This window comes from Aeromonas sp. R4-2 (assembly GCF_040908295.1).
GTDB classification, from domain to species: domain Bacteria; phylum Pseudomonadota; class Gammaproteobacteria; order Enterobacterales; family Aeromonadaceae; genus Aeromonas; species Aeromonas veronii.
In genome coordinates, this window is sequence record NZ_JBFODL010000007.1 from 1 (window position 1) to 57,671 (window position 57,671).

The 57,671-nt window shown below is 55.2% G+C and carries 48 protein-coding genes and 1 pseudogene (1 of these 49 running past the window's edge); 13 read left to right on the top strand and 36 right to left on the bottom strand.

Going from position 1 to position 57,671, the window contains the following annotated elements; all coding sequences use genetic code 11:
- Positions 1-318, top strand: a pseudogene (locus AB5Y99_RS02950) (integrase core domain-containing protein); the annotation flags it as partial.
- Between the two features lie 77 nt (positions 319-395).
- Here AB5Y99_RS02950 and AB5Y99_RS02955 read toward each other — a convergent pair.
- From AB5Y99_RS02955 to AB5Y99_RS03030, 16 genes are all read right to left on the bottom strand, one after another.
- A complete protein-coding gene (locus AB5Y99_RS02955; protein WP_368208649.1) occupies positions 396-989 on the bottom strand; it encodes a class I SAM-dependent methyltransferase in 594 nt (197 codons plus the stop codon).
- Between the two features lie 20 nt (positions 990-1,009).
- Positions 1,010-1,528, bottom strand: a complete 519-nt coding sequence (locus AB5Y99_RS02960; RefSeq protein WP_368208651.1) for a class I SAM-dependent methyltransferase — start codon at positions 1,526-1,528, stop codon at positions 1,010-1,012.
- A complete protein-coding gene (locus tag AB5Y99_RS02965) occupies positions 1,525-3,243 on the bottom strand; it encodes a hypothetical protein (protein ID WP_368208653.1) in 1,719 nt (572 codons plus the stop codon). The genes AB5Y99_RS02960 and AB5Y99_RS02965 overlap by 4 nt, the downstream gene beginning before the upstream one ends.
- Positions 3,243-4,451 carry a hypothetical protein gene (locus tag AB5Y99_RS02970; protein ID WP_368208655.1) on the bottom strand — a complete coding sequence of 403 codons (1,209 nt, stop codon included), beginning with the start codon at positions 4,449-4,451 and terminating at the stop codon, positions 3,243-3,245. Before AB5Y99_RS02970 ends, AB5Y99_RS02965 begins: the two co-directional genes overlap by 1 nt.
- Complete coding sequence (locus tag AB5Y99_RS02975) at positions 4,441-5,232, bottom strand: methyltransferase domain-containing protein (RefSeq protein ID WP_368208657.1); 792 nt, start codon at positions 5,230-5,232, stop codon at positions 4,441-4,443. The genes AB5Y99_RS02970 and AB5Y99_RS02975 overlap by 11 nt, the downstream gene beginning before the upstream one ends.
- Positions 5,225-5,947 carry a hypothetical protein gene (locus tag AB5Y99_RS02980; protein ID WP_368208658.1) on the bottom strand — a complete coding sequence of 241 codons (723 nt, stop codon included), beginning with the start codon at positions 5,945-5,947 and terminating at the stop codon, positions 5,225-5,227. Before AB5Y99_RS02980 ends, AB5Y99_RS02975 begins: the two co-directional genes overlap by 8 nt.
- Positions 5,948-5,974: 27 nt before the next feature.
- Positions 5,975-7,303, bottom strand: coding sequence for a glycosyltransferase family 2 protein (locus AB5Y99_RS02985; protein ID WP_368208660.1), 1,329 nt, complete (start codon positions 7,301-7,303; stop codon positions 5,975-5,977).
- 84 nt (positions 7,304-7,387) lie between these two features.
- Positions 7,388-9,673: a hypothetical protein gene (locus AB5Y99_RS02990; protein ID WP_368208661.1), complete on the bottom strand. Its 2,286-nt coding sequence runs from the start codon at positions 9,671-9,673 to the stop codon at positions 7,388-7,390.
- 2 nt (positions 9,674-9,675) lie between these two features.
- On the bottom strand, positions 9,676-10,845 hold the full coding sequence (glf, locus tag AB5Y99_RS02995; RefSeq protein WP_368208663.1) for a UDP-galactopyranose mutase: 1,170 nt from the start codon (positions 10,843-10,845) through the stop codon (positions 9,676-9,678).
- On the bottom strand, positions 10,842-11,813 hold the full coding sequence (locus tag AB5Y99_RS03000; RefSeq protein ID WP_368208664.1) for a glycosyltransferase family 2 protein: 972 nt from the start codon (positions 11,811-11,813) through the stop codon (positions 10,842-10,844). Before AB5Y99_RS03000 ends, glf begins: the two co-directional genes overlap by 4 nt.
- A 168-nt stretch (positions 11,814-11,981) precedes the next feature.
- On the bottom strand, positions 11,982-13,187 hold the full coding sequence (locus AB5Y99_RS03005) for an acyl-CoA reductase (RefSeq protein WP_368208665.1): 1,206 nt from the start codon (positions 13,185-13,187) through the stop codon (positions 11,982-11,984).
- The gene (locus AB5Y99_RS03010) at positions 13,166-14,221 is read right to left on the bottom strand and encodes an acyl-protein synthetase (RefSeq protein ID WP_144715553.1); all 1,056 of its coding nucleotides are present in this window, start codon (positions 14,219-14,221) and stop codon (positions 13,166-13,168) included. Before AB5Y99_RS03010 ends, AB5Y99_RS03005 begins: the two co-directional genes overlap by 22 nt.
- Positions 14,218-15,576, bottom strand: a complete 1,359-nt coding sequence (locus AB5Y99_RS03015) for an AMP-binding protein (RefSeq protein ID WP_368208667.1) — start codon at positions 15,574-15,576, stop codon at positions 14,218-14,220. The genes AB5Y99_RS03010 and AB5Y99_RS03015 overlap by 4 nt, the downstream gene beginning before the upstream one ends.
- Positions 15,573-16,322, bottom strand: a complete 750-nt coding sequence (locus tag AB5Y99_RS03020) for an SDR family NAD(P)-dependent oxidoreductase (protein WP_368208668.1) — start codon at positions 16,320-16,322, stop codon at positions 15,573-15,575. The genes AB5Y99_RS03015 and AB5Y99_RS03020 overlap by 4 nt, the downstream gene beginning before the upstream one ends.
- A complete protein-coding gene (locus tag AB5Y99_RS03025; RefSeq protein ID WP_368208670.1) occupies positions 16,322-16,555 on the bottom strand; it encodes an acyl carrier protein in 234 nt (77 codons plus the stop codon). Before AB5Y99_RS03025 ends, AB5Y99_RS03020 begins: the two co-directional genes overlap by 1 nt.
- Complete coding sequence (locus AB5Y99_RS03030; RefSeq protein WP_043819461.1) at positions 16,552-17,088, bottom strand: GNAT family N-acetyltransferase; 537 nt, start codon at positions 17,086-17,088, stop codon at positions 16,552-16,554. Before AB5Y99_RS03030 ends, AB5Y99_RS03025 begins: the two co-directional genes overlap by 4 nt.
- Before the next feature lie 164 nt (positions 17,089-17,252).
- On the opposite strand from AB5Y99_RS03030, the gene pseF reads away from it, so the two are divergent.
- Genes pseF through AB5Y99_RS03055 form a run of 5 tightly spaced genes read left to right on the top strand, consistent with a single transcriptional unit; the run spans position 17,253 to position 21,765 of the window.
- Entirely contained in the window at positions 17,253-17,948 is a 696-nt protein-coding gene (gene pseF / locus AB5Y99_RS03035) for a pseudaminic acid cytidylyltransferase (protein ID WP_368208671.1), read from the top strand.
- A complete protein-coding gene (pseG, locus tag AB5Y99_RS03040) occupies positions 17,938-19,194 on the top strand; it encodes a UDP-2,4-diacetamido-2,4,6-trideoxy-beta-L-altropyranose hydrolase (RefSeq protein ID WP_139429459.1) in 1,257 nt (418 codons plus the stop codon). The genes pseF and pseG overlap by 11 nt, the downstream gene beginning before the upstream one ends.
- A 6-nt stretch (positions 19,195-19,200) precedes the next feature.
- Positions 19,201-20,247, top strand: a complete 1,047-nt coding sequence (gene pseI / locus AB5Y99_RS03045) for a pseudaminic acid synthase (RefSeq protein WP_139429458.1) — start codon at positions 19,201-19,203, stop codon at positions 20,245-20,247.
- Positions 20,240-21,532 carry a motility associated factor glycosyltransferase family protein gene (locus AB5Y99_RS03050; protein WP_201936587.1) on the top strand — a complete coding sequence of 431 codons (1,293 nt, stop codon included), beginning with the start codon at positions 20,240-20,242 and terminating at the stop codon, positions 21,530-21,532. The genes pseI and AB5Y99_RS03050 overlap by 8 nt, the downstream gene beginning before the upstream one ends.
- Positions 21,529-21,765, top strand: coding sequence for a hypothetical protein (locus tag AB5Y99_RS03055; protein ID WP_139444484.1), 237 nt, complete (start codon positions 21,529-21,531; stop codon positions 21,763-21,765). The genes AB5Y99_RS03050 and AB5Y99_RS03055 overlap by 4 nt, the downstream gene beginning before the upstream one ends.
- On the opposite strand, the gene AB5Y99_RS03060 is transcribed toward AB5Y99_RS03055, so the two are convergent.
- From AB5Y99_RS03060 to flaA, 12 genes are all read right to left on the bottom strand, one after another.
- Complete coding sequence (locus AB5Y99_RS03060) at positions 21,762-23,090, bottom strand: DUF4910 domain-containing protein (protein WP_368208866.1); 1,329 nt, start codon at positions 23,088-23,090, stop codon at positions 21,762-21,764. The two genes, AB5Y99_RS03055 and AB5Y99_RS03060, sit on opposite strands and share 4 nt — an antisense overlap.
- Positions 23,074-23,481: a VOC family protein gene (locus AB5Y99_RS03065; protein ID WP_368208673.1), complete on the bottom strand. Its 408-nt coding sequence runs from the start codon at positions 23,479-23,481 to the stop codon at positions 23,074-23,076. The genes AB5Y99_RS03060 and AB5Y99_RS03065 overlap by 17 nt, the downstream gene beginning before the upstream one ends.
- Positions 23,478-24,173: an AAC(3) family N-acetyltransferase gene (locus AB5Y99_RS03070; RefSeq protein WP_368208674.1), complete on the bottom strand. Its 696-nt coding sequence runs from the start codon at positions 24,171-24,173 to the stop codon at positions 23,478-23,480. The genes AB5Y99_RS03065 and AB5Y99_RS03070 overlap by 4 nt, the downstream gene beginning before the upstream one ends.
- Before the next feature lie 56 nt (positions 24,174-24,229).
- The gene (locus tag AB5Y99_RS03075; RefSeq protein ID WP_255912106.1) at positions 24,230-24,463 is read right to left on the bottom strand and encodes an acyl carrier protein; all 234 of its coding nucleotides are present in this window, start codon (positions 24,461-24,463) and stop codon (positions 24,230-24,232) included.
- On the bottom strand, positions 24,456-26,075 hold the full coding sequence (locus AB5Y99_RS03080; protein ID WP_139444482.1) for an HAD family hydrolase: 1,620 nt from the start codon (positions 26,073-26,075) through the stop codon (positions 24,456-24,458). The genes AB5Y99_RS03075 and AB5Y99_RS03080 overlap by 8 nt, the downstream gene beginning before the upstream one ends.
- An 85-nt stretch (positions 26,076-26,160) precedes the next feature.
- On the bottom strand, positions 26,161-28,245 hold the full coding sequence (locus tag AB5Y99_RS03085; RefSeq protein WP_368208676.1) for a 6-hydroxymethylpterin diphosphokinase MptE-like protein: 2,085 nt from the start codon (positions 28,243-28,245) through the stop codon (positions 26,161-26,163).
- A gap of 6 nt (positions 28,246-28,251) precedes the next feature.
- Positions 28,252-28,551: a hypothetical protein gene (locus tag AB5Y99_RS03090; RefSeq protein ID WP_368208677.1), complete on the bottom strand. Its 300-nt coding sequence runs from the start codon at positions 28,549-28,551 to the stop codon at positions 28,252-28,254.
- Positions 28,548-28,970, bottom strand: coding sequence for a flagellar export chaperone FliS (gene fliS, locus AB5Y99_RS03095; RefSeq protein ID WP_151286298.1), 423 nt, complete (start codon positions 28,968-28,970; stop codon positions 28,548-28,550). Before fliS ends, AB5Y99_RS03090 begins: the two co-directional genes overlap by 4 nt.
- 25 nt (positions 28,971-28,995) lie before the next feature.
- On the bottom strand, positions 28,996-30,405 hold the full coding sequence (fliD, locus tag AB5Y99_RS03100; protein WP_069527716.1) for a flagellar filament capping protein FliD: 1,410 nt from the start codon (positions 30,403-30,405) through the stop codon (positions 28,996-28,998).
- A 27-nt stretch (positions 30,406-30,432) separates the two neighbouring features.
- The gene (locus tag AB5Y99_RS03105) at positions 30,433-30,873 is read right to left on the bottom strand and encodes a flagellar protein FlaG (protein ID WP_069527714.1); all 441 of its coding nucleotides are present in this window, start codon (positions 30,871-30,873) and stop codon (positions 30,433-30,435) included.
- A gap of 33 nt (positions 30,874-30,906) precedes the next feature.
- Positions 30,907-31,812: a flagellin B gene (flaB, locus tag AB5Y99_RS03110; protein WP_111899735.1), complete on the bottom strand. Its 906-nt coding sequence runs from the start codon at positions 31,810-31,812 to the stop codon at positions 30,907-30,909.
- 584 nt (positions 31,813-32,396) lie between these two features.
- On the bottom strand, positions 32,397-33,308 hold the full coding sequence (flaA, locus tag AB5Y99_RS03115) for a flagellin A (RefSeq protein ID WP_151286300.1): 912 nt from the start codon (positions 33,306-33,308) through the stop codon (positions 32,397-32,399).
- A 373-nt stretch (positions 33,309-33,681) separates the two neighbouring features.
- Between flaA and AB5Y99_RS03120 the strand changes: the two genes are divergently transcribed.
- Entirely contained in the window at positions 33,682-34,314 is a 633-nt protein-coding gene (locus AB5Y99_RS03120; protein ID WP_005333975.1) for a trimeric intracellular cation channel family protein, read from the top strand.
- Between the two features lie 100 nt (positions 34,315-34,414).
- Complete coding sequence (locus AB5Y99_RS03125; protein ID WP_368208680.1) at positions 34,415-34,807, top strand: hypothetical protein; 393 nt, start codon at positions 34,415-34,417, stop codon at positions 34,805-34,807.
- A gap of 76 nt (positions 34,808-34,883) precedes the next feature.
- Here AB5Y99_RS03125 and thiI read toward each other — a convergent pair whose 3' ends face one another.
- Positions 34,884-36,332 (bottom strand): tRNA uracil 4-sulfurtransferase ThiI, encoded by a 1,449-nt coding sequence (gene thiI / locus AB5Y99_RS03130; protein WP_201957664.1) that lies wholly within the window; start codon positions 36,330-36,332, stop codon positions 34,884-34,886.
- Between the two features lie 177 nt (positions 36,333-36,509).
- On the opposite strand from thiI, the gene AB5Y99_RS03135 reads away from it, so the two are divergent.
- Positions 36,510-37,475 (top strand): hypothetical protein, encoded by a 966-nt coding sequence (locus tag AB5Y99_RS03135; RefSeq protein ID WP_111899732.1) that lies wholly within the window; start codon positions 36,510-36,512, stop codon positions 37,473-37,475.
- Between the two features lie 426 nt (positions 37,476-37,901).
- Here AB5Y99_RS03135 and pbpC read toward each other — a convergent pair whose 3' ends face one another.
- The 4 genes from pbpC to AB5Y99_RS03155 form a co-directional block, all read right to left on the bottom strand.
- Positions 37,902-40,247, bottom strand: a complete 2,346-nt coding sequence (pbpC, locus tag AB5Y99_RS03140) for a penicillin-binding protein 1C (protein WP_368208869.1) — start codon at positions 40,245-40,247, stop codon at positions 37,902-37,904.
- 52 nt (positions 40,248-40,299) lie between these two features.
- Positions 40,300-45,183, bottom strand: coding sequence for an alpha-2-macroglobulin (locus tag AB5Y99_RS03145; RefSeq protein WP_368208681.1), 4,884 nt, complete (start codon positions 45,181-45,183; stop codon positions 40,300-40,302).
- A gap of 165 nt (positions 45,184-45,348) precedes the next feature.
- On the bottom strand, positions 45,349-46,008 hold the full coding sequence (locus tag AB5Y99_RS03150; protein WP_368208682.1) for a DedA family protein: 660 nt from the start codon (positions 46,006-46,008) through the stop codon (positions 45,349-45,351).
- Positions 46,009-46,223: 215 nt separating this feature from the next.
- On the bottom strand, positions 46,224-47,912 hold the full coding sequence (locus AB5Y99_RS03155) for an FAD-dependent oxidoreductase (RefSeq protein WP_368208684.1): 1,689 nt from the start codon (positions 47,910-47,912) through the stop codon (positions 46,224-46,226).
- 135 nt (positions 47,913-48,047) lie between these two features.
- On the opposite strand from AB5Y99_RS03155, the gene AB5Y99_RS03160 reads away from it, so the two are divergent.
- The 3 genes from AB5Y99_RS03160 to AB5Y99_RS03170 all read left to right on the top strand — a co-directional run bounded on the left by AB5Y99_RS03160 (position 48,048) and on the right by AB5Y99_RS03170 (position 52,576).
- Entirely contained in the window at positions 48,048-50,984 is a 2,937-nt protein-coding gene (locus AB5Y99_RS03160; protein ID WP_113739232.1) for an EAL domain-containing protein, read from the top strand.
- A 65-nt stretch (positions 50,985-51,049) separates the two neighbouring features.
- Positions 51,050-51,847, top strand: coding sequence for a pyruvate formate lyase 1-activating protein (gene pflA, locus AB5Y99_RS03165; protein WP_005333994.1), 798 nt, complete (start codon positions 51,050-51,052; stop codon positions 51,845-51,847).
- An 87-nt stretch (positions 51,848-51,934) separates the two neighbouring features.
- Positions 51,935-52,576: an energy-coupling factor ABC transporter permease gene (locus tag AB5Y99_RS03170; RefSeq protein ID WP_368208685.1), complete on the top strand. Its 642-nt coding sequence runs from the start codon at positions 51,935-51,937 to the stop codon at positions 52,574-52,576.
- 84 nt (positions 52,577-52,660) lie between these two features.
- Here AB5Y99_RS03170 and AB5Y99_RS03175 read toward each other — a convergent pair whose 3' ends face one another.
- Both AB5Y99_RS03175 and ycfP read right to left on the bottom strand, forming a co-directional pair.
- Complete coding sequence (locus tag AB5Y99_RS03175; protein WP_019445491.1) at positions 52,661-53,953, bottom strand: NAD(P)/FAD-dependent oxidoreductase; 1,293 nt, start codon at positions 53,951-53,953, stop codon at positions 52,661-52,663.
- 74 nt (positions 53,954-54,027) lie between these two features.
- The gene (gene ycfP, locus AB5Y99_RS03180) at positions 54,028-54,567 is read right to left on the bottom strand and encodes an alpha/beta hydrolase YcfP (RefSeq protein WP_005334000.1); all 540 of its coding nucleotides are present in this window, start codon (positions 54,565-54,567) and stop codon (positions 54,028-54,030) included.
- Positions 54,568-55,072: 505 nt separating this feature from the next.
- On the opposite strand from ycfP, the gene AB5Y99_RS03185 reads away from it, so the two are divergent.
- Complete coding sequence (locus tag AB5Y99_RS03185) at positions 55,073-56,479, top strand: nucleobase:cation symporter-2 family protein (RefSeq protein WP_100646258.1); 1,407 nt, start codon at positions 55,073-55,075, stop codon at positions 56,477-56,479.
- Positions 56,480-56,542: 63 nt separating this feature from the next.
- Here AB5Y99_RS03185 and AB5Y99_RS03190 read toward each other — a convergent pair whose 3' ends face one another.
- Positions 56,543-57,671, bottom strand: the 3' portion of a protein-coding gene (locus AB5Y99_RS03190) for a M3 family oligoendopeptidase (protein ID WP_368208687.1). Its footprint extends 668 nt past the window's final position; the window shows 1,129 of its 1,797 coding nt (coding positions 669-1,797); its start codon lies beyond the right edge, outside the window; it ends in the stop codon at positions 56,543-56,545.

Genomic DNA, 57,671 nt, shown 5'->3' on the forward strand with positions numbered 1-57,671 from the left:
CCTGACCACCATCCCTACGAGCTGTTCCTGCAACTGGAGGGGATTGAGCACCGAACCACCAAGGTGCGCAGGCCGCAGAGCAACGGCTTTATCGAACTGCTGCATTGAACCTTGCTGGATGAACACTTCCGTATCAAGGGAAGGACGACCTGGTATGAGTCGGTAGAGCAGATGCAGACAGACCTGGATAGCTACCTGGAGCACTACAACACCCAGCGGCCACATCAAGGCAGGATGATGGAGGGTCAAACCCCCTACAGCATGTTCAAGAAGGGTCTGAAATTGATACCGAAGGAAGTGCGCACTAAAGTAGCGTAAACAAGACACCGGTTTGAGGCCGGTGTCAGGTGATAACTAGATCTGTACACATAATTAAAATAATATCTGGATAATAATCACATCCATTTACCACGTCGAATCGCTGTGATCTCTTTTTCGACGTTGTTAACCGTATATCGTTCAAGATTAAACAACGATGAATAGAATCCAGCATCTTTTACGGTTCTATGTAGATTTTCACCATTTAAATCCAATGAACCAGCGGGCCGAGTCGAAACATTTAACAGAAGAACTCCGTTTGGAGATAAGACTCTGTTTAGTTCAGATGACAAGTGAGAGATATCATCCAGATCAAGATGCTCCACGACATCACAACAAGTGATGAGATCAAAATAATCATCCGGGAAAGGAATAGCTTGACTCCGCAATAAAAATAGCTTTTGAGAACTAATGCCTCTTTCCTTGGCTATGTCTAAAGCAACTGAACTCACATCAACCCCATACGAATCCTTTCCAAACAATTTAGATCCTAATAGGCCAACAACGAATCCAGCTCCACAGCCATAATCAAGGTGTTTTTCACCAACAGCCCGAATAACTTCGGCATTTTCAAGAACAATTCTATACCCAGGACTGAATTCAGCCTTCAGATAGTCAGGATTGGAAAGGAAAACATTGTTGTAGATTTCATGATAAAGAGAGTAACTCATAGTTTTTTCCTAAAGTTTAGTTATTTAATCACATACCAGGTTGGGTATTCACAATAAGGAATTGGTTCATGGCACTCTATCAAGTTAAGCTTTAGTGAGTTCTTTTTAATAAAATCATCTACTACAGAAATAACTTTCGGCCAATCCGCGTGATAATCATCACCTGCAAAAACCCCCCCGACCTTCAATTTAGGAAACCAATCATGTAATGTTTTCCCTTCCTCCTCTCCTGTATGAGCATAGCCGTCAACATATATAAAGTCAAAATACTCATCCGGAAACATATCTAATGCCTCATCGAATTTCATCTTTAACAAAGCATATTTTTCTCTATACTTATCAAGTCTCATAAAGGCAGACTTATACTGATTTATGTCATGCCCACGGTCACCAGCATACATATCAACACCGTATAAAAATGATAATTGCCCCAGTTCCATTATTCTTTCTGAAAAAATACCTTCCGCCACACCAAGCTCTATACCAACACCACCTTTTCGAGCATAAAAAATAACACTTTCACGTTTAGGTATATTCATAATTTTGATACTCCATAAATAAATGCTGACTCAAGTTTTTTCTTATAAGCATTGCGACCATAATCCGGGGCAATCGCTTGGCAATAATCAGTTATTTTATCCAGTTCACATCGTTGTTCTTGAGTGATTGGAGAACCAGGATATTTACTAAGTGCCAATAAAAAACGACAAAAATCGTCCTCATATGTCAAATCATCTACTGAGAAACACATATTCCGGAAGAGATAATCAAGATCTACATCGCTGATGTTATCAATTTTCAACAATCGAGCGAGTTCAGGATATAAATCACTATCCTCACCCACAACGGCATGATAATCAAAAACTGCAAACGGTATTTTATTGCGGGCCGCATCATATAATAACGTAGAGTATGTTGACAGAAGCAGATCACAATTTACTAATACTTGATCAATAGAAATATCTAACAACCCAGTTATTACATCATCAATTAATATAACATTTTCTAAACCAGCTGTAACTCGGAGAGAATAGTCCTCAGGATGTGGACGAATGAGAAATAGAGTGTCTTGATTTTTCTTACTCATCTTTATAATCAGAGTACTAACATCACTACTGCTGACTCCGTGAGCGCCAGTCCAATGCAGATTGGTCGCTATCATCACTCGACGCTCAAAACGAGACACCCAATTACCAAACTTGCGAGCTAAAAAATCGGGTGATGATTTGTAGTTAGGCCTTACATTGCCAGCAGAAAATACCTTTGAGCGAATCACGCTATGGGAGCGTACCATTATTTCTTTTGCAGCCATTTCACTCCAAGCAAGTGTATATTCAGTCACAGTCGTAAACACATCTGGTAATGTAATACCATGCTGGAGAGTGAACGTCACCACTTGTAACTCTCGGGCTTTGACAATTAGCCGCGAGCAGGAAAGATGCATCGGCGACAGCGGACCAAGCGTTGATGTTAACAGCATATCACCAGCTTTCATTTTATTCATATCAAAATCACGAAGATATGAATTATCAATCGCATGGTTGTTTAGAAATTTTTTGACAACAATTAGATGATGAAATGCTAAATTCCCATCATTTACTATTACATATAAATTGTCAGAACCAACACGAGTGGCTAAACCGCGGAGAAATGCAAGATCTTGAAAAAAATGAATAATATAAAATAACGAAGGCTTTCTTTTTGTCAGCAAAAAATTCGTCAATCCATCGTTCACATCTTCATTCAAGTGCTCAATTACTGATGTCTCCTGATTTTTATGCGATAGTTTTACTGCAAAAAATTTCGGTTTGCTAATACATTTTCTATCTCGATATGGATCTATGTTATTCCAATGTGAGGCAATTAAGTCATACTGTTTATCGATATAATCAAGACCAATCTCGATATATTCAATTGCAATAATGCTCAATCCAGATGAGTTGATGAGCCGCAACCACCCCTCTTCGGTCGCAGTCGTATTAAATTGAAATGAAAACGATGGCCCAACCTGAAATACAACAACACACGATTCTACGCCATCAAGAAGTGTCGAAATGATCGATGGTATTTGTGCCTCACAATATTGATTAAGCAAAACTTTTTCGATCTGACTACACCATAAATCAAACAGACCATGCTTACTGTTACTAAAATCAACGTGTTGAACCGAAGCGACTCCTTGGTGCATTTTAACAAAAAAATCAGTGCAACAATCCTTATAGTTCTGTGAGGGTTCAACAAAATTGGTCATCATTAAATTCCAACTATTGGAGAAATTAATTTTTCCAGAAATGCTGTACGAAATTTTGTTATATAGTATCTAATACCATTATAGATATACCCAACAAGCCCATAGCTAGTTACAATTTGACCTTCCCGCCATAATGCGCGCCGCACAATACCATAATTAACCCTGCGAAGCCTATCTGTTTTCCTGATAGATGCCTCCAACTCATGATTGATTATTATATGTTTTGATTCACCACTCGCATCATCAGTTCTACGCGAAGAATAAATAATTGAGACCTCTCTGCTCGAGGGATGGCTAAGCACCCTATTCACTGTTGCCAAAACACCACTGATGTCATATACAGATGGCGACTTAAAAAAATCTGCAACCAGTGACTGCTCATGATTCATGGACAATTTAATCGGTTCCATTTTTAAGGAGTATTCAGAAACAGAATCGATATTATCTGGCTCGAGAAGCTTCTCTATAAAATGCCAATGCCGCAGCACCGCTGAGTGATTAACAGAGTACTCGGCCTTGGTTGATGACCCCATCAATCCATACGCATAACTCATATGAGGTGATGGATTTATCTTGTTATAATTTGATAAATAGACAAACCCACTAATACATTTTACCGCGGGATAGAGACCAGAAAGAATCTCCGACACGGTACCGTACAGCCCCGAGTCAACTATGATTGCATTACTGCCTGCTAATGAAGAAAAATGTTCAGCCAAACATTCTCTTTGTCTATTCAGATAGTTAACTATGGAGTTATCGATTTCATTTTTTGAATCTGCAGAAAGCCATTGTTTGACAGAACCCGGTGTTATTTTTGCCTCAAGAATCGTCGAGTCAAACGAGGATAAGTACCGTTCTGTATTAATTTCATTTTGTTTTGATAGTAACTTTTCAATTAGATATCTTACCGTTTTGTTTTTGAAAACTATTGAGCAAACATGCCCTCCCCACATTGGATCTTCTGCTAAAGCAGCTTTGATTGCTGCTATTCTTGATACGGGGAAATCATATAAATCATAACTAGGGTTTATATGATTAATTTTCAAAAACAATCTAAATAGCTCATATAAAACGACACCAGCTCTACGGCAAAAATAAACTCTAGTGCTAGCCGTTGTCGAGTACATCGTAGCTAGCGCATGAAGTCTATGGCAAAACTCGTAGAAGTAAGGCCCCATGGTATCACGGTAAAGTTCCTCAGAATTCATGATTATATTCACTCCCATAGTGAGGAATATCGATAAATGCGATTTCCTTTTTATCTTTGAGATCGAGGTAGTATCTGACATCTTGATTATATTGTTCCAGAGAAACTCCTCCTGCTCGTCTAATCGCCCACAAATACATTTCTGGGTGCACGAGGGAAAGAGGTATATTTGTTTTTTGGCTCGAATCTAGACCTATTTTGCCAGCACACCCCTGACGAACAAACAGCATGATATTTTGTTTATACCAAAAATTGATACCAGGCATATTCCAGATCACAGGCCTGATGATATCAAAACAATCAAAACCTAAACGAATAAAATGCTCGCTCCAGTATGATGGCCAGTTTTCACTTTGGTGACCGGTGCCACCTTGATAAGGAATAGCTGCGGAGAAAAGTATCACATCGCTATGACAAGTCAAATTACCTACAAATGTTGAATGGCTTTCAACCGGAAGATGTTCCGCCACCTCCAGTGATATAGCTAAATTGAATTTTCTACCCAGTTCTACTTTTTCACAAACATTCCTTTCCATCCAAAATTCATCAGGAATCATCAACATCTCTTTGGCAGAAGATGACCCTTCAACACCCACAACGTCTTCAACTCCGAGATAATGAGCAGCGGCAAGCCATGAACCAGTACCACACCCGATATCAACTATTGATTCTGGCTTCTTTATAATATCGAAGAGACAAGACAATACTTTAACCCCAGAACGATAAGATGCCGAGGCCTGATCCTGATAAAAACCCTTGTTGTAAATATTTGAACTATCCATTCCACTTCCCCCTCAGTATGATATGCCCCAATTTTTTCATTATTTTCTCTTTATAATAAAAAAATGCCGTTCTGGGTGTTAGAGTGGCATTTACTTGGTTCGCACGAGCATTTATATAATCCCCATTATAGTTATCACCGAGATGATGTATATTGTTTGTCGAAACACCATATCTATTTGCCAACCAAGAAAAAGCATCACCACGATGTTTTGAAACGCCCACTTCACTACTCATGAACACTTCATAGTTAAATTTCACGCCCTTGAGTTTTAGAAGCTCACGGACAAAGTCCGAAGATAAATACATATCACTGAATAATACTATCTTTTTCCCTCTCGCCTCTTGCTTCGTTAACTCATTTGCAAGTCCGGTATTCAAAGTCAGCAAATTTGACTCAACCAACATTTCTGCTTTTAATAAAAGCTCATTATTTATTTCTGGGTCAACTAGAAGGGCTTGCTGGATTTCGAGGATTTTATGAATCGACGGTTCTGGAATGACTTTTTTGTCATACAAGTCATACAACCAATGATGTGACTTATATCTGGAGTAAAAAATTCTGTCTACGTTAGATTTTTTGCTTCCACTAAGCTGATGTATTTTTTTCGATATCAAATAGAAACGGACATCTTCCGAAGTTCCATCGCGTAACAACAATGTGTCGAAGATGTCGACAGATATGACCACAACATCATCATTAATTTTATATTTCATAAACTTAATGCCACCTTCGAGATTTAACTATACCACTTCAATTTGCGGGAGCTTACTCTTAACAAATTTAATTATCTCATCACGGTAAGCAAATGATGCAATGATTATCAATTTAGACTTCGTATTGTGTAGCTCATCAGGGTTTCTAACATCGATTCCATTTAGCACCGGAACAGTCTGCCAAGAACGATCATAATGAGCGTTAGGATTAAACCCAGCAGATGTCAAAATTCTGGAAATTCTCGCTCCCATCTCTCCTGCACCATAAATAGAAAAATTATCTCTATACCGATTCACAGTTGATAATAGCGACACAACATAATCATCTGGAAATACATTTTCATTAAACTGCAGAAACAATCTATAGTCGATGATAGCTTGCGTTGGCCATGATTGAGCAGACAAACAAGCCATATTTTTCTCGACAGAAAGCATGGCCACTATGCTTTGGCAACATTGATGCTTTGACAATGCATTTACTAGTACATTTAAGCGACTAACATCGAAATATAGTTTCAAGCATGCAAGTCTTCTCTCCAACAGTACAGACAGCTCATTCAAGTGACTTCGATATTTATTCGGCGTGACTTTTAACATATTGCAGTAACTGGCCAGCAATGCATACATTGCTTCCGGCGTAAATGTTTCATTTTGCATCAAATATTGTTCAACATTATGATGCCATACCGCTGCACGGGTTTTATCCATTCGGTCTTTTACCGTGGACATAGAACCTTCTCGACGATAATAGACTACGCCTACCGAATGATGAGTGATCAGATTAGCGCCTTGCATGACTCTTCGCAAAAGCAGATCATAGTCCTCATGACCACCATCTACACGGCTATCTTGAGAAAATCCCCCGCAGGCACGGACTTCATTCGTCCGGAATAGATAGATATGAGGAGGACCAATGTTCACCATTAACAATGCCGATAATGCATCAGAAAATGCAGGAATAATATCCCTTTCCTTGCCCGTATCTTCGTTTACCTCACGAAAGCCAATACAGCCAATTGTATTCTCTGATGCCATCATGGCTACTTGGTTAGCAATACATTCAGGTAATAACTCATCATCCGCATCAAGAAACTTGATATAACTACCTTTTGCCGCCTTCAATCCAGCATTACGAGCTGCTGATAAGCCTTGATTATTCTGTCTCAACAGGATAAGTGGGAAACTATATCCTTCTTGTTCAATTTTTATCGCAGGTTCACTTCCATCATCTACTACGATGACTTCAATGGCATCATATGTTTGGCGTTGTACAGAGATTAATGCACGAGAGAGCAAGTGCCCTTGTTGATAACAAGGAATAACAATTGTCACCAGTTGATTTTTTTTATTCTGCATTTAAACCTCTTTGCCTTTTGAGCTCACAATTGGTCATACGCTTGCACTGCTAACTGCCAGGACTATCTCTAGGAGAATAGCCATTTAAACACAGCCTTTATAAGTGAAAATCTCTACCACGCACGAGGCATTATCGCAGGTCGACTTTATCGCCTTCACCATTTCATTGCAGAATGCTCTCGACGCTACGCTATAGGTTCTTAACTTCAGATTTGACGCCTCTGCCAGGGTAATCACCTTGATATCATTCATATATAAAGAGCCACGCTCGGCTCGTCGATCAATAATGTGGGTTACGCGAATACCATGTTTGGTTAACAGCTCATAAACTCGCAATCCCAGATCTCCGGCTCCGTAAAGCGCGGTTTCAACTTTGTTCTTTTCTTGCAAGAGCTGCAGCAACACAGGAGCCACCTTCTCATCATTCTGGTAGGTGGCCAACTCTCCGCAAAGCTGCAATTGATCCGGGAACGCAAGCGCCGCCGCACCTGGGTACCAAAAGCAGGTCTGAAGGATAGGATTAACTCCATCCAATAAAAGCTGGTATGCCTGTTCACCTGAGCCAACGCTCTCTTTGAGCAACATGATGTCGCGCTGTGACACTAAGGGGTTGCTTTCCCCAGCGGTCAGAGGGATAGGTAAATAAGCCAGGATGCACGCCTCTTGCCACATCGGATAAGCAATCAGGCGATACAGGATGGCCACAAAGTGATGTCGCTCAGATAAGGACGGCCCCTGTTCAAGCCAGCCGGTTTCTGTGGCCAGTTTCCCCCAGTGCAAGACCGTCTTGGTGAAGTTCTCCAGATAAGCATCATGCAGAATAGATTCATCTGGCCGTAGCACGCCGACAGGCGCGATCCCTCCCCCATCTACCCGCTGATACGACCGAGTGGAATTGAGAACACCATTAAGCAGGATCTCGCTCACTTCCGGATAGGCGGCCAGTTGAGATGCCCATCCTTTGCACGCCGCAGGCTGAAACACCTGCAGTTTTTGGCCCAGTGCTACTCGGCTCGCACGCTGACTGGCATAAAACATGAAGTAGTTAACATCATTCAGCCCAGCCAACTGATGGAGATTTTGTAACAGGCTGCCACCACATCCCCAATCGAGAATAGCGATCTCGGAGCTGTTTCTTACCCCCTGTTGCACCAAGTATTGCCGCAACCATTGCCTCTGCTGCTGCAAATGGACAACGATCTGCGACCGAGCTCTTTCCAGCCAGCTCAACACCTCATGCCAGAATGGCGTATCTACTAACTCAGACAAAGTGCGATGCTGCTGAAGAGCACAGCTGGTGGGGCATTTAAGTCCAAGATCCTCAAGCAGTTCGGCCAGTGTATATCCACGTCGCTGACAGAGCGGATGCAACAGCTCCAACGACCAGTCACGACTCGGGAGGTAGCTGGAACGACGGGAAACCGCCAAAGTCTTGACAGTCAGTCTGTGTCCGGGTATCTGTGCAAGAAGACGCGCGATAACATCACCTTCGCGCAATAGACAGAACAGCGTAGTGATACCCTGTTGCTGGCATCTCTCTATGAGCCAGCGAGCAAACACGTAAAGGACCGGCGCGTAGATACGACCAGCTAACTCTGAGCTGGTCGAGCCATCACTCAGCCAGCGCCATTGGCGCCGCAACCGCTCTAAGCCTGGAATGCAAAGAGGAAACAGACGCTGCTCGTACTTCACTTGCGCGAGGTAATCATCCCCTAACCCAACATGACAGGCGCTTAGCCCGGAGGCCTTTGCCATCTGCAGGTCGGTAATTTTGTCGTCCCCAATGTGCAAAACCGATGCAGGCGGCCATTGCTGCTCGGCCAGCAGGCGCTGATACAGACCCCCATCCTGTTTGCTGGCCCGATATTCGCCAGAAACATAGATCCTATGCAGCAACAGCTGCGGAGCCTTAGTACTGAAGAAGCGCTGCAACAGGCTGGCAGGCAGATACATATCGGAAAGCAGCACGATCAGTAGGCCGCGCTGTTGCTGACTGAGCAGCCAATCGACCAGTACCGGATTAAGCCACCAGTTGTCGTATTCCAGCTGCTGCTCCAGCTGGGCCAACTGCTCCCCCTGAGCGCTGGGCCAGCAAGCATAGATGTGCTCTAGCCGCACCTCTCTGTGACCTTCTCGCTGCATCATCTGACGCCGAGCCATCGATTCAGCCTCTTTACGGTATTCGACAAAGGCATCAGGATCATCATTGCACAGAATACCTAACTGGTAAGCTTGTACTGCCAGCTGATGCCAGAATTGCTCGACGGTTCCGGCGTGACGGAAGATCAAAGTGTCGAAGACATCACATGAAATGGCACGGATCGGCTGCGCTCGCAGAGCTCCATCCAATTTCGATAGATAACTCATCATGCTTATCTCCCTGTCATCGGCTGAGCCAGGTGTCGATAGTGTTGCAGCGCATTGTCGACGGCATCATCCATATCGAAATAGCGGTACTCGGCAAGGCGCCCCAAAGCAATCAGTTGCGGGAACTGGGCCAATTCATCGCGGCAAGACTGATAGTTCTGTTTGGCTGCGTTGGTAAACAACGGGTAGTAAGGCTCGAGCCCCTGTTCCGGCTGATAGTCACAAGGATATTCGTATACGATACTGGTGCCGAGATGAACCTGCCCGCTGAAATGCTTGAATTCGGTGATCCGCGTGAAGGCTTCTTCATTCGGATAATTGACGGTGGTGACAGGCTGAAATTGCTCTTGCGCCAGATGGCGATGTTCAAAACGCAGTGAGCGATATGGCAGGCAATTCCCTTCTGCCGGCATCAACTGATCCAGCCTACCGGTATATATCAGTGGGCCATCGAAAGGAAGACCATCCAGCAGCACCCTCTTCTGCAGCCAGTCCAACCTGACATGCTGTTCCATAGGGGTCGACAACCTTACGTCAATCAAGGGGTGCGCAAGTATGCGCTCAAACATTGCGGTATAGCCTTCCGCCGGCACCGCCTGCCAGGGATCGGTGAAGTAGCGATCATCCCGACTCACCACCACGGGCACTCGTGCCGTCACCTCGGGGGAGATCTGCTCGGGCGGTACCCCCCACTGTTTACTGGTGTAGTTGACGAAGGCTTTCTGATAGATGAAATCTGCCAATTCACCCAGCAGGGGATGCGCCTCTTTGCGCAGTTCCAGAATAGGCACTCTGGCACCATCACCAAACCGGGTACGCAGGGCCTCAATCATGGCGGCGGCTTTGTCGGTCTGAAAGCAACGTTCGATGCTGGTCAGGTTGAACGGGATCGGCACCAGCTGCCCGTCGATGCGTGACAACACACGATGCTCATAAGGCAGCCACTCGGTAAACTGCGACAAGTAATCCCAGACTTCCTTGTTATCGGTATGGAAGAGGTGTGGACCATAGCGATGGACCAACACACCATGCTCGTCATACTCGTCAAAGCAGTTGCCACCGATATGGTCGCGCTGTTCCAGCACCAGCACCTTCCAACCAAGCTGGCTGGCCATTCGCTCAGCCATGACGGCACCGGAAAGCCCGGCGCCAATGACGATCGCCTGATAACTCATGCCGCCTCTCCAAACAATTGTTGCATAACCCGTGCTGGATGAGCTCGCTGCGCCCACGCCAGTTGATGTCTCTCATCGAAGAACCAGCCTGGCGCCAGCTTCGCTACCTCGGTAACTGACTGTTCGATAAGTTGCGTGAAGCGGGCAACGTCATCCTGCCGCAGAAAGTAGAGCGCGGCAGAGTAATAGTGATGTGAACGTCCTTGCGCAATTATCACCGGATCCTCGCCGAACGCAGCGGCATTGTCACAGGCTCGCAGCAGATCTCGCAGCGACTGTTCACGACGATCTGCCGATTTGCGGGTCTGTCCGCCAAAGCTCTGGGTATGGAAGCGATAACGCCCCAGCAGCTCGGGGATAAAATCCAGCGTCCCCGGATTACGTGAGAGGTTCAAAATGTGCCAGGGATAATCGAGGATGATCTTGCACCCCTCATCGATGGCATTTTCCATCCCTTCATAACGGCGAAACATTATGGAACTTGCATTGACGAACACCCCGAAGCGGATCAATGCCTCCCGTGTCATCATGGGTTCGAGATGGCGAGCATTGTAATAATCGCGGGTGAATAGCTTGATCCGTGCGCCAGTTTCATCATCAAACATCTCCGCTTCGTGGTAGCAAAGCGTGCAACCAGTGTGCGTATCAAGATAATCGGCCTGGCTCTGCAGCTTGCCCGGCAGAGCAAGATCATCCCCGTCGACATAGGCGATGTATTCACCGATAGCCTCTCTCAGCAAGCGTTTCTGGGTCTTGGCCAACCCCATATTCTGCGCATTCTGTAGTGCCTTGAGTTGAGGCCACTGCTGCGCCAGCCGCTGCATAATGGCCCAGGAGTCATCGCTCGAGCCGTCATCAATGGCAATGACCTCAAAATAGAAATTGGTTTGCTGTTCCAGCAGACTTAGCAGACAGGGCTCGATAAAGCGCCCGAGGTTATACACCGGCACCAGTACGCTGACTTTCATAGAGGATCCAGAAGTAGAGTAAAAAAGAAGCGAATTGGAGAAAATGGACAAGGCTACCGCACGGTCTCTGTCAACCCTTCCTGCCCTTCATGGCAATATTTACTGCAAGAGCCGTGCCTAACCAAGCTAATTCATTGATATGACTTGATTTATGTGACCTGGAATCCACTATTCAATACGGGCAAGCTGACGGCTGCAGGCCACCAGCATGTCGATGCCGTCCCAGAGCCATTCGAATGCCAGCGCTTGTCCCGGACTTGCCACCCTATCGATACGGCAGCAGGGCGACAGCTGTAGAGCACACTCAAGCCGCATTTTATCTGGCCCAACCCAGACACAGGTCTGCATATCCCAAGGTTGTAACAGCAACTCATCCAGGGTATCGGCAACAAATTCGGCAACTGTACCTCCTCCGATGTGTGCAAGCCGCAAAGAGGCGGTGGGAGTCAATAAGGTGACGCCAGCAAAGGTCTCCTGCTGCACTAGGCCATCATGGGCGGCATTTCGTTGACTGTTGATGAAACGCTCCATCATCAGTGCGTGATCAGCTGCGAAGGGAGCGAAGATCCCTTCGAGCAGACGGCGTCGCAACGTACTATCGGGAGTCCCCAACCAGCAAATGGTGGTGGGCGAGGCGCAGGCTTGCTGATTGAAGCGAGTAAAGTCTTGTTGCAAAGCCGCAACCAATTGCCGCCACGCGGCAGCATCCAGGCTGGCGAGCCATTGGCTATCAAATACCGCCATGGAACGGCGATCCGGAAACACAATTTCCTGAGCGCGGGGTGAAAGCGGAATTGCACGTACCCAGCCGATGGTTTCATCACCGCCCCAAATGATGCGAAGGCGGCACCGGGCCGATAACCAGGCGGTGACGCGCTCATCATGGTCATAGCGGATGAAACGGGTACGGGAGGCAATCTCTTGCCACTCGGGCAGAGAGAATAGTTCGTTCAGGATGGTCAACATGGCCTCTTGCACCGGGTCGATACGCGATGAGAGACGAACCACGGACCCATTGCCCATCAGCAGCGCCATGATCCAGGAGTAGAACGCGACGGTCGGCACGTTGGAGGGAACCAGATGAAAAACCATCCCCAAGGGTGCACGCCCTGCCATACGTTTGCGCTGCACCTCAATCTGGCGCGGCCGCAACCAAAAACCAAAGGCGGCCAGATCCGGGTTCTCTCGCCCCTCCTGCTGCAGACGTGCAGAGAGCGCAGCCACAAAGTCACCTATGACGGGCGCAAAGCTTGGCTGCGGGCGAGTAACAAAACCTTGCCAGCCAATGACGGGAGCCACGAAAGCGACCTCGGGCCCAGCTTGCCACATGGCATCTTCTGCATCTGACCGGATCACTGGAAAGTGTCGCTGCATCCCCTCACCTCGGCGCCTTGCTGACGCCCTGATACATGAAAATAACGGCCGAGACGTCCGCAGGGGCAATCATCCTCACCCAGCAGCACACCGAGATCCTCGCTGAGCAAACTGTGGCCTGGATAACTTTGGGGAATTGCAGAGATCACCTGCAACAAGCCTGGCTTGCCGATCCCGAGCGGTCGATGGGTCAGCGGATCCCGCACCAGCAGATCGGCAAAGAGGGGAGCATGAAGATGGCCCTGCTCGCACTCAACAAATACCGACCCCACCTGCTCCACCATGCCATAGAAGTTGTACACCCGACTCAGCCCCAGCTGTTCATGGCAGCGCTGCTTGAAGGCAGGATTGTCCACCGCTAGGTGTTGCAGCTTCTTCCAGCCACCGCTGTGAAAAAGCGTGCCCTGCGTCAGCGGCAGTTGCAGACCTCGCTCACGCAGCGGTTCCAGCAGACATTGCCAGACCATGAAGGTGAAACCGAACAACAGGACCGGCTGGCCCGCATATTTGTCACAAAAGGCCTCGATGACAGGCCAGTTGGGCCGCATCTGCTCATCGAGGGCATAAGTATGGTCACGGCCAAGGAAGGAGAGCCCCAGCGCACCGGCTCCTCGGGCTGAAAAGCCGCTGCGGTTTTGAATAAGGGCAGGTTGCTCCACCAGCAGCATGGGCAACCGTTGCTTGCCGACAAACTCTTGCAGGATCTTCACCAGCACCTTGCTCTGCAGGGCGGCGGTCTCCCTGTCCAGCACAATTCGTGACGGCGTTCCGGTAGTGCCAGAGGAGGTCAGCACCTTGAACACCTCGTCTTGCGGCACGCTCTGCCATTGGTCCAATTTGAACAGGCGGGCGGCCAGATAGGGAAGCTCTTGATAGGTCGAAGCCTGACCCCAGCCAAACGCCGACAGAATATTGGCAAAAGCTGGACACCCCTGCCCGTGCCGCTGCGTCAATTCATTCAGGCGAGCAAGGAGCAGCCCACTTTTTTCCTGTTGGGGCAGCCCGAAAACCGGCGCATCAAACAGCCTGTTCATAGCTGCTCCAGCGCTGTTAATAGGGCCGGATAATCAATCTTCATATTGCTGCGTCGTGGCAAATGGTGTTGGTAGATACGCACGCTTGATGGTGACACCATCAGCCAGCGGGCCAGCTCCAGCTGTAGTGCATCACTGGGGCACGCGTCTGCCTCGATGGCTACCAACAGGCGATCATCGCGGCCGGTAGCGGCGCTGGAATAGCCCCTCCCCTGCAACCAGGCTTCCACTTCAGCCAAGCTTACCCGTTTGCCAAACAGCTTCAGGAAACGGTTGAGTCGCCCGGTCAGATAGAAGCGGCCCGCCTCATCACAACGAGCCAGATCGCCGGTAAAGAGCGCATCCATATCACGTCCCCGAACCAGATCTTCAGGGCGCTCGGCATAGCCAAGCATCACATTTGGCCCTTGGTAGACTAACTCCCCTTCCCCGTCGGGAAAGCCGGGCTCATGACGCAGAGAGAGACGCCCGCCCGGTACGGCACGGCCGATGGCATCCGGGGCAATCATCACTTCATCGTGCGCCAGCCAGGCAATGCGCGGCGCCGCTTCGGTCTGGCCATACATCACGAAAAAACGGCGTCCCAGCGCAGCTGCCTGTTCGGCAAATTGCTTTGCCAGTGCCGGCTCAAGTCGTCCTCCGGCCTGGGTCAGGGTCATCAGGCTGGGATAGCGGGCCCACTCAAAACGCAAGCGGTTTAGCATCTGAAAGGTAAACGGGACCCCCGCCACGCTGGTGACCTGATGGCGATTGACCTCATCCCAGAAGTGGCGCTCAAGGGGACTGGCAGTACATAAAACCAGCGAGGCACCAGCCAAAAGATGGCTGTTGAGCACCGACATACCGAAGGAGTAAAAAAGTGGCAATGAGGTGATGGCTCGCTCACGCCCGTTCAGCGCCAGATATTCGGCGATGGCCGCGGCATTGGCATCAAGATTGGTTCGCGACAATCGCACCCATTTGCAGGAACCTGTACTGCCCGATGTCGGCAGCAGCATGGCCAGCTCAGGGTGAAGCGAGGGCGCATCGCCAAGATGCGCAACTGCCCCATCCTCCAATACCCGCAGACTGACACTAAAGCGCTGGCACTGCTCATGGTGCAACCGGGCATCCTGTGCAGGATCGGCCAGCATGATGGCGTGGCCATCACGCAGCGCCAGCAAGTAGTGAAGCAGATGCAGGGTGGATGTCACAAATGGCAGGTAGACCAAATGGCGACCGGCAGGATAGATGGTGGCCAACTGCGCCACACGCTGGGCCAGTTCACCATAACTGAGCCACCCCTCTTGCGGGTCTCGCCAGGCGGGCTCGTCATTGTCGTCAACCAGATGCGTCAACAAATCAGGCTGGCTCAAATCACCATCCCCCCATCGACCCCAATTACCTGCCCGGTCACATAACTCGACAAGTCGGACGCGAGAAACAGGGCCACTTTGGCCACTTCATCTGGCGTGCCAATCCGCCCCATGGCGATGCTGGCCACCCGCTCGGCAAACTTCTCTTGCGGGATGGCGTGGGCCATATCGGTATCAATAAAACCTGGAGCAATCGCATTGACACGGATCTGGCTGGCAGCCAGCTCCTTGGCCAGTGACTGGGTAATACCGATCACCGCCGCCTTGCTGCCGGCATAGCAGCTGAGCCCGGCAGCCCCCACCTGCCCCATCAGAGAGGCAAGATTGATGATGCTGCCGCCACCACTGCGCTGCATCAGGCGGACGGCATACTGGCTGCAGTAGATCAAGCTAAAGGTATTGTTGCTGAATGTCTTTTGCAGATGGGTCTGGTTCGCCATCCCCAATAACGCCTCTTCCAGCATGCCAGCATTGTTGACCAGCACATCCAGCGATCGGCTCTGGGTAAACAGTTGTTGAAATGCCTGCTTGACCGCCACCGGCTCGGCCACATCAAAACAGAGAGGCTGGCAAGGCACGCCAAACTCGCTACCAATCTCGGTCGCCAGCTGGCTCATGGTCACCTCATCACGGCCTCCCAGCCACAGTTCAGCCCCCTGAGAGGCAAACTGGCGGGCGATGGCAAGACCGATGCCACGCCCGGCACCGGTGATCAACACCCGCCTGCCCTGCAACAGCCCCAGCATCAGAAAGCGACCCCGTACTTGGCCAGGATCTCGCGCGCCTTGCCGACCGAACTCATGTCGATAATGTCATCGGTGTCGAGCAATACACCGTAGTTATCCTCCAACTGGGCAATCAGCCCCATGTGGGCGACGGAGTCCCACTGCAGGATGCTATTGTAGGCCAGCCCATCGCTGACGCTGCCGATATCGATACCCAGAGCCTCGGCAAAAACCTGTTCCAATGCGATTGTCATCTGAAAAATCTCCGTAGCCGCTCACGGGCGGCATAGTAATCCGCAGGCAGCAGTTCCAATGCGAAAAATCCGTTCTCTTGCCCTATCTGACGGTAACCCAGTTGTTCATTCAAACGCAGGGCCGAGCGATTGTTCTCCCGAACCAGGGTCCGGATACAACCGATGTGCAGCTCATCAAAACCCTGATCAAGCTGGGATAAGGCAGCAGCAATCGCCAACATGGGATGCCGTACGGTCGAGTTGCCCAGATAGAGTCCCGCATCGGCAATCGCCTGACCCTGCAGCTTACCCTGGCACTCACCTTTCAGATTGACGTAACCCGCTCGCACGCCCTTGCACCAGAGCACCCAGTGCTGCTGATCCTGTCGCTCACGGGTGGCGGCGAACCATTGGCGCTGTTGCCGTGGTGAGATACGCGTCTGGGATACCATCTGCATTCGCACCTCATCCTTATTGCGCCAACGTCGCAAGGCAGGAAGATCCCACGGCTCTATCGGGCGTAACTCAACGCCATAGCTCATCTTAAACGCCATCCACTTTTCATGACCTGTCTCTCTTATCGACCACACTGCTGCCATTCCGTAGCAAAAATCGATAATACAAGGAGAAAAACCAGTATAATATCAAAAATAATCAAAGAGTTGTCATCGATTATCCTGGCTTTGGCCAGTCATTAATCCAGCAGAGAGAACCCATCATGGCCATCGCCATTATCCCGGCCCGGGGTGGCAGCAAACGCATTCTACGCAAGAATATCCGTCCCTTCTGTGGCCAGCCCATGCTCGCCTATGCCATCCTGGCGGCGCAACAATCGAGCTGTTTCAGCAAGGTGATGGTCTCCACCGATGATGAGGAGATTGCCGAAGTTGCTCGTCAACTGGGCGCGGAAGTACCATTTCTGCGGCCAGCCAACCTCGCCGATGATCACACAGGTACCACCCCTGTGGTGATCGACACCATCCAGCGGCTCGACCAGCTCGGCATCCAGGCAGAGCACTACTGCTGCATCTATGCCACTGTCCCGCTTATTCAAGCCGATGACTTGAAGGCCGCCCATCAGCGACTGATCGCAAGTAATGCTCCATTTGTCTACACCGTGGCCGAATTCGGCTTCCCTATCCAGCGCGCCGTGCGCATGGATGAGCAGGGCCGGGTCACCCCCTTCTGGCCAGAACAGATGGCGAAACGCTCTCAGGATCTGGAGCCTGCCTATCAGGATGCCGGCCAGTTCTACTGGGGCAGCCGCGCGGCCTGGTTGGGAGGGATCAGCCCGGTGGGGGGAGAAGGGATTGGCCACATATTGCCGCGACACAGGGTGGTCGATATCGATACACAGGAAGATTGGCACCTGGCCGAACTTCTCTATCAAGTGCTGGCCCAAGATGACGTTTAAGGTTGCCTTCCGGCTCGACGCCGGCGCCGAGATTGGGCTGGGTCATCTGATGCGTTGTCTGGCCATCGCCGACCGGCTGAAAACGGCTGGCGCCGAGTGCCACTTTCTCTGCTATCAACTACCGACTCACCTGCTGCCACTGCTGCAATCCCACCAGCATCACGCTCTGTGTGCTCTGGACGATGCAGGCCCCTTGCCCGCCTTGCGCCCGGCGTGGCTGGTGTGTGATCACTACCGGATTGATCGGGAGATCGAGCAGACACTGGCAATGCACTGTGGTCAGTTGCTGGTGATCGACGATCTGGCCGATCGCCCTCATCATGGTCAGTTGCTGCTGGATCAGGGGCCACTACGCAGCGCTGCCGATTACCAGCCGCTCACCCCCGCTGGCTGCCGGCTGCTGCTGGGCACCGACTATGCCCTGCTACGCCCCGCCTATCGCCAGCTTGCACGCCAAAAGGTCAGCCGGTGGCAACGTGGCCTCATCTGCTTTGGCGGCGCTGATCCGGCCGGAGCCTGCCTCACGACCCTCAACACGCTGGCTCGACTGCCATGGGCTAAAACCGTCAGCTGGACTCTGGTAGCCGGTGGGGCAAATCCTTTCTGGCTCGAGCTGCAACAAAGGGTTGCCGAACTGCCCGATCTGCCGCTCACCCTGCTGCGCCAGAGCGACCAGATGGCGCAACTGATGCAACAGCACGACTTCGCCATCGGCGCCGCCGGCGGCATGACCTGGGAGCGGGCCTGTCTCGGCCTGCCCACCCTGGCGGTGCCCATCGTCGACAATCAGCAGTTCAACGATGATGTGATCGCCCGCTTCCAGCTGGCCGAGCGGCTGACCCTGAGCGAGCTGGCCGAGCCTGAGCGGCTGTTGCAAGCCCTGCACCGGCTTGAGCAACAGTCAGACGACTACCGCCGCCGCGGCCAGCTGCAGGTGGACGGGCTGGGGCTGGATCGCCTCACCGCCTGGCTGCTACCACAACCCGATTATCAACTGATACCAGATGGCCAACAGTGGCAACTACGCCATGATGACCAACTGCTGCTCACCCTGATTCTGGACGGTCAACATCTGACATGGCAGGCCGCCCGGCCACTTCAACCAGCGGAGTGGCAAGAGCTGGCACATCGCTTGCAAACAATTTTCTCCCAATTTCCCCTCTATCTTGCCCAGCCACAGCAGATAGCGCCCCCTGCCCCCTGGCAGCCGGCGCCGCAAAGCTGGCAACTTGGCACAGGAATCTGAACACAGATGCAGATCGATCATCGCCCCATCAACCAGGAACAGGCCCCCTATGTGATTGCCGAACTGTCGGCCAACCACAATGGCAATCTGGACCGCGCCCTGGCCATCATGACCGCAGCCAAAGCAGCGGGTGCCAGCGCCGTCAAGCTGCAAACCTACCGCCCGGGTACCATCACCCTCAAAAGTGATCGACCGGAATTTCAGATCCACGGTGGTTTGTGGGATGGTCACTGCCTCTATGACCTTTATGAGTGGGCGCACACCCCCTGGGAGTGGCACCAGGCGCTGTTTGCCAAAGGGCGCGAGCTGGAGCTGACGGTCTTTAGCAGCCCGTTTGATTTCAGTGCGGTGGACTTGCTTGAATCACTGGACTGCCCGGCCTACAAGATCGCCTCCTTCGAGCTGGTGGATCTTCCCCTCATTCGCTACGCCGCCCAGACCGGTAAGCCGCTCATCATGTCCACCGGCATGGCGAACGAGGCCGAGATCGCCGCCGCGGTCGAGATGGCACTCAAGCACGGCAACGGCCAGCTGGCACTGCTGCACTGCGTCAGCGGCTATCCGGCGCCGGCAGCCGAGTACAACCTGCGTACCATCCCCATGTTGCGCCAGCGCTTCGGGATCGAGGTGGGGCTCTCTGATCACACCCTGGGATCGGCCACGGCCATCGCCGCCACCGCGCTCGGGGCAACCCTCCTCGAGAAGCACTTTACCTTGGCCCGTGCCGACGGCGGGCCGGATTGCGCCTTCTCCATGGAACCGGCCGAGCTCACCGAGCTGGTGGCCTCGGTCAATACCGCCCATGCCGCCCTCGGGGTGGCTGACTACCAGCTCACCGCCAGTGAACAGGGCAACCGCGCGTTTCGCCGCTCCCTCTATCTGGTCAAGGAGATGGTAGCCGGCGAGGTGCTCACCGCAGAGCACATCAAGTCGGTGCGCCCCGCCCTCGGTCTGCCCCCAGCCGATTACGATCGACTCATCGGCAAGCGGGTCAACCGCGACCTGTGCGCCAATCAGCCTCTCAACTGGGATTGGATTGCACAAGATGAATGAAGATCTGCTGCGCCACCATCTGGCGATCATCGAACAGCGTTGGCCACAGCTTGCAGCCCACCTCACGGTGGCACAGCTGGGCGATCTGCAGGTGGAGTTGTGTGAAGGCCTCAGCAGCACACTGCTGGTCAATGGCATCCAGCTCACCAGCCGGCACGATCGGGTGAAAGAGGCCGAACTGCAAGCGGCAACTCTTCCCGATGTACCCGTGCTGCACCTTTATGGCACCGGACTCGGCGATCTGCAGAAGGTGTTGCTGACACGCCCCCGGTTAGAAACCCTCCATGTCCATATCATGCACCACAATCTCTTCACTCTGGTGCTGGCCTTGCTCGAGCACGACGAGTGGCTGCAAGACCCCCGGGTAGAGCTGAGCCTCGCGGCCGATGAACAGGAGATTGTCCTCCCCTTCTTCGCCCTCCCCAGCGAACTGGAGGTGGCCGAAGATGCGGCCTGCCGCATTCGTGGGCGTTTGATTAGCGAGATACTGGCTGGGTACACTCGCCAACGCTTTGATCCTGCATCGCCACGGATCTTAAGCCGGCTGGCTGAGAATATGTCTCTGGTGGCAAAAGATGGTGACGTGAGCTCTCTATTTGGCTCTCGTCCTGATAGCAGTGCACTGGTCATCGCCAGTGGACCCACCCTAGCACAACATCTGCCAAAACTGGCTGGCTGGCTGGCACATCATCCCGACTGGCTGGTGATTTGCGTCGATACTGCGCTGGTTTCGTTACGCAGTTATGGCCTTGCGCCTCATTTAGTGGTCAGTATTGATGATGCGCTTACCCCAGACAGGTTGCCAGGGGCAGGGTTGGATACAGTCCCTCTTGTCTACGCGCCCATGGTACCATCCGACACTCTGAATGCTTGGCCAGGCCCACGGCTTACCACCTACTCAGCCAGTCCCATGTATGCAACGCTGGCTCGGAAACATCCCAAGGGAACCCTGCATCAGGGAGGAAGCGTCATTCATCCGACCGTCGATCTGGCAATACAAATCGGATGCACTGAGGTACTCCTGCTTGGTTGCGATTTTGCCTTCCCCGGTGGCCAGACCCATGCCGGCTGGCAAGACGGGGCTCTCGGCCCCAGCGCCAGTCAGGCACTGAGCTGGGTCGTGGATGGCCATGGGAAACGGGTCAGCACCAATCCCAACTTCACAACTTATCAGATTGAGCTGGAGCGCTATATGGCAGCCCATCCCGAAGTTCATTTCTGGAACAGCAGCCGAGATGGTGCAGCTCTGCTCGGCAGTGAATATCATCCGGACTTTGTATCATGACGCTCAAACACCATTGCATCACACTCGCCCACCGTTTTCGGCTCGGCCACTATGTGGAGAGTGCCCTGACCCTTCCTGATTTACTCGAACAGGTGTTGCTGGAGCTCCCACATGAACATCACAACGAGGCAGCCAGAATCATTGCTGCATTGCTGGCATGTCAAGAGCGCCATGACTGGCTTGGATTAGCCGATTGGCTGGAAGGTGAACTAGCTGTACTGCTAAGCACCTAGACCGGACTCAGCAAGCCCGCTTCAAGCAACATGTCTGCCAGCTGGCGGGCTTGCCAGAATGGAATGTGGATCCTCTCGGCAATCTCGAACAGGGTCATCTCTCCATCACTGTAAGCAAGCAGGTTCATCATGTCCCGCACAGCCCATCCTGACCAGCGGGTCGATAGATCCGGATAGAGACCGCGCTTGCCCATTTGCGGCTCGCAAAGCACCGTTACTCGATAACGTCCATCCAGCTCAATACATTCAATTGCTCTGCGCACCGCCATAAAACCTCCCGCCAAGCCAGCAGGCGTTATGAGAGAGAGATCGTCAAGCGAGGTGTGATACTCAGGGTAACAGCCATATTTGGTACGCATAATCGATGCTATCGGCAGGTCAATCCCGGGAGCGCACAGCTGGCGCTCATTGGAACCTCGATCCAAAAAGCTGAAACGATGAAATCCCGAGTCAATGTGGGAAAGAGCGTGCAATGCGGCTCTGTCAGCCAGCGTGCCTCCACGACGTGAGGGCAAATAGGAGTAACCACGCTCATCCCCAAGACAAGAGAGGTTGAACCCCGCCAGCGTCTGTGCCTTGAGGTATGCCAGATGGCGTGAAAGATACACAATGGCGCCCAGCGTTTCAGGCACCAATATTAGGCGATAGCTATAACGGCGACGCGGCATCCTGGCGAGCCAGGCCATCAAAAACACACCGACCAAGGGGCCCGAAAGCTCGTTGTTGGCCATGGATGGATGGCATAGATAGCTTGACAGCAGGATCTCTTGCTTGCTCTCTCCTGCCAAACACATATCTGCATAAGTCAGTGACCCCGGAGCAAGCGTCGCATCGATCACTACCCGGTACTGCCCTGGCTGCAACTGTTCACGAACCCTGTGAGTCAGGCAAAAGCCCCACCGACGCCGGTAGTAGGAAGTGATATAAGGAATGGCATCAGGCAACTCCGGTAACGAGTGCAGGTGCAGCTGCAGTTCTTCCAGGGACAGAATCGTATCAACAGGCTCTGAATACCCCACCAGATGCAGATTGTGATCGCGAAAATCGACTACCCGACGCCCATCCGGCCCCACTATGTAAGCCTCGCGTACGTTCCATTCTTCAGGCACTTGCCAGTCAAAACATTCAGTACCGGTCGGCACTTCGTGAACCTGCAACTCCGGCAGGCAATGGCATAGCAATGCCAAGCTTTCTCGAACGCCATTACCGGTCAGGCTGCGATTGATAGGATAAAGGCGCGCCGCCAGATCATACATGGCCTGGCCAATCTGCGTCGGGTCTTGCCAGTCTGCAGGTAAAAAATCCGTGTCAGGAGTCATGGGTATGCTGAACCAATTCGACAATGTGCCCAAGCGGGCTAAGAAAAAACTGGACGTGAGCGCCGCCAAACGCGATGGCTGGCTGGCTGGGCCCGAGGGGAAGATGACGCTGGGCCCGCAGTTTTTCGGTAGCCATTACTAGGTCTGCCACCTCATAGGCCAGGTGATTGAGCAGGTTATGACGGGTACGTAGCGCCTGACTGACGGGGCTCTCTTCACAGGCCGGTGCAATCAGTTCATAGCAAATCCCCGCATCATCATAGGCAAAACAGATATGCACCCGCTGCAACGGATCGAGCACCGGCTCGCTAAAGCAGGAAAGCCCGAGAGCCTCGCGGCAATAGCAAACCCCGAGCTCGAGCTCGGATACCACCAACCCGATATGATGCAGTTTCATACTCCCTCCCGGATGAGTGCATGAGGATGCTCTGCTATCAGTTGTTTGGCAACCGCGGCAAAGTCGGCGCAGCGAACAGCCCAGACCGGCAACCTGCCAAACAGCGCTTGTCGCCACTTGCCCTGGCTCTTGAGCGCATCAACCAGACGGGAAAGATCAATCTCGCTGGCCAGATCGAGTCTTCGCACAAAGTAGTCACAATACCAGGGGCGCACCATTCCCTGCTCGCGGACATCACCCTCAAAGCGTTTCATAAAGCGATAATCGACACCTAGTTGCTGCTCGACATAGTGGGTGAAGGTAATGCGATCGGGATGACAGGCAAAACCGGCAATCCAGCCATCGTGGGCCGCCAACCAGGCGAAGGGGCTCTCTTCACCAAAGCAGTCATGACCCCCTGCTGCAACCACCTGGTCACGCCCCGCTCCCCATACCGCAACGCTGAAGATAGGATCGCGGGTCCGCGCAACCCCTGGCAGAGTGCGAAACAGCTCCGTCATCAGGCCCACTTCACTGGGAGACGTCGCCCTGTCGAAACAGGTCTGACGAGTCAGGCTATACGTGAATGTTGGCACCAGCAGAGTGCCCTCGTTTCCAAGCCACTCCTGCATTCCGAGCCAAAAAGCATGTATGCCGGCTTCATTGCCCCGTCCTGGAAACTGGGCCACAGCCATGGCGTCAGAGTGAACCATTATAGCGCTCCCTCGTGCGATCCCGAGGGAGCCAAGAATATGAGAGAGAGCTTCAATCACAGGGCAAGACCACGACGCAACAGCGCCTCACGAATATCCTGAAGCTGTTTCATCGTCGCCAGCTCTTCAGGCTCGAAGCGTACCGAGAACGTCTGTTCAACCAGTAACAGAAAATTGAAATGGCCGAGCGAATCCCATTCCGGAAAGGCCCCAAGTCCCAACTGATAGTCGCCTCGCGTGACGGTTGCAGAAGGAAACTGCTGTTCCAACAGAGTGAAGAGATCAGTCATGGTGATAAAACTCCAAAAAAGGCAAATTCAGCTGTTCGAGCGCCAGGCTATGGTAATGCTCATGGGAAAAACGGGCGGGATCTGGATTATCACAGGGAGTCAACGACAGGGATGCCAACCATGTCAGCGCAGGTTCATTACGAGCACAACGGTTCGAGCCAATAACCAAGCGCTCGATCCCCGCCTCGCGCAATGCAGCCGAGACTCTATCCAGTAACCAATATTCGAGCCCTCTGGACAACACTCTGCAACTCAGAGCCAGCGTATCGAGCAATGCCAGTTTGGGCGTGAGGTTTATGATCAGCACCAAGCCAACCAAACCATGATCGGCAAAGCGATCCTGCAACGACACTAGCCAGCACCAGCCAGACTGCGCCAGCCGTTTGAGCTCGCTCGCCTCATATCGCTGACAGGAGAGATTAAACTGGTTGGTTTTATGGATGATCTGCTCGGCACGAGCAAGGTTATCCACCGCCAACGGCTGTATCGCCGCACGCAACGACAAGGAGGCGAGAAAATGTTGTTCACTGCCAACCTCGCTACGTAACCGGGCGGCATCTGCCAATGCCAGATAGGAGGCCTGACGAACAGCGTCATCACCACTGAAGGTACGCGAGAACCCCCCATAAGTGAGCAAGGTTGTAGGCCATGCCCAGATATCTGCTGGTGGTTCAATGACATCGACTTGTGGCAGGGCATGGCGAACTTCGGCCCTTTCCAGGGGGGAATCATCCCAGAAGACCAAGGCCTCAAGCCCCAGATTGAGGCTGGCAGCAATATGTCGCAAACCTTGAGATTTAGAGCCCCAACCAATGGCAGACGCTGCAAGATTTCGCCTTTTGAGTCTCATGGCGCTATGCTGCTCAAACACCAGCCAAACATCTGCAGGCTCGTTTTTAGAGCACAATGCCAATAACACGCCACGCTGATACCAATAGAGCGCCGCATCCTGAAACGACTGATAGAGTTTGCCGAGACCGTCCTGACCAAGGTACAGGCCAGTCAACCCCTCTTCACCCACTACCCCCCCCCATAGGGTATTGTCACAATCGAGCACCAGCACCTTGCGTATCGGCGCCTGATCAAGCATCCAACGCGCGGCAATCCAGTCGGCAAGGCTGGTCAAGCCGTGCATCGAGAGAGGACAAGAAAGAAGGTAACGATTACGCTCGTCCACACAATGGGCTCGCCCCTGCTCAAAGAGCCAGCGACCCAGCCCCAAATCCCTAATATGGTGACGTGCAAGTGCTCGGGTAAAACAGATATCCAGCTGCATCATCCAGGGGTGAAGAGCGCCACTAACACCGCCTCCTTGCAGTGAACAAGCACCGAGATAAAGATGAGGGAGCCCCCGCAGTGGCGAGAGCAATGCTTCCAACCAGGTGTCGATGGTTTCGGACAATGCAGGTTCAGCCAAGGTGTGCCAATGCTGGCATTCGCTGTCGGTCAGCAGTTGTTCCCAAAACCAGAGCACCAGATGTCCGTCACAAGCGGCCATCGGCTGCCATTGACCTTGAGGACAAAATTGCAACTGTGCATGTCGAGCCAAATGAGCCCACGCCACATTACCAGGCATGAGAAATGCGGTGGATGCCAGGGAAAGGGTGGCCATATATGCACCTGAAAGGATTAAATACTTCTATATCATACTGTTAGGGAATGGAGATGAACAGTGTCATCCCCATCCGATTCAAGGACTAACGCTTGAACACATCCAGGCCGGTAAAGTAGGTGGTATCATGGCCATCGAACGCATCAGCATACATCACTTTGCTATCCTCGAAGAATAACTCCAGAATTGCCTGCGCCTCTTTTATCTTGCCCGCCAGCACCTCGGGTTCTGCTGTCACCTGCGCCATCATTAGGCTGATGATATTGGCGTAGAAATAGTTAATTGAACCAATCAACACACGATAGAGATGTGATTCGCGGCTCATCAGCAGATAGAGCAGATAGTCGTGATGGCGTTGCATCATGGCCAATACCGCATTGTGTTCACAGGCTACCTGGCGCCAGTCATCGCGTAACTTGTCTACCAGCTCAACGAACAGCGGAACCTGCAATGCAGCAGCGAAATCAACGCTGCTCATGTCAAAGGACTGGAAACAAGTGGCCATCACTTCATCCATGAGCGGGATTTTGTCGAGTACCGGCCATTCAGGTTGCAACGATTCAACACGACGAGGGATTGCCCCTTCTATATAAGCGCCGTCACTACTGTTGACGCACTGTATCTCGGGATAATCACGCAATACACTGGCCATATTATGAATGGCTAGCCCAAATAGATGGTTGATACGCACTTCGTCGCCAAAGTTACCCGGTGCCGGGAAAGTATCCTTTAAATTTTCCTCGTATTTCGCCTCTTGCTTGTCGTTGTAATAGAGACTCAGGCTGGAGTGATGCTGTCCGGCTGTTTTATAGCCATTGTCTATGCCAAACAGATATACCTGCTTGAAGCCAAGCAAGGCCGCATAATTGAGGCCGGTATTACCGACGAACGGGTTGGAAAATTCGATAGTATCGTACTCGAATGCCTGACCAAATGCGCTAATCAGCATGGAGAACATTGGCTCGTTGGGCTTGAATGCCAATCCTGTTTTGCGAAAGAAGCGCTTGCATTCAGGGTGAATGACATCAACGCTCAGGAACACCGTATCCTTGAGAAAGTCATCGGCGTTGAGGATGCTAAGAAAATCTGCTGAACTTTTGGTGCGCTCCACTGCAACATAGATATCCGGTTTTATGCCAGCTTTGTAAAGCGCGCTCACCGCTGTACCGCAGGCAATGATGATGGCCTGCTGCTGATGCTGCCGGATGAACTCGATGCTCTGATCCAGCGAAGGGCCATTACCGATCACGAAGACCGGCACCTGCTCGAAGGCACGGGTATCACGCCACCGTTTCAGGAAGGGTGTGCCATCTTGCAGATGGGAGTGGCTATGGGCAAGCGCATAGATGTTGTCATCAAAGAATCCCCATCCTGTCTTGAGCAGATAAAACTCGTTTTCCACCTGTGTGATCAAGGCGTGCAGCTTCGGCGAGTGGTAATGACAGAACGAGAAATAGCTCGCCGACCAGAATGCCCCCTTGCGATGCAAGGCTTCCATCATGTCAGCGACCAGTAATTGCTCGTCAACACCGATAAAGAGGTGAAGAGTGATCGACTCCTCCTCCATGTAGGCGAGCAACTGATGCCAGTCAAAGCAGAAGAGCGAGGCATAAAACATGTCAAGATCAGGTTCGAAAGCAAACAGATTCTTGATCTTGCACTGTTCATATAAACAACCGAGCTGGTAGCCCAAGCCAATGCCATACATCAGAGCCAGAGGAATATCAGTATGTAACGCTGCATTTAGACGCAACCCTTCCAGAGCTGAGTTCTCTTTTAATTTGGAGATTTCATTGTTGTATTTGATATGGATTTGGCCATCGCTATACCACTGGGGCACAAAATCGATGCACTGCAAGACGCTGTGTTCAATGACCTCGGCAATCTGCGACTTAACCTCACTAAATGGATCATCCCCATAAAGCGAGATACCCTCGTCGAGCCACAGAATATTGGGAACGCCGTTTTCATTACAGAAGAAGCGAAAAGGCCTGGCAGGCTGGTACTCCTTGAAAAAGTCATGAATGGCGGGCATGTACTTGGCAAACGCAGCCATGTTGAGTTCATAGCGCAGCGGAAGCACCTCCTGCATTGCAGTTTCTTGCTGCTTTTGCTGCGCGAGTCGGGCCAACTCATTTTCTATATCTGTAATTTTTTTATGAATATCCATGTAGTACTAACCCGCGTTCAGCTTGTACATATCAGATGCTCGACCTGCTTTTGAAAGTTTCCACAAAGCTGTTTCTGTCTGATTCTTTGCATGTGCTATCCGCTCATGTAAGGTTTGAAACTGCACCAATGCTTGTTGGTGCTCCATATCAATAACTACATGTGGCTGGATATGCTGGAAAACAGCATCAAGGAGAATGAGATAATGATCGATCAACTGTTCAGCCGTTTGCACATCCTCCTGTTCGAACAAGGTCAGTAACTCGTGACCTGCTGCGATTAATTCTGGCAAACGGTTATTACTCATTCGGCTCGGCCCATCTTTTGTTGAGCCAAGGTCTTGTCACGCTCCTCGACAGGAATGGCATCCCAACCGCTTTTCACGGTCAGCATCAGATTCATCACCTCATCGACAGCTGTAATATCCATATCACGGCTAGCATCCATAATCCGAATTTTCATATAGTCATAAAGGGCAAAAAGATCTTCGGGAACCTTACCATAAGAGAGATCAAGCGAATCTTGAAGCCCGTTGATGATGGCCATGGCTTTGGAGATAGATTGGGATTTTTGCTCAAAATCTCGACGTTCGATGGCACCGCGAGCCTGAGCCAGACGCTCCAGGCCCCCTTGCATCAAAAGTTGAATCACGCGGTAAGGATCAGCTACTGCCAATTCGGATTGCAGATTCTGGGTGGTATAGGCTTTTATATTTTTACGATACATATGAGACACCACTCATCACTTCAAATTAACTATTTTGGGTATTCAGCAGATTCAAATATGACGCCGACTTGTTCATCTTGGCCAGCATGGCATCTAGGCTTCCGTAACGGGCCCGCAAGGTCTCCTGATATTTGGTCAGCTGAGTGGCAACATCTGACTCTTTGCGGCTCACTTCACGCAGATCTGAATTCAAAGAATCTTCTCGCTTAGCTAGCAAACCACCGGTCTTGGAATAGGTTTCCAGCTGGCTGGCCAACTGACCTGCGACCCCATCCTTGCCGCCAAAAACTGCCACGACCTGATCGAAATTCTTGTCTATAGCCTCGTTGAACTTGGTATCGTCGATAGACAATACCCCCTTGTTATCCATCTTTATACCCATCTGGAAAATCGTTGAGTAAGTAGAGGACTTTTGTGAGGGCTCGGTGATAATGCCATTCATCATATTGACCACGGCACGCGTCGTTGCATCCCCCGCCAGAGCACCGCCATCATTCTGGCTCTTCCCTGCCACTATCGAGTTGCGCTTGCCAAGATCATTACTCTTCTTAACCAGTGCGTTGTAACCGTCAACAAAGCTTTTGACCATGTCCTTGATGCCAGCTTTGTCGGTGGTCACGTCAACTTTGTTGGACTTGTAAGTCTTGGTCACCGAACCATCGCTTGCAGTCGTACTCGTACTATCTGATTCCCTCAAAACTGTCAGTTTGAGGCCAACTATAGTGCCATCAAATGTGTTGGTAGCACTGGTCAGCGTACTTCCATCTACCTTGATTTGAGCATCTTGCGCGGATTGAGTTTTTGACAATTTAGAAGTGAAGTTATCTGCCAACTCAGTGGTGCTTCCGGTGATCTCCAGATCCTTGCCACTCCCACTCACCCCAGAGTCAATAACGAGTTTAGATTTACCATCAGATGTGTTCATGATGTTGACATTAAGACCAAAATTATCACCATCATTATTGATGCGTTTACGAATGGACTGTAACGAGTCCCCCACTTTCACATCAACATCAAAGGTTTTATCACCGGCCTTAAACGTCAAAGTTCCATCTTGAGTGATCATTGGAGTTGTCGAAGAGTCAAAACTGCCTTCAAATTTGCTAGTTTTCGCCAACTTTTCGACAGTTATATCGTATTGCCCGTTAGAGGAACCCGTTTTGCTCTCCACCTTAAGCACCGGATTATCTTTATCCTGGGTAATATTAATCGAGCGTTTGTTGAACGCATCATCCTTGGACATGGCTTGGAGTGTCGTCACAAAAGAGGCGATGGCCGATTTCAACTGCCCAACCCCTGAGAGAGTGATCTGAGCATTGGTCTTCTTGGTGGTGATGGGCTGCATCAGCTGTGCCTTTTTGGCATTGACACTGGCGCTAATCACTGACTCCAGATCGAGTCCGGAGCCGGCACCGGCAGACGTAATTGTGGCCATTCTCACTCTCCTCGTAAAACTTGCGTATTAAATCTCTTTATCAAGCAATAATCCGACTCTTGAGCCACCACCTATAACATCACCTTCACGCAGCTCCTTGAGACGCTTGCTGATAGCTAGCAACTCTTCACTTGGGATCTGACGGATCATTGACTTGGTATTGGCGTCCATCACCTTGATAACAACTTGCTCGAGATCTTTTTCGACGCTGAAGTTGACGGTCCATCCCTGTAACTTGCTGAACTCCTGCAAGTTTTGTACCTCTTTTTCAATATCCTTATCTGAGACATCGGATTTGCGAACCTTCTCTTTGGCTCGCTCCTCTTGTTGTTTTTCCACATCCTGTGTCATCACCCGCTGCTCTTCCGCCATGCCAGATAGCACTTGAGCGGCCGATTGGCCGCTCTTGCTACTTGACTGAAGAGAAGAAGGAGTGACCGATGAGGGAATTCCAATGTCATTGGCCATATCGTCGCTCCTTTTCTATCTCATCACTACCCGTTAACCCAACAGGGACAGCGCAGATTGCGGTCTTTGGTTGGCTTGCGCCAAGATACTTGAAGCTGCCTGCTGCAGGATGTTCTGCTTGGTCAGGTTAGCGGTTTCTGTCGCAAAGTCCGCATCACGGATACGCGAACGTGCTGCACTCAAGTTCTCGGACACGTTGGACTGGTTGCGAATGGTCGAGTCAAACCGGTTCTGCACCGCACCCAGCTCTGCCCGTTTGCTATCCACGGCCTTTATCATGAAATCAAGGTTGGCCATGGCTGTCTGGGCATCTTTAGCGGTTTTGATACTGCTGACACTAGTTGTAGTAACCGCTGTAGTTGTTTTGCCAATCGTATAAGGTTCACCTGTGGTGGTGGTAGTTACTGTTGCACTCCCTTTTGTCGCAGATGCAATACCCTTGATCGTGAAAGCAGATGTCATCTTGAAGGTAATTGTTTGCCCTGCATCTGCACCGACTTGGAAGGAGCCCTTATAAGTACCATCAAGCAGCTTTTGACCACCAAAAGTGGTATCGCCAGAGATACGATTTATCTCTGTCGTCAGTTGGTCATATTCCTGCTGCAAAGCAACACGATCATCCGAGTTGTTGGAACCGTTCGCTGATTGCTGAGCCAAAGTGCGCATCCGTTGCAACATGGAGGTCACTTCATCCATCGCACCTTCTGCAGTTTGTGCCACAGAAATACCATCGTTAGCGTTACGGTTGCCTTGATCTAAACCGTTAACCTGTGAAGTCAAACGGTTGGAGATCTGCAAGCCGGCAGCATCGTCTTTGGCAGTGTTGATACGAAGGCCGGATGCCAACCTGGTATAGGAGGTATCCAGCGACTTGTTGGTATTCATCAAGTTACGCTGGGCGTTCAGTGATGAAACGTTGGTGTTAATGTACATAGCCATATAAAATTCTCCCGAAGAACATGCAACTGCAGGTTGCGTCGTCCAAACAAAACGACGGCCCACCGTTTGAAGAGCAGGTTGAACATGCCTGTCTCTTCAGGCGGGTGTCTGTTTGAACGAACAGGCCACCCGCAGTAGTGCAAACGTTGGATTCCGAACACCCCTCGATTGCTTCACTTTATTTAACGGCAGCGCAGATACAAGCTTTAGGAAAATTGTTGCCTAAAGCGGCAAGTTTTCTCCGGCAAGCGGCAACAGAACATCAATTGAGCAGCATCACCATGCAAATCACCGCTGATGATGACCTCGTTTACGGGATAAGATGCGTTGGCACGGTTCATGCTTTGAACTGACAGAGTGACGTCAATTTGGCGACACAATAAAAAGAGGCCGGTAAACCGGCCTAAAGATGAGCATATGCTCAGGAGAATATGACCAAGCGTGACAGAACTGAACAACTGGACAACACTTGGCATTACTAGTAGAGATTTATATCTCTCCCGATAGAACAGAGTGCGACCCGAACACCCCTTTGTTCCATCTCTTGATCAGGGCGGCCTGAACAACCGCCCTGTTTTCTTTTGTTAGCCTTGCAGCAGCGACAGTGCAGACTGCGGACGCTGATTTGCCTGAGACAGAATGGTCGATGCTGCTTGCTGCAGAATGTTCTGCTTGGTCAGGTTGGCGGTTTCTGTTGCAAAGTCAGCATCACGGATACGTGAGCGGGCAGCACTGACATTTTCAGATACGTTAGCTTGGTTACGAATGGTAGAATCAAAACGGTTCTGAACAGCACCTAGCTCAGCACGTTTACTATCAACAACTTTAATCATGTAATCCAAGTTTGCCATAGCTGTTTGAGCATCTTTGGCTGTAGTAATAGTGCTGATGCTTGTAGTGGTGACATTACCTGTGTTGCTTTTAGTCACAGTGTAAGGCTCACCTGTTGTAGTTGTCGCGACTGTAGCATTCCCCTTCGTAGCCGAAGCCATCCCTTTGATAGTAAAAGCCGATGTCATTTTAAACGTAATTGTTTGTCCTGCATCAGCCCCCACCTGGAAAGAACCTACGTAACCACCATTGAGCAAGGTTTGCCCACCGAACGTGGTATCTTTAGCAACACGGTCAATTTCAGTCATCAGTTGAGTGTACTCTTGCTGCAACGCGGTACGGTCATCTGAGTTGTTGGAGCCGTTGGCTGATTGCTGAGCCAGAGTACGCATACGCTGCAGCATGGAGGTGACTTCATCCATCGCACCTTCAGCAGTCTGAGCTACAGAGATACCATCGTTGGCGTTACGGTTACCCTGATCCAACCCGTTGATTTGAGAGGTCAAACGGTTGGAGATTTGCAGACCCGCGGCATCATCTTTGGCGCTGTTGATACGCAAGCCGGATGCCAGTCGAGTGTAGGAAGTATCCAGTGATTTGGTCGTATTCATCAGGTTACGCTGAGCGTTGAGTGATGAAACGTTAGTGTTGATATAAAGGCCCATGACTATTCTCCTAAGCTATTAAATTTACTCTTCTATTTGCTCAGGCTTTATTATTTTCTGTGCCCGATGCGTCTTATTTAACGGCCCGTTTTTGGATGTCTTTAGCATTTTTTTCAACGCTTCATCGCATTAACGCCGCTTACCTTATATATCGGCGGGTCGGGGGGATACTTAAGGAAAAAATCGGGCCAAAACCAGTGACAGACTCAACCTTCTTAAGCTCGCCAACGGCAGGGGGCAAACGAGACACTACCGTTCGTGCTGCGAGAAAAAATCCGTCCCGACTCTCAATTTTGTCGAGCACTGTTGGCGATTGGGCTCACCAGCCCCTAAAATCGCGGCCCCATCAACAATTTGGCGTGAGTTGTTCTCCATGCAGACACTGGTTGAGCAGATTGTTTACATCAGCGACATGTTTGGTACTGCGGTATTCGCGTTTTCAGGGGTATTGGTGGCTGGTCGACTCAGAATGGACGGGTTTGGCGTCATGGTTTTGGCGGCGGTCACTGCCATCGGCGGCGGCACCATCCGTGACATGATCCTGGGAGCCACCCCCGTGTTCTGGGTGCGCGATCCCCTCTATATCTGGGTCGTCATTGCGACGGCGCTGATCGGTATGTGGATGGTCAAACTGCCCCGCAGAATGCCTTGGTATGTACTGCCGGTGGCGGATGCCTTCGGACTGGCCCTCTTTACCGTGATCGGTGCCCAGAAGGCCCTCAATTTCGGCACCCCAGGGCTGATTGCCGTGATCATGGGCACCATGACCGGGGTAGCCGGTGGCATGATCCGCGATGTACTGGCGCGGGAGGTCCCCATGGTGCTGCAAAAAGAGATCTATGCCACCGCCTGTATCCTTGGCGGCATTCTCTATACCTTGGCGCTTGAGGCCAACATGGACAGGGTAACGGCCATGCTCATCTGCATGACGGCCGTGTTTGGCCTGCGGGTCGCGGCTATCTACTGGCATCTGTCGCTGCCCACCTTCTCGCTGCAACGCAATTGAGAGCAGGCCCACAGCGTCATCATGTCGCTGTGGGCCGCGCGTTGAACCAAATAGGCTTTTCTGTTGTCATAGAAGCAGTCGTTGTTAGCCGGAACTTCTCATGCGCAAAATCGGTATGCTTACCACCCTCCTCCTGGCGAACGTGACGGCAGCCCACGCCGAAGCACAAGTGGTATTTGGACGACTGGCCTCGGCGCCGGTGCAGCAGTTCAACCAGCAGATACGCCAGGCAAGCCATCAACAGCAAAACTGGGTTAATGACTACCGTGAGGTCGCTCTGCGATTCGTCGGTCATGGTGACATGCCCAGCCGCATCCATGCCCAGCAACTGGACAATGATCTGGTGCTCTCGGTCGCCCTCGACGGCAGCAAGAGCGACATGATCTACATCCTGACCCTCTATCGCAGCAACAACCTGTGGCAGATGCGGGAGGCGGAAATGGGCTGGCGTTGTCAGGGGCAAGACTCCTTCACTCCGGTTCCCTGTCCCTGATAGTCATTGCTCACTCTGTGAAATAAAAAAATCCGGCACATTGGCCGGATTTTTTTATTGAAGGTAAAAAACACGCTTACGGGCGGTACACCTTGACGTTGTCAAAGCCCTTCTCTTTCAGATAGAGCGCCTGCAGCTTGCTCATCACGCCGCGATCGCAGTAGAGCAGGTAGGTCTTCTCTTTGGGCAGATCGCCAAAGGCGGTGGCCAGCTTGAAGAAGGGGATATGCAGCACTTCACGATTTTCCACCACCAGCGGCTTCTCGTCGTGTTCATCGGCAGAGCGGATATCCAGGATCACCTCGTCAGCGCCCAGCACCTGAGTCGTTTCCACCTCTTGGACTTCAGCGGCAGTCTCTTCACCGATACGGCGGATATCGAGGTAACGGGCCTCGGAGACCACCTTGTCCAGAATGGAGAAGTCAAAATTGGCCTCTTCCTCTTCAATGCGGGAGAGCTCGGCCTTCACGGTCGGCTTCTTGGAGATGACACCGCAATACTCCGGCATGGTCTCGGCAAACTCCAGGGTGCCGATACGGCGGGCTTCGTTGATGATATCCGGCTTGTCCCAAGTAATGAGCGGGCGCAGGATCACCTTGTCGGTCACCCGGTCGATCACGTTCAGGTTGGTGAGGGTCTGGCTGGATACCTGACCCACACACTCGCCGGTCACCAGCGCCGGGATCTGGAATTCATCGGCCACCTTGGCGGCAGCACGCATCATCATCCGCTTGAGCACCACGCCCATCTGACCGTTGTCGATCTTCTCGAGGATCTCGGCAACCACCGGCTCGAAGTCCACAGCGGTGAAACGTACCCGGTGGGAGGAGCCGAAACGGTTCCACAGGTGGTAGGCCACCTGCTTGACGCCGATTTCGTGGGCAGCACCGCCCAGATTGAAGAAGCAGTAGTGCACCCGGCAGCCGCGCTTGATGAACTGGAACGACGCCACGCCTGAGTCAAAACCGCCGGAGAGCAGGCTCAGCACATCTTCCTGGGTCGCGATGGGCATGCCGCTCAGGCCCTGATGGATGGCGCTGACGATGAAGAGCTCTTCGCCGTCAATCTCGAGGTTGATCTTCACATCCGGGTTCTTGAGGCGCACACCGTTGCTTTCGCAGTGCTGATTCAGTCCACCGCCAACATAGCGCTCAACCTCGAGGGAGGAGAACTCGTGCTTGCCGTGGCGCTTGGCGCGCACGCAGAAGGTTTTGCCCTTGAGCTGGTCGCCCCATACGGCTTTCACCTGCTCGAAGATGTCGTGCAGATCGGTAAACTTGCTGGCTTGTACCTCGAGGAAGGCCTGAATGCCCGGAATACAGGCCAAAGCTTCGATAGCCTGCTCGCGGAACTGGTCGTTGCGGGAGCTCACGATCAGCTTGTCCCAATCCATCCGTACGCGGGCATCGTCGTCGAAGCGGCGCAGGACATTGCGGATATTGCCCTGCAGGATCTTGATAAAGCGCTGGCGAACCGACTTGCTCTTGATGGTGATTTCCGGGAACAGCTTGATAATGAACTTCATGGTAATGACTCGGGTGACCTTGATTTAAGGGCGCGAATTATATCAGAACTTTGTGGCCAGCGCCTACTGGATGAGCGTTTGCTCACATTCCCCTAAGCAATGTTTGCCGCGCGGCCGCAATCTTGCGTATATTCCCGACCCTGCGCCTCGCCAGATTTTTGACAACACACAGATCCGATGAAGACCTATATCTATTACCCCGGCATGGAGGTACGCGACGAGCTCTGGCTCAAATTTGCCCTGCTCTATCTGGAGCGGCTCGCCTTCGTCTTCACCGTCAGCGAAAAGAGCGGCCTCACCGCCCTGCTCGATACCCTTCAACAGCAGACCGATCTGCTGGCCGAGCGGCCCGATGCCGCCTTCTTTGCCGCCATTACCCCGCAACTGGAGAGCCAGATAAGCGGCCTGGTGGCCCCCGATTTCGTCCGCCACAAGGTGTTTGGCAACAAGGAGCTGATTGGTCGCTGGCGTCAGGAGGCCAACCACGACTGCTTCTGCCCGGATCAGGCGGGGCTAGAGCGGCTGCACGGCTTTTGCCTTACTCACGGCTTTGCGACCCGGGATGAAGGGGGGATCAGAATGGCGCGGCGCTTTGCCAACCTGCTATCCATGCGTCTCGCCCGTGAGTGGGCACTCGCCAATGACGGGGCGCTTATTACCGATCACGACTATCTCGACCGCCTGCTCCATCTGCTCGAATCCCGCTACCACAACCGGGGTGGTCAGGATTGCTTCCACCTCGAGATCCCGTTGCAAGTGCCCACTCACCTGGCCGACATTCCGTTTGCAGAGCTGATTGCCCTGCGCGGGCGCAGCGGCTTTCGCCAACAGCTGGCCGAATTTCATCTGGCCATCGACAACCTGCTCGCCATGCTGGGTAGCGGCTATGCCGACCCGGCGGCCCTGACCCGCTTTGAGCAGGCTCAGCAAGGGCTCAATCAACTGCTCGGGCCCGAGACCCTCAGCATGCCACTCACCACCCTGGTCAGCACCAGCCTGCCCGCCGTAGCCATGCTCCACCAGTTAAAAGCGAGCCACCACGAAAGCAACCTCATCTTCCATCCCATCAAGAAGAGCCACTTTCACCAGCGCAAGAGCCAGCACTTCTTCACCCGGCTCGGCCATCTGCGCCAACCGGGCTGAATGGGCGGAATGAAAAAGGGGTTGGCATTTGCCAACCCCTCTCATTATCTGCGGCCTACCAATCATCACCACGATGATTGGCCCGCTCTTGCGCCTTCCTGCGCGCCTCCATCGCCCTGTCACGGCGGATATTGGAAGGGGTACAGGCAAACTGTTTCTGATAGCAACGCGCAAAACTCTCGGAAGCTGGTTCGAAAGGTGAATAGAACCCGGTACGTTCAGGAGAAACATGGTGATCACCATGATTGGTTGTGGCACAACCCGAACTCATCAGCACCAGCAAGGGACACAGAACACGCAGCAAAAGAGAACTCCCGATTGGATTTGAATGAACTCGTAATTATTCACAAATTAATTCATCCAATCAAATATTGATGCATTTCAAATAGTTAATTATATTCACCTCAATGGCTGTCGGCAAAACGATCAACGGGTGATGGTGCCGGCATCACTGTCAGGATGCACCACGCGAAACTCGATACGATCGCTGTTGCCCGCTTCATCCACCACCACCAGCTGATAACGACCCGCCACACTCAGCACCTGATCCCCGTCCCAGCGCAGTCGCTGGCCGTTGAGAAACCAAGCCGACTTGCCGACACCGCCCAGCACCTTGGGCTGCAACCGATAGCGCTGGCTGCGGATAAGGTTGCCCTCCCCCAGCGCCACGATGCGAATGGGGGCCTGCAGCTCGGCGCTCTGCCCCTCCCCTGCACAACTGCTGGCGAGCAGCGACTGCCGCCGCTCGCCGAGGGACCGCCAAGGCTCCAACGACAACGGCCAGAGTGCCCGAAAACCGGATTGTGCCGCATCGGGGCAACGGGTCAGCGTCGGCTTGCCTTCGGCAGTGAGTGCAACCTGGCGCAGCGGCGAGGGCCAGTCCATGGGATCCGGCAAGGTGGGAGGATCGCGCCCTTCCAGCAACCAGGCGCTCTGGCGCTGCAAACAGGCTTCAGGCAGGGTCGCGTTCGCCTTGCGCCCCAGCGGCCAGCAAATCTCGGCCTCGCTCACCGTGTTGGGCTGTGCCGGCAGAGGGCTGTTGTCAGCCAGTCGCGAGTAGACCGAAAGCAGCAGCGGCACCGCTGCGCTCTGGCCGTAAAAACCGGGCATGGGGGTGCCGTCGGGGCGCCCAAGCCAGACGCCGATGGTCCAGCGACCGGAGACTCCCATCGCCCAGCTGTCGCGATAGCCATAGCTGGTGCCGGTCTTCCAGGCCAGTCGGTTGACCCGGCCGGTCGCCTCACTGGCAAAGGGCTGATCCGCGCGCCCCTGGGCACTCAATATCTGCCAGATGATCCAGGCCGCTCCCGGGCTCAGCAAGGGGCGTGACACCGCCTGCTGCCCCGCCAGCCAGACCGGCATCGCCACCTGCCCCTGCCGGGTCAGTGCGCTGTAGAGGGCCACCAACTGCTCGAGCCTAATGCCCGCTGCCCCCAGCGCGATGGCCGGGTTGGGCTTGTCGGAGAGCGCCAGCCGCACCCCGGCGTTGTCGAGGCGACTGACCAGCTTGTCGGGCCCGAGCGCCTCCAGCACCTGCACTGCCGGCACGTTGAGGGATTGCTGCAGCGCCTGAGCGAGCGTCACCGGCCCCTGAAAGGCGCCGGAAAAGTTGGCGGGGCGGTACTCCGAGCCGAGCCTCGGCGCATCGGAGAGCAGGGAGGCCGAGTGCACCAGCCCCTCGTCCATCGCCAGACCGTAGATAAAGGGCTTGAGGGTGGAGCCGGGAGAGCGGATTGCCTGCACCATGTCGAGATAACCGTGGCGGCGCAAATTGCCATACTCGGCGCTGCCCACATAGGCGCGCACCGCCATGGTTTTGTTGTCTACCAAGAGCAACGCCGCTGAGGTCTGCTCGGGGAAACGACGGATATAGCTCGCCACCCGTCCCTCCAGCCAGCGCTGTAGGTCCCCGTCGATGGTGGTGTGCACCAGCGCCCCGGCCTGATTGTCAGCGGCGAGGCGGGCAAAGAGCGGCGCCTCCATCGGCGTGAAGTGACCGCGGGCCAGCACCGGCTCGATACGTCCCTCCAACCACACCGGCTCGGGCCAGACGCCCTGCGCCACAAGTCGCTGCATCACCTTGTCACGGGCGACGCGGGCCCGCTCGGGATGACGGTCCGGCCGGTTGCGGCTGGGAGCCTGTGGCAGCACCGCCAACAGCGCCGCCTCGGCATAGGTCAGCTTGGCCGCACTCTTACCGAGATAGGCAAAACTTGCCGCCTGCACCCCCTCCAGGTTGCCGCCAAACGGCGCCCGATTGAGGTAGACGGTGAGCAGGGTGCGCTTGTCATAGTGCCACTCCAGTTGCAGCGCACGCACCATCTGGCGCAGCTTGCCGGGCACGCTCCGGTGGTAGGGCTCGATAAGACGCGCCACCTGCATGGTAAGGGTCGAGCCGCCCGACACGGCACGCCCATAGCGCAGCCACTGCCAGACCCCGCGCACCATGGCCACCGGATTGACCCCGGGATGACGCCAGAAGTAGCGATCCTCGTAGCCCAGCAGCGCCTCGATATAGCGGGGGGAGACCTGCTCCAGGGTCACGGGATAGCGCCACACGCCGCTGGTATCGGCAAAGGCGCGCAGCGGCCGCCCCTTCATGTCGAGCACCACCCGTGCGTAGGCAGGGTCGAGTGGCGGCAGCGGGAAAATCCGATCCAGCACCAGCAATGACAGCAGCAGTGCGACAACTCCCAGCACCGAAAAGCGCAGCCAGCGCGGCAGACCGCCCAGCCAGCACCAGCCTGCGCGGCCACTGCGACCCAATTTCAGCCAGCCGCGCTGCCAGAAAGTGAGCGGGCGAACCCGCTCAAGGGAGGGTTTGTTACTCAGAAATACGCACCTCGTGGATATCCTCACCCACAGCCCGTATCTCGGGCCGGTACATATCCTCCACCTGGGTCGGTGGCACCTGATAGCGACCCGGCGTCACTGCACGCATCAGGTAGACCAGTTGCTGGTTGCTCCCCTCGCTCAGATCCAGCGCTGCCGTGTAGCGGTCATCGCGAAACTCCTGATGCTTGAGATAGTCGTTCCACTCGCTCTGCCACGCCGGTTTCCCCTCAATGGAGAGCTCTTCCAGCTTGATGCTGTTGCCAAGGGCCGGGTTCTCCAGCTCGAAGCCAGCGGGCACCATCTCCACCAGCAGGGCATCGGGCACCGCCGATTCACTGCTGACATTGAGCCGCACCACCACCAGATCGCCCACCTTCACCTTGGCGGGATCAAACGGCTGACCGTCGCTGTTGAACCAGCTGCGGGTCACACTCATCCCCTTGCTAATCCGTGCTGGCGCCTGTTCGGGGTAGCCGATGAGGGTGCGCTGCACATAGAGGGATCCCTTGCCCTCGTTGGTGACGGTGCTGGCGGCCAGTGCCTCGGGGGCACCCTGCTGCAGCGGAGCCGAACCGCTCAGGGATCCACTGCCAAGAGAGGAAGTTACCTTGGCCTGCCAGTCGACGGCCGGGTCGAAGCGGGCGAGTCGCAGCAGGGCGAGCCGTTCCTGAGTGCTGAGCCACTGACGATGGGCCAGGGTATCGGCCACCTTGGCACTGAGGGCCGGCCAGCGCTCCGCAGCCAGCTTGTGCTGACGCAGCAAGGAGAGCTCAAGAGCTTCATCGCGCAACTGTGAGCCGTAATCACCCAGATAGTCATCACCGCGCTCGGTCGCCAATGCCCGGCTGAGGGCCTTGGCGGCGTTCTGCTCATCCCCCATGGCCGAGAGGGCCAGCGAGAGGTGGAGCTGCGGCAAACCTGAGCGGGCGTGATCAGCTTGCTGCTCCCAGATAAGGCGCAGGGTAGCGAGCGGCGCCTTGCCCACCCGGGCCAGCACATAGGCGCTGTAGGCCTGATAGGCCAGCCGGCTGTGCTCGGGGGCACTGCTCCAGCGCTCACCGTACTGACTGTCGGTGAGATAACTTTGCAGCCGGTTCAGCGCCTGATTGAGCATTGCCTCCGGCACTGCGTCGCCCGCCTCCTTGCGCGCCAGCAGGTAGTCGGCGGCATAGGCGGTGAGCCACTGCTCCTCGTCGGAGCGACCATCCCACAGGCCAAAGCCGCCGCTTGGCAGTTGCAACCGCTGCAGCCGTTGCAGCAGGGCGCGCTGCAGATCCGCCTCGCTCGCCGCTTTCTTGCCCTCTGCGGGTTTGCGCCAGACGGCCCGCTCATCGGCCGTGGTCAGCAGATAGGGCCAGGCACGGGACAAGGTCTGCTCCAGACAGGCGTAGGGGTAGTCGGCCAGCGCCTGCCACTGGGCTGCCGGATCCCAGGGCGGAGTGCCGGAGAGGCTGAGCAGCCCCTGCAGGTTGGCACGATCCAGCCCGGCCAGCTCACCTGGCGCAAAGCTCATCTGCTGGCCGGGAGCCAGCATCTGGTAGCGCTGGCGAGTCTCGGCAGGCCAGGGGGAGCGCAGCGGCAAAGTCCAGTCGCGACTTATCGCAAAATCATTGCCACTGGCCGCCAACTGCAGGCTCGCCACACCGCTCGCCCCGGTCACGGTGAGCGGCAGGGTCAACCACTGCTCCTCGCCGTTTTTAAGAGACAGCGTGCTGGGCAGCTCGCCGTTTGCCTTGAGCCCACCATTGAGGGTCCAGGCAAGGGAGAGGGTCTGATCCTCGCCGCTCATATTGCGCAGCTGCACCAACGCCCGGGTCTCATCCCCTCTGGCGCCAAAGCGTGGCCAGCCGATTTCGGCCACCAGGGGCGCCACTACCTTGACGGCGCGCTCTGCCTCACCGACCTGCTGTTCGTTCCAGGCCAGCGCCATCAGCGCCAACTCGCCGTTGAAGTTGGGCAGGTCGAGGGGGATCACCGCCTTGCCGCTCTCGTCAAAACTCACCTCGCCGCTCCAGAGCGCGGCTATTTCGACCCGGCTCTCCAGCGCGCCACCCTTTTTCAGCGGCGCCCGGTCACCCCCATAGTTGAGGCGGGCCAGCTTGCCATCTTGCGGCGGGATCACTTGCCCGTAGTTGTCGAACAAATCTTGGGCGAAGCGCTTGCGACCAAAGAAGATCTCGAACGGGTCGAGAGGCTGGTAGTCGCTGATATTGAGCACGCCCCTATCCACCGCCGCCAGCACCACCCGCCCCCGACTGTTGGGGGTGGAGGTGGCGGTTACCTCCAGCCGGGTAAGGGGCACCGCTTTATCAGGCGCGCTCAGGGTGAGCGGCAGACGGCGCGCTTCCCGATCCAGGGTGAGCGGCATCAGCCCGACCGAGCGCAGGCTCTGCCCCTGCTGCGTGCCAGCCGGTTTGGAGGCGCTGTCTGGCGCGGCGATCTGGGCCGAGATATGCAAGTCATGGCGCTGCCACTCGGGGCTGACCGGGATCTCGAACTCGCCGCGTGCATCCTTGGCATCGCCACCGGCCCCCTTGAGCTCGATACGTTGCCACCAGCGCAGGCCGTCGCCATCTTCCACCATAAGCAACCCCTTGCCGGGGCGCGGGGCCACCAGCGTCACTTTGGCCTTGTCGCCCGCCTGATAGGCGCGCTTGTCGAGGGTGATGGCAATCTTGTCAGGCCGCGCCTGCTCGCCACCGCCGCCCCAGGCGTAACTGCCGATCTCCACCCGCAGGCTCGATTGATGGCCCTGACTGTTCTCCACCTCCAACCGATACCAGCCCGCGGCGAGTTGCAAGATTAGGGGGGTCGGCCCCTTGCCGTCCAGCTGCAGGGTCTGCTCCTGCTCCAGATAGGGCTGGCTGTTGAACTCGTACTTCCACCCCTCGCCATCGGCGTAGTGCCAGTAGTAATCGCGGTACTCGTTGATAAGGCGCACTTTCACCGCCCCCGCCACCGGTTGACCTTGCTCATCGAGGTTGAGGATCTGGAAGGGGAGCGGCTTGCCCCCTTCCACCCGATCGGCCACGAAGTCGGCCTTGAGTGCCGGCCAATGGCTGCCCGCAGGCCAACCATACTGGGTGCGGCTGCGATTGACGGCGCGGCCACCGGGCTCGGAGAGCGACACCCGATAGGCCACCTCCAGCGGCCCGAGGGTTCGCACCCCGTCGAGCTCATCAGTAAGCGAAAAAGTCCCCTGCCCCTGCGCATCGAGGGTGAGATTGAGGGGCTCGAGATCCTTGGCCTGCTCGGCGAGCAGCACATCCCCCAAAGTGAACTCCTGCCATTGGGTGAAAGGCATGGTAGCGCGGCTGATTTTTACCTCCGCCTTGGCCTTGGTGGCGCTCGCAGGGGCGCCATAGAGATAGTCCCCTTGCAGCGGCAGGGTGAGGGAGGCGTCCAGATCCGTCACTTCACCATCCGGCCCCTTGCCGAGCTGCAGTTTCAGCCGCTCCGGCAAAAACTCCTCCACCAAAAAGGGCCACTCGAAACGGCTGCCAGCGGCGGTCTTGAGGTTTATGGTCCAGCGCCCGAGCGGCGCATCATCCGGCAGACGCAGGCCGTAATGGGCGGCGCCCAAATTGTCCAGCAGCAGCCGCTTCTGTTCGAGCAGCTGGCCGTCCGGCTGCTTCACCTCCAGCTCCACCGCCATGCCCGGCAGCAGCTGGCCATCCTGCCCCTTGAGCAAAATCTCGCTGTCGAGCCGCTCGCCGGGGCGATAGAGATCGCGCCCACTGAACAGATACAACTGCTGGGCCTGCCAGGGCTGGGTGCCGAGATCGAAGGTGGAGAGGTCGAGCGCCGCCCCGTCGAGGCGCAGCACCGCCAGATGGTTGCCCTGTTCGGCCAGCAGCAAGCGGGCCCCCTGCACCTGATCGAAGCGACGATGGCCCTGCGGATCGGTGGTTTGCACCTGCAGCCGGTTACCCTTCTCGTCGAGCAGGGAGAGCTGCACATCCTTGAGCGGGTCGGCGCTGGCCAGGGAGCTCACGAACACCCCCAACTGATCGCGGTAGCGGCGGGCACTGAGCCCCATGTCGCTCACCGCAAAATAGGTGGTCTCCTTGCGCCAGTCGTAGTTGCCAAGGGGCGACATCACCGCAAAGTAGACGCCGGCCTCCGCCAGCTGCGGCTCCTTCACATTGATAAGGCGGGTCTCGCGCCGGTTGGCATCGAGCTCCAGCGCATAGCGGCCACTGAATACCCGCTTGGCCCGCTTGGTGATCTGCTCAAGCTCCCAGTTCCCCATGCCGGCACCGGGGCGATATTCCGCAAGAAAACGGGGCAGATATTCCGCATCGACCCGAAAGAAATCGATATTGACCTCGTCCACGTTGACAGCGCTGATGGGCAGGCGCAGCTCGTCGCGCAGCGGCAATACCATGCCGCTGGCGGTAAACGAAGCACCCGCCTCCAGCGGCCGGGTTTTGAGGGTCCAGCTCTGGGGAGATGGGCCCAGCCCAGCCTTGAGGCTCACCTCGTAGCTCTTGTCGGGCTGAACGTTCGGGAAATAGAGGGTCCGGCCATCGTCGGCCAGGATCCACTCCCCCTGCACCTGCTTGCCCCCCTCACTGACCCCGAGCCAGCTCTGCCAATTGGCCTTGGGCGCCAGGGGGCCGGAGAAGACCAGCGCCAGTGCCGGCGCATCGCGATATTGGCGGGCATTGGCCTGCACTACAGAAGTTGGCGCCCCGGCCTCCTGCCGGGCTGTGGATTCTGTGGTCGATATTTGGCTGGCGGGCTTGTCAGGGCCGCAACCAGACAGCAAACCGACCACTCCGCAAAGCAGCAGGGCCGAGCAGCAGCGGCGCAGAGCGCCGGTTCCAGCGGTAGAGCGGTGAGAAGCAGAGGGAGAGTCGAAGAGGCGCATAGGTTCCATCCCGAGTTGGAGCGCTGCAAACGCAGCGTGGCTGGAAACAGGATAAGGCATCCTGCTCACCCGACACAAAGCTCATTACCCGAATGGGCACAATTCCGCCCCCCTGCAGCACGAGAACCCCCTTGCCCACTGATCCAGTGCGGCAAGGGTTGTCATCTAGTCGTGGCTGGTCTCGTTTTTCGCTCCGCCTTTGAACCAGCGAAACAGGATGGCCATGACGGCCGCCAGAAACAGCACCAGCGAGGTAATCAGCAGGGCCCGGGTCAACAGTTCGCTGTGGTGGAGGAAGAAGGGGGTATTCATCGCCAGCTTGCCCACCAAACTGAGGCAGAGCGCCCACATAAAGGCACTGGCAAAGCTGGCCACGCACATGCGCAGCACGCTCAGGCGGCCAATCCCCATCAGCATGGGGGTCAGTACCCGCACGAACGGGATAAAACGGGAGGAGAACATCGCCAGAAAACCGTACTTTTTCAGCAGCCGGGTCGCCTTGGGCAGGCTGTCGGGAGGCAACATCCGTTCGATATGATCCATAAAGCGGGTGCGCTGCAGTGCCCGTCCCTGCCAGTAGGCGAGCACGGAACCTATGCCAGCAGCCAACGGCAGATAGACAAAAGTCACTTCGGGGCCAAACACCCCCATGCCAACCAACCCACCGGCCAGCAGTACCAGGCTGTCCCCCGGCAGGGGCAGGAAGACGAATGCGGACTCCAGCAGCAGTACCAGCATCAGGCAACTGATCAGCAGGGGTACCGCCTGCATCTGAACCAGGGCGTCAAAATCCTGATGCCAAATGGCCATCAGCATATCCAGCATGTCACTCTCCCTACTACACGGTTCATCATGAACGAGGCAGGGGTTATAGCACCCATCCCCTGAACAAAACGTTAATTTTGTCCGGCACAGGAAATAAAGTGTGTCGAAATATTGCAGCAACGAGGGGGATGCAAGAAGGGCGAGAAGCAGAAACAAAAAGCCCCTCATCTTGCACGCACAAGGGAGAGGGGCAAACAGGCACAGAAATAAAACGGTTACTCGGCGGTGGCCATCTGCCAGGTTTTGAAGCCGCCGGAGAGATTCTTCACTTTAAAGCCGTGCTGGCTCAGCAAGCGGCAGGCGACATGGCCGCGCAGCCCGACCTGACAGCTGATCAGCAGCTCTTTCTCTTTGGGCAGCTCATGGAGGCGGCCACGCAACTCGTCGAGGGGGATATGCAGCGCCCCCGGAATGCGGCCCAGCTTGTCGAGCTCCGGGCCGTTGCGCACATCCACCACCAGCTGATGGGGGTTACCAGCCTGCACCTCGGCCACGTGGCAGAGCAGGGTGTCCCCCTTCAGGTGGTTGCTTGCCACAAAGCCCGCCATGTTGATCACATCCTTGGCCGACCCGAACGGCGGCGCATAGGTGAGCTCCAGATCCTGCAGGTCAAACACGGTGAGACCGGCGCGCTGGGCCACCGCCAGCACGTCGATGCGCTTGTCGATGCCATCCTTGCCGATGGCCTGGGCACCGTAAATCTTGCCATCCGGGGCAAACAGCAGCTTGAGGCTGACCGGATGGGCGCCGGGGTAGTAACCGGCGTGGCTGCCCGGATGGACATAAACCTTCTCGAATGGCAATCCCAGTTGCACCAGTCGCTTCTCGTTGAGCCCGGTGCTGGCCACCGCCAGATCGAACAGCTTGCAGATGGCGGTCCCTTGCGTCTTCTTGTAGGTTTCGCTTCGGCCCAGCATATTGTCGGCGGCGATGCGACCCTGCCGGTTGGCCGGGCCCGCCAGCGGGATCAGCACAGACTCGCCGGTGACAAAATCTATCTCTTCCACCGCATCCCCCACCGCATAGATAAAGGGATCCGAGGTACGCATGCCGGCATCCACCTTGATGCCGCCCCGTGGGCCCAGCTCCAGCCCCGCTTTGGCGGCGAGCAGAGTTTCCGGCTTGACGCCGATGGCGAGGATCAAGAGACCGGTATCAAGATGGGAGCCGTCATTGAGGGTCAGGCGCAGGCCACCACTTTTGGCGGTCGGCACGGCGGAGGTCTTCTCAGCAGGCAGATCCAGACTCTCGATGGCGGTGAGGCCGGTGCGCAGGCGCAGGTCGATCCCCTCTTCCCGGATGCGGGCATGGAGCATGTTGGCCATCTCCTTGTCCACCGGCGCCATCACTTGATCGGCCAGCTCCAGCAGGGTGACATCCAGCTTGCGCTGGTGCAGCGCCTCCATCATCTCCAGCCCGATAAAGCCGCCGCCCACCACAGTGACGTGGCGCGGCTGATCGTGATGCAGAGCCGCCAGAATGCGATCCATGTCCGGGATGTTGCGCAGGGTATAGACATGGGGGCTGTCGATACCGGGGAAGGGAGGACGGATCGGCGCAGCCCCCGGGCTCAGTAGCAGCACATCGTAATGCTCGCGCTGCTCTTCACCGGTTTGCAGGTTGCGCACCAGTAAGGTCTTGCCCGCCTTGTCGATCTCAATCACATCGTGGAAGACCCGCACATCGACGTTGAAACGGCGCTTGAAACTCTGGGGAGTCTGCAGCAGCAAGGCATCCCGGTCGGGGATATCGCCCCCGATGTGATAGGGCAGACCGCAGTTGGCGAAGCTGACAAACTCGCCCCGCTCGAACATCACGATCTCTGCCTCTTCACTCAAACGACGAGCACGAGCCGCCGCCGATGCGCCCCCCGCGACACCACCGATAATCAGGATCCGTTTCATCTGCAAGACTCCTCATACATGATAATGGGCAATAAATTAGACTTTTCTAATTTAGAATTCAATGAAATTTTGTTTCACACCATTTTGCAGTATTCTTGCAACCCCGACGGTTGCTTAACAGGATGTTGTTTGTTCATGTCGTCTACCGCACTCAGTCATCTTCCTCCTGCCCTCCAGACGCCGCTCTTTTTCCGTCTGGATCTGCGCAGTCAACGGCTGGTCGCCCTGACCGACGTGATGCAAACCCCGCTCTACTGGCTCGATGAGCCGCGCGCCCCCTGGCCTGCCCAGCTGCCCGATGCCCTGCGCCTGCCCATCGAACAACTGCTGGCCAACGGCCATGGCGGCAAGATCACCGTGCGCTTTGCCAGCCAGTTGTGGCATATCGCCCTCGCCCACGAGCAGGATGGCTTCTGGCTCATCTGTCTGCAGAACCTTCGCCAGGAGCCCATCGCCGATCTGGCATTGCAACTGCCGCGCCTCAGCCAGATGGCGAGCCAGCAACAGTATGCGCCCCTGCTCGAGGCCCTTAAAGAGAGTTTGGGGGCCGATCGGCTCATCCTCTGGCACTATCAGGCCAACGGCGATCTCGGCAGCGAGCAACTCACCCCGGTGTTCACCCTGGGGGTCGAGGCGCTCTACCCCATTCGTGGTGACAGCCGCTATATCCGCGCCCTGCGTACCCGCAAAGCGTTGAGTTTCTCGGAGGCCGCCCACCAGCCGATGCTGAGCAATCACCTCTATCTGACCAGTGCCGGTGTGCGCTCACGCCTCGATGGTGCCCTGCTGGAGCAGGACAAGCTGTTCGGGGTGCTGAGTCTGGAGTATCTCGATCCCACCCCGCTTAGCGAGGAGATGTTGCAGCTGGTGCGCAGCAGCGCCCAGCTGCTCGGCCACTGGCAACCGCAACCGGAAGAGCACCGCGCCGAGCTGGCCCTCCCGCCCGAACTGCACCAACAGACCGGCATCGACTACTGCAAGACGCTGGTAAGCTGGGCTATGAGCGCCAGCGGTGCCCGGGTGGGCTGGATCGGCGAGTTCCAGCCCCGCGGTCAGGATCTCTGGATCATCCCCCGCTGCGTCATCAACGAGGAGATCTGCTCCACCCTCAAGCCCATCCAGCTCGACCCCGGCCCCGCTCAGGAGCTGTTCCAGCATGGTCAGGCCATCTATGTGGAAGATCTGCCCGTGCGCTATCCCAAGGCGACCCGGCTGCTTGCCCTCAATGCCAGCGCCTACATCGGCATTCCGCTCCATGGCCAGAGCGGCGCCCCTATTGGCCAGATCACCCTGCTGCTCGATACCCCTCTTGAGGAGCCCGAACAGCTGCTGGATCTATTGAGCAGCCAGCACGAGCGGGCCGCCATCGAACTCAAGCGCCTCGCCACCGACGATGCCCTGCGGCTGGCGGAAGTGGCCTTCAATACCCACGATGGGCTGATCGTGATGGATCACAACGGCATCATCCTCAAGGTCAACCACTCCTTCAGCCGGATCACCGGATTTGGCGAGGTAGAGGTGATCGGTCACTCCATTCGCAAGCTGCGTCCCACCTACTACGGGGATCATCTCAAGGAGGATGTCAGCCGCACCGTCAACGAGCAGGAGTTCTGGCTCGGTGAAGAGCGCTGCCTGCACAAGGATGGTCACCTCTTTCCGGTGCGCTTGATGGTGAACGGCGTCAAGGATGAGCAGGGGGAGCTCAGCCACTTTATCTGCAGCTTCTACGACATCACCCAGGAAAAAGAGGCGGCCAGACATATCGAGCAGCTCGCCTACTACGACGATCTCTGCGGTCTGCACAACCGGCGCAGCCTCAACCATATTTTGCAGCAGACCCTGAGCGCCTCCAACGGCCAGTGGGGTGCCCTGCTGCTGGTGGATCTCGACAACTTCAAGTCGATCAACGACTCCCTTGGTCACGCCTGCGGCGATCTGCTGCTACAGGCCGTGGTGCAGCGTTTCAGGGAGCTGCCCCAGGACAATCTGGTGCAGGCGCGCATCTCGGGGGATGAGTTTGCCCTGCTCTTTACCCAGCTGGGACAAGGGGAAGTCACCGCCAAAATTCTGGCAGAGCACTTCGCCCGCGAGCTGATGGGGCTGTTTCGCACCCCGTTCGACATCGGCGATCACAAACTGCACTGCAGCGCCTCGGTGGGGATCAGCCTCTTCTCCGGCAACGAGACGGATCATCTGGTCCTGATGCAACAGGCCGACACCGCGACCCACATGGCCAAGCGCGCCGGTCAGGGCCACTACGTCTTCTTTACCGAGGCGATGGCCCAGCACGAGAAGAACCGGCTGACCCTCACCAATGAGCTGCGCGATGCCCTGCGTCATCACGAGCTGCAGCTCCACTATCAACCGCAATACCGGGTCGACAATGGCTCGCTGTCGGGTATCGAGGCGCTGCTGCGCTGGCAGCGCAGCGACGGCACCATGGTGCCACCCGGGGAGTTTATCCCCATCGCCGAAGAGACCAGCCTGATCCTCGAAATCGGCTACTGGGTGATGAAGACCGCCTGCGCCCAATACAGCTTCTGGCTCAACCGTGGCCTGCAGATCCCCCATCTGTCGGTCAACGTCAGTGCCCGCCAGTTCCACACCCAGGGCTTCGTACAACAGGTGGAGTACATCTTGCGCGATACCGGTGTGCCCCCCTCCCGCCTGCTGCTGGAGGTGACCGAATCTGTAGTATTGGAGAATAGGCAGGAGAGTATTGCCAGAATGCGCCAACTCAAGGAGCTCGGCATCCTCATCTCCATCGACGACTTCGGCACAGGCTACTCGTCGCTGGCCTATCTGCGGGATCTGCCCGCCGATGAGGTGAAGCTGGACAGAAGCTTCATTCAGACCCTGGTACACAGCGAACAGGACAGAGCCATCGTCAAGGCAATACTCGATCTGGCCCAGGTCTTCCGTTTTACCGTCACCGCCGAAGGGGTGGAAGAGGAAGCGCAGCTGGCCATCCTCAAAGCGCTGGGATGCCAGCATTATCAAGGGTTTCTCACCAGTCGGCCGCTCACCGTCAAGGGGCTGGAGCAGCTGCTTGGCAGCCGGGCGCCGGACTAAAGGTGTAGGATCAATAGGGGTTTATGTAATAAAATAACGGCCTGCTCGAATCGTTGGAGTTGTTTATGTCTGTCATTAATCGGATCCCTGCCGTTGAAATCAGCCAGCCAGCCGGAGCTCACGGCACCGTTGGCCGGATCCATTCCGTCGAAACCTGCGGCACTGTCGATGGCCCGGGAATACGCTTTATCGTATTCATGCAAGGCTGCCTGATGCGCTGCAAGTACTGCCACAACCGCGATACCTGGGATACCGAAGGTGGCCGCGAAGTGACCGTACCGGAGTTGATGAGTGACATCACCAGCTATCGCCACTTCATGAATGCCTCCGGCGGTGGTGTGACAGCGTCCGGCGGTGAAGCCATGCTGCAACCCGCTTTCATTACCGAACTCTTTACCGCCTGCAAAGAGAAAGGGATCCACACCTGTCTCGACACCAACGGCTTCGTCCGTCATCTCGACGAACAGGTGGACAAGCTGCTCGACCAGACCGATCTGGTACTGCTCGACATCAAACAGATCAATGACGAGAAACACATTCCGCTGACCCACGTCAGCAACAGATACACCCTGGAGTTTGCCCGCTATCTGGCAGCCAAAGGCAAGACCATGTGGATCCGCTACGTGGTGGTACCGACCTGGAGCGATGACGACGAGAGCGCCGAAGGGCTGGGTCAGTTTATCGCCGAGCTGGGCGAGAGCGTGGAGAAGGTGGAGCTGCTCCCCTACCATGAGCTCGGCAAACACAAGTGGGATGTGCTGGGCGACCCGTACGAGCTGAGCGGGATCAAGCCCCCCAGCAAGGAGACCATGGAACGGGTCAAGGGCATCCTCGGCAAGTACCACAACAACGTCAAATATTGATGGTAAAAGCAGGCTGACTCGTCAGCCTGCTCTGCTATGGGCGGTCGGGAAGGCCGCCCGGACTCTACTGCATGAATGGACGACAAGATGAGTGAAGGACAACTCGCCGCCCTCCTGATCTGGCTGGTACTGCTGGCCTTCAGCCTGCGCCGCTCCCTGTGGCAGACCCTCCATGACAACCCCCTCTATCAGCACCTGTTGCTGGGCAGTGCCATCGTGCTGGTGCCGCTCTGGTATCTAAGGGCCGGTCTGCATGAGGGGCTGGAGGTCCATTTTCTCGGGCTCACCTCCCTCACCCTGCTGCTTGGCTGGCGGCTGGCACTGCTCGCCCCTTGCCTGACCCTGCTGGTGCTCGGTTACTTTGGTGTCACCAATCTGGCCGATTTTGGCTGGCAAGCGCTGGTGGGCATCGCCCTGCCGGTAGCCACCAGCTGGCTGCTGTTTCTGGCCAGCTGGGCCTGGCTGCCGCGCCACCTCTTTGTCTATATCTTCGTGGCCGCCTTTCTCGGCGGCGCCATCACCATCTCGGTCAAGGTGGCCGCCAGTGCGTTGCTGATGGGGCTAAGTGACAGCTACCCCTGGCACACCATCACGGCAGATTACCTCTCCATCTGGCCACTGCTGCTGTTCCCCGAAGCCCTGCTCAACGGCATGGCGATGACGGTGCTGGCCATCTACCGCCCTCACTGGGTCAATACCTTCTTCGACCGCACCTATCTGGGCAAGTAGCTCTCTCTTTCCTGATCTGCGCCCATAAAAAAGGAGAGGCCATCGCCTCTCCTTTTGGTATTCAACATGTTGCCAAATCCCGGCTTAGTGCAGCTTCAGGGTCGGGCGCAGTACCCGGTTGATGCGACCCACCAGCATGATGAGGCCGGTCTTGACGTAACCGTGCAGGGCGATCTGGTGCATCCGGTAGAGGGAGATGTAGACCAGACGGGCAATGTAGCCCTCCACCATCATGGAGCCGCGCATCAGGTTGCCCATCAGGCTGCCCACGGTGGAGAAGCGGCTGAGGGAGACCAGCGAACCGTGGTCGTGATAGAGGTAAGGCTTCATCTCGCCGCCGTTCATCTTGGCCAGAATGTTCTTGAACGCCTGGCTGGCCATCTGGTGGGCAGACTGGGCGCGCGGCGGCACGAACTTGCCATCCGGCTGCGGGCAGGCGGCGCAGTCACCGATAACGAAGATGTTCTCATCACGGGTAGTCTGCAGGGTCTCTTTCACCACCAGCTGGTTGATGCGGTTGGTCTCAAGACCAGCGATATCCTTCATGAAGTCAGGTGCCTTGATACCGGCCGCCCACACCATCAGGTCAGCTTCAATCAGCTCGCCATCCTTGGTGTGCAGACCGTCGCTGGTCGCTTCGGTGATCATGGTGGCGGTACGCACGTCCACACCCAGCTTGACCAGCTCCTGATGGGCGGCGCCGCTGATGCGCTCCGGCAGAGCCGGTAGAATGCGCGGGCCCGCTTCCACCAGGGTCACCTTCAGGCTGTCGGTGGTGAGGTTCTTGAAGCCGTAGGCGTAGAGCTGCTCGACCGCGTTGTAGAGCTCGGCAGAGAGCTCGACGCCGGTTGCGCCGCCGCCGACGATGGCAATCTTCACCTTGTCGCCCGGCTTATATTCGGTGGCGAACTGCAGGAAGCGGTTCATCATGCTGTTGTGGAAACGGTGCGCCTGGGAGGGGCTATCGAGGAAAATACAGTGATCCTTGATGCCCTTGGTGTTGAAGTCGTTGGAGACAGAACCGATGGCCATCACCAGATAGTCGTAGGGCAGCTCGCGCTCGTTGACCACGATGTCGCCATTGTCGTCGTGGATCGGGGCCAGCACGATGCGTTTATCGTCACGCTTGATGTCGGTCAGGGTGCCGAGCTGGAAGTCGAAACCGTGGTTCTTGGCGTGAGACTGGTAGCTCAGGGCATCGATGCCCGCATCCATGGAGCCGGTGGCCACTTCGTGCAGCAGGGGTTTCCACAGGTGGGTGCGGTTGCGATCAACCAGAGTGATCTTGGCCTTGTTCTTCTTGCCAAGCTTGCGACCCAGACTGGTGGCCAGCTCCAGGCCACCGGCGCCGCCGCCTACAACGACAATATTCATCATGATGATTTTCCTCGGTTCCTCAAAACGAAAGGGAGCCATTGGCTCCCTAAAACGAAATCGGTCGACGTGATGGATCAGGCTTCTTTGAAGGCCTTCATCCGCTGCAGATGATGCGAGATATTTTTGAACTTATGAGTCTCGCGCTCATCCCACACGATGTCGTAATAGTTCTTCAATTCACGTTCAGTGTCCCGATTATCGCGCACTTCATCCTGAACGGAAAGGATACACAGGCAGTTTCCTGAATTTTTCTTACGAAATTCAGTTACACACTTGGTACCGATATCGTCATATTCTTCCGGCCGGTCGATCTTGCCCTGCATGTTCTCTTCCGGATGGAGGTTGGGGTTGAAGATCACCTGGCGAATGCCGCACAGAAAGCCGATCCGCTCGCTCCAGTAGCCACCAAGACCCACGCCGCAGATCAGCGGTTTGGGATCGGTACTCATATCGAGCTGTTTTTTCACTTCCTTGAGCAGATGGCTCATATCATGACGGGGGTGAACCGTGCTGTAGTGCACGAAACGCACATCATCATCAATAAACTGCAACTGCAGCACTTTCTCGTGATTGCCTGGGCTGGTGGCATCAAAGCCATGCAGATAGATGATCATGGATAAGACCTCAGGAGCTGTGTCGGTTTTATCGAAACTACCCCAGCGGCAGCCCCGTGCGCCACCAAAACATCCAACTTTCTTGCTTTGGATCACGCCCCCGCCCCCGATTGCGCCCTGCGGCCCGCGAGCGCCGTCACATGCAGAGGGGCGCATTGCGAGCAACGTTATGCTGCCCGGCTATCAAAGTGAGATCGCCAGACCAATAATGATAAACCCCTTACCAATCTGAGATGCCCCCACCTCCTTCCCCTGCCAGCAGCCGGACACTTATCTGGCCGGTATGTGACTCATCCCGCAAAAACAAGGCGTTATCGCCAAACGTTTTTGCTCATGAGTGGCGTTGTGCATGTTTTGTGCACTGACCCGTGCTGCACAGGATCCCTCTCACTACTGCCGAGGGATCTGGCACCTCTGTCAATACACGAGATCAATGACCGGGAAAGCTGCGGCTTTCACTATCTTGCCTGTAGCAGTTGCGCGGGCTTCAAGGAGTGATCTGTTCATGAACGAGACCAATCCCCCCTCCCCCCGACCGGGTGCGCGCAAGCGCCCGGTGGATGAAGTGGAGCGCATGCTCCCCATGGGCCAACTCTTTACCCTCGGCCTGCAACATGTGCTGGTGATGTACGCCGGCGCCGTGGCGGTGCCGCTGGTGATTGGCGGAAGTCTGGGGCTGCCCAAGGATCAAATCTCCTACCTTATCAGTTCGGATCTCTTCTGCTGCGGCATCGTCACCCTGCTGCAATGTGTCGGGATTGGCCGCTTTGCCGGGATCCGGCTGCCGGTCATCATGTCGGTCACCTTTGCCGCCGTGATGCCCATGCTGGCCATCGGAGCCAACCCGGATCTGGGGCTGACGGGCATCTTCGGCGCCACCATTGCCGCCGGTATCATCTCGACCCTGCTGGTGCCGCTGATAGGTAGGCTGATGCCACTCTTCCCCACCGTAGTGACCGGGGTGGTTATCACCTCCATCGGGATCAGCATCATGCAGGTGGGGATCGACTGGATGGCGGGGGGCAAGGGTAATCCGGAATATGGCAGCCTGCGCTATATCGGCACCAGCTTTCTGGTGCTCGTCTTTATCCTGCTGGTGACCCGCTTCACCAAGGGCTTTTTCAGCAATATCTCGGTGCTGCTCGGGATCATCTTCGGTTTCGCGGTGGCCATCGCCATGGGCGAAGTAAGCCTCGATGGCCTCGGCGAGGCAGCCTGGTTTGCCCCCATAGTGCCCTTCGCCTTCGGCTGGCCCACCTTCGATCCCATCTCCATCGCCACTCTGACGGTGATCATGCTCATCACCTTTATCGAATCCATGGGGATGTTTCTGGCCCTTGGCGACATCGTCGGCCATCCGGCCAGGCGCGGTGATATCGTACGCGGGCTGCGGGTGGATGGCATCGGCACCATTATTGGTGGGATATTCAACAGCTTCCCCCACACCTCCTTCTCCCAGAATATCGGCCTGGTGAGCGTGACCGGGGTATCGAGTCGCTGGGTCTGCGTGATGTCGGGGGGGATCCTGCTCGCCTTTGGCCTCATCCCCAAGATGTCGGTGCTGGTCGCCTCAATCCCGCCCTTCGTGCTGGGGGGCGCCGGTATCGTCATGTTCGGTATGGTGCTGGCCACCGGCATTCGCATCCTAGCGCGCACCGATTACAACAGCAACCGCCACAACCTCTATATCGTCGCCATCAGTCTCGGAATTGGCATGATCCCGACGGTCTCCGGGAATTTTTTCCAGCAGCTTCCGGCGCAGCTACAACCGCTTTTTCATAGCGGTATCCTGCTGGCCACCATCAGCTCGGTACTGCTCAACCTCTTCTTCAACGGCTATCAGCCAGATCTGACTCACCAGACCCGTCCTCTGTTCGTTGGTCCCATCAAACCGCAGCAAGAGCAGGCATAACAAACAGGCCCCCGGACAGCGAGACTGTCCGGGGGCCTGTTGTTCATATCACCGCTGACCCAATCAGGCAGGCAACTGTGCGAAGCGCTCTACCGCCTGCGCTACTTGTGCCAGACTCCCCTGCCAGAAGGCGGCCTCACGGATATCCTGCCCCAGATGCTTGGCTACCAGATCTTCGGCGCTCATCCGGCCGGTATCGCGCAACAAGGCGCGATAGGCCTCGGCAATGCCCTCTTCCCCCGCCGCCTTGCGGCTCATCAACTGCTGATAGACCCCGAGGCTGAACAGATAACCGAACAGATAGGGGTAGTTGTAAAAGCCCAGCCCGGCGATGGAGAAGTGCGCCTTGGCCGCCCAGAACATCGGGTGATAGCGGGTCAGGCTCCCCTCATACCAGCGTCCCCACGCCTCATCGGTCAACGCCTTGAGCCGCTCTGCTGACACATAACCCTGCGCCCGCTCGGCCACCAAGGCCTGCTCGAAATCGAAGCGAGCCGGGATATTGACCAGGAAGGTGGCCGCGCCGTCGGCCTCGGCCCAAGCAATGGCCAGCTGTTCTTCCGGGCTTTGCGCCTGTTCAAACAAGGCGCTACGCACCAGGGTTTCGGCAAAGATGGAGGCGGTCTCCGCCAGCGTCATGGGATAGCTGCGCTGACTCATCGGCAGATCGCGGATCACCCAGTTGTGCCAGGCGTGGCCCAGCTCATGGGCCAGGGTAATGACGTTGTCCATGGTGCCAGCATAGGTGACGAAGACCCGCGGTTCTACCGGTTCGGCAAACTTGGTGCAGTAGGCGCCGGTGCGGCGATTTGGCGTGGGCGCCGCATCAATCCACCCCTTCTCGGCCATCATACGGGCAAACGCCCCCATCTCGGGATCGAAACGACTAAAGGCATCGGCAATCAACTCGATCGCCTCATCAAAAGGAATGTCGCGGCTGCTGGAAGCCGGAGGCGGCGCAAAGAGATCCTCCGGCCCCAGATCGTCGAGACCAAGGCGCTCGGCCATCAGCTCCAGCGCCCGCTGGCCCAATCCACGGGTTCGCCAGGTTTCGCTCATCAGGGCATCGAGGGTGGCACGCTCGATATGGCTCTGGTGGCAGGAGAGATCCAGCGCATCGAGCACACGGGTTTTGCCACGCTGACGGGCCAGCTCCAGCCGCCAGCCGTTGAGGGCATTGAGGATAGCGGCA

What these genes read in the sequence shown, in the direction of transcription:
- AB5Y99_RS02955 (WP_368208649.1), bottom strand. Translation starts at nt 989, where the DNA reads ATGAGTTACTCTCTTTATCATGAAATCTACAACAATGTTTTCCTTTCC.
- AB5Y99_RS02960 (WP_368208651.1), bottom strand. Translation starts at nt 1,528, where the DNA reads ATGAATATACCTAAACGTGAAAGTGTTATTTTTTATGCTCGAAAAGGT.
- AB5Y99_RS02965 (WP_368208653.1), bottom strand. Translation starts at nt 3,243, where the DNA reads ATGATGACCAATTTTGTTGAACCCTCACAGAACTATAAGGATTGTTGC.
- AB5Y99_RS02970 (WP_368208655.1), bottom strand. Translation starts at nt 4,451, where the DNA reads ATGAATTCTGAGGAACTTTACCGTGATACCATGGGGCCTTACTTCTAC.
- AB5Y99_RS02975 (WP_368208657.1), bottom strand. Translation starts at nt 5,232, where the DNA reads ATGGATAGTTCAAATATTTACAACAAGGGTTTTTATCAGGATCAGGCC.
- AB5Y99_RS02980 (WP_368208658.1), bottom strand. Translation starts at nt 5,947, where the DNA reads ATGAAATATAAAATTAATGATGATGTTGTGGTCATATCTGTCGACATC.
- AB5Y99_RS02985 (WP_368208660.1), bottom strand. Translation starts at nt 7,303, where the DNA reads ATGCAGAATAAAAAAAATCAACTGGTGACAATTGTTATTCCTTGTTAT.
- AB5Y99_RS02990 (WP_368208661.1), bottom strand. Translation starts at nt 9,673, where the DNA reads ATGATGAGTTATCTATCGAAATTGGATGGAGCTCTGCGAGCGCAGCCG.
- glf (WP_368208663.1), bottom strand. Translation starts at nt 10,845, where the DNA reads ATGAGTTATCAGGCGATCGTCATTGGCGCCGGGCTTTCCGGTGCCGTC.
- AB5Y99_RS03000 (WP_368208664.1), bottom strand. Translation starts at nt 11,813, where the DNA reads ATGAAAGTCAGCGTACTGGTGCCGGTGTATAACCTCGGGCGCTTTATC.
- AB5Y99_RS03005 (WP_368208665.1), bottom strand. Translation starts at nt 13,187, where the DNA reads ATGCAGCGACACTTTCCAGTGATCCGGTCAGATGCAGAAGATGCCATG.
- AB5Y99_RS03010 (WP_144715553.1), bottom strand. Translation starts at nt 14,221, where the DNA reads ATGAACAGGCTGTTTGATGCGCCGGTTTTCGGGCTGCCCCAACAGGAA.
- AB5Y99_RS03020 (WP_368208668.1), bottom strand. Translation starts at nt 16,322, where the DNA reads ATGCTGGGGCTGTTGCAGGGCAGGCGGGTGTTGATCACCGGTGCCGGG.
- AB5Y99_RS03025 (WP_368208670.1), bottom strand. Translation starts at nt 16,555, where the DNA reads ATGACAATCGCATTGGAACAGGTTTTTGCCGAGGCTCTGGGTATCGAT.
- AB5Y99_RS03030 (WP_043819461.1), bottom strand. Translation starts at nt 17,088, where the DNA reads ATGGCGTTTAAGATGAGCTATGGCGTTGAGTTACGCCCGATAGAGCCG.
- pseF (WP_368208671.1), top strand. Translation starts at nt 17,253, where the DNA reads ATGGCCATCGCCATTATCCCGGCCCGGGGTGGCAGCAAACGCATTCTA.
- pseG (WP_139429459.1), top strand. Translation starts at nt 17,938, where the DNA reads ATGACGTTTAAGGTTGCCTTCCGGCTCGACGCCGGCGCCGAGATTGGG.
- pseI (WP_139429458.1), top strand. Translation starts at nt 19,201, where the DNA reads ATGCAGATCGATCATCGCCCCATCAACCAGGAACAGGCCCCCTATGTG.
- AB5Y99_RS03050 (WP_201936587.1), top strand. Translation starts at nt 20,240, where the DNA reads ATGAATGAAGATCTGCTGCGCCACCATCTGGCGATCATCGAACAGCGT.
- AB5Y99_RS03055 (WP_139444484.1), top strand. Translation starts at nt 21,529, where the DNA reads ATGACGCTCAAACACCATTGCATCACACTCGCCCACCGTTTTCGGCTC.
- AB5Y99_RS03065 (WP_368208673.1), bottom strand. Translation starts at nt 23,481, where the DNA reads ATGAAACTGCATCATATCGGGTTGGTGGTATCCGAGCTCGAGCTCGGG.
- AB5Y99_RS03070 (WP_368208674.1), bottom strand. Translation starts at nt 24,173, where the DNA reads ATGGTTCACTCTGACGCCATGGCTGTGGCCCAGTTTCCAGGACGGGGC.
- AB5Y99_RS03075 (WP_255912106.1), bottom strand. Translation starts at nt 24,463, where the DNA reads ATGACTGATCTCTTCACTCTGTTGGAACAGCAGTTTCCTTCTGCAACC.
- AB5Y99_RS03080 (WP_139444482.1), bottom strand. Translation starts at nt 26,075, where the DNA reads ATGGCCACCCTTTCCCTGGCATCCACCGCATTTCTCATGCCTGGTAAT.
- AB5Y99_RS03085 (WP_368208676.1), bottom strand. Translation starts at nt 28,245, where the DNA reads ATGGATATTCATAAAAAAATTACAGATATAGAAAATGAGTTGGCCCGA.
- AB5Y99_RS03090 (WP_368208677.1), bottom strand. Translation starts at nt 28,551, where the DNA reads ATGAGTAATAACCGTTTGCCAGAATTAATCGCAGCAGGTCACGAGTTA.
- fliS (WP_151286298.1), bottom strand. Translation starts at nt 28,970, where the DNA reads ATGTATCGTAAAAATATAAAAGCCTATACCACCCAGAATCTGCAATCC.
- fliD (WP_069527716.1), bottom strand. Translation starts at nt 30,405, where the DNA reads ATGGCCACAATTACGTCTGCCGGTGCCGGCTCCGGACTCGATCTGGAG.
- AB5Y99_RS03105 (WP_069527714.1), bottom strand. Translation starts at nt 30,873, where the DNA reads ATGGCCAATGACATTGGAATTCCCTCATCGGTCACTCCTTCTTCTCTT.
- flaB (WP_111899735.1), bottom strand. Translation starts at nt 31,812, where the DNA reads ATGGCTATGTACATTAACACCAACGTTTCATCACTGAACGCCCAGCGT.
- flaA (WP_151286300.1), bottom strand. Translation starts at nt 33,308, where the DNA reads ATGGGCCTTTATATCAACACTAACGTTTCATCACTCAACGCTCAGCGT.
- AB5Y99_RS03120 (WP_005333975.1), top strand. Translation starts at nt 33,682, where the DNA reads ATGCAGACACTGGTTGAGCAGATTGTTTACATCAGCGACATGTTTGGT.
- AB5Y99_RS03125 (WP_368208680.1), top strand. Translation starts at nt 34,415, where the DNA reads ATGCGCAAAATCGGTATGCTTACCACCCTCCTCCTGGCGAACGTGACG.
- thiI (WP_201957664.1), bottom strand. Translation starts at nt 36,332, where the DNA reads ATGAAGTTCATTATCAAGCTGTTCCCGGAAATCACCATCAAGAGCAAG.
- AB5Y99_RS03135 (WP_111899732.1), top strand. Translation starts at nt 36,510, where the DNA reads ATGAAGACCTATATCTATTACCCCGGCATGGAGGTACGCGACGAGCTC.
- AB5Y99_RS03145 (WP_368208681.1), bottom strand. Translation starts at nt 45,183, where the DNA reads ATGCGCCTCTTCGACTCTCCCTCTGCTTCTCACCGCTCTACCGCTGGA.
- AB5Y99_RS03150 (WP_368208682.1), bottom strand. Translation starts at nt 46,008, where the DNA reads ATGCTGGATATGCTGATGGCCATTTGGCATCAGGATTTTGACGCCCTG.
- AB5Y99_RS03155 (WP_368208684.1), bottom strand. Translation starts at nt 47,912, where the DNA reads ATGAAACGGATCCTGATTATCGGTGGTGTCGCGGGGGGCGCATCGGCG.
- AB5Y99_RS03160 (WP_113739232.1), top strand. Translation starts at nt 48,048, where the DNA reads ATGTCGTCTACCGCACTCAGTCATCTTCCTCCTGCCCTCCAGACGCCG.
- pflA (WP_005333994.1), top strand. Translation starts at nt 51,050, where the DNA reads ATGTCTGTCATTAATCGGATCCCTGCCGTTGAAATCAGCCAGCCAGCC.
- AB5Y99_RS03170 (WP_368208685.1), top strand. Translation starts at nt 51,935, where the DNA reads ATGAGTGAAGGACAACTCGCCGCCCTCCTGATCTGGCTGGTACTGCTG.
- AB5Y99_RS03175 (WP_019445491.1), bottom strand. Translation starts at nt 53,953, where the DNA reads ATGATGAATATTGTCGTTGTAGGCGGCGGCGCCGGTGGCCTGGAGCTG.
- ycfP (WP_005334000.1), bottom strand. Translation starts at nt 54,567, where the DNA reads ATGATCATCTATCTGCATGGCTTTGATGCCACCAGCCCAGGCAATCAC.
- AB5Y99_RS03185 (WP_100646258.1), top strand. Translation starts at nt 55,073, where the DNA reads ATGAACGAGACCAATCCCCCCTCCCCCCGACCGGGTGCGCGCAAGCGC.